54 protein-coding genes and 1 riboswitch (2 of these 55 only partly in view) are annotated in these 57069 nt (G+C 71.7%); of the genes, 24 read left to right on the top strand and 30 right to left on the bottom strand.

The window, feature by feature from the left end:
• The 6 genes from miaB to recA form a co-directional block, all read right to left on the bottom strand.
• Positions 1–973 carry the 5' portion of a tRNA (N6-isopentenyl adenosine(37)-C2)-methylthiotransferase MiaB gene (miaB, locus tag VIG79_RS04140; protein WP_331882491.1) on the bottom strand. The gene continues 536 nt to the left of window position 1, outside the view, so 973 of the gene's 1509 nt are visible here — the first part of the coding sequence; the start codon lies at positions 971–973; its stop codon lies off the left edge, out of view.
• A 22-nt stretch (positions 974–995) separates the two neighbouring features.
• Positions 996–1844: a transglutaminase family protein gene (locus tag VIG79_RS04135; protein ID WP_331882488.1), complete on the bottom strand. Its 849-nt coding sequence runs from the start codon at positions 1842–1844 to the stop codon at positions 996–998.
• Positions 1841–2767 carry an alpha-E domain-containing protein gene (locus VIG79_RS04130; protein WP_331882485.1) on the bottom strand — a complete coding sequence of 309 codons (927 nt, stop codon included), beginning with the start codon at positions 2765–2767 and terminating at the stop codon, positions 1841–1843. Before VIG79_RS04130 ends, VIG79_RS04135 begins: the two co-directional genes overlap by 4 nt.
• Positions 2761–4428: a circularly permuted type 2 ATP-grasp protein gene (locus tag VIG79_RS04125; RefSeq protein ID WP_414672577.1), complete on the bottom strand. Its 1668-nt coding sequence runs from the start codon at positions 4426–4428 to the stop codon at positions 2761–2763. The genes VIG79_RS04130 and VIG79_RS04125 overlap by 7 nt, the downstream gene beginning before the upstream one ends.
• A gap of 293 nt (positions 4429–4721) precedes the next feature.
• On the bottom strand, positions 4722–5174 hold the full coding sequence (locus VIG79_RS04120; protein WP_414672576.1) for a regulatory protein RecX: 453 nt from the start codon (positions 5172–5174) through the stop codon (positions 4722–4724).
• A 459-nt stretch (positions 5175–5633) separates the two neighbouring features.
• Complete coding sequence (gene recA, locus VIG79_RS04115; RefSeq protein WP_331882480.1) at positions 5634–6677, bottom strand: recombinase RecA; 1044 nt, start codon at positions 6675–6677, stop codon at positions 5634–5636.
• 336 nt (positions 6678–7013) lie between these two features.
• Between recA and VIG79_RS04110 the strand changes: the two genes are divergently transcribed.
• From VIG79_RS04110 to VIG79_RS04100, 3 genes are read left to right on the top strand one after another with little or no spacing between them, the layout of a single operon-like run.
• Positions 7014–7442 (top strand): DUF6069 family protein, encoded by a 429-nt coding sequence (locus VIG79_RS04110; RefSeq protein WP_331882478.1) that lies wholly within the window; start codon positions 7014–7016, stop codon positions 7440–7442.
• A gap of 1 nt (position 7443) precedes the next feature.
• The gene (locus VIG79_RS04105) at positions 7444–8733 is read left to right on the top strand and encodes a sensor histidine kinase (protein ID WP_331882475.1); all 1290 of its coding nucleotides are present in this window, start codon (positions 7444–7446) and stop codon (positions 8731–8733) included.
• Positions 8730–9335, top strand: coding sequence for a response regulator transcription factor (locus tag VIG79_RS04100; RefSeq protein WP_331882472.1), 606 nt, complete (start codon positions 8730–8732; stop codon positions 9333–9335). The genes VIG79_RS04105 and VIG79_RS04100 overlap by 4 nt, the downstream gene beginning before the upstream one ends.
• Positions 9336–9346: 11 nt before the next feature.
• Here VIG79_RS04100 and VIG79_RS04095 read toward each other — a convergent pair whose 3' ends face one another.
• The 4 genes from VIG79_RS04095 to VIG79_RS04080 form a co-directional block, all read right to left on the bottom strand.
• Positions 9347–10162, bottom strand: coding sequence for an ABC transporter permease (locus VIG79_RS04095; protein WP_331882469.1), 816 nt, complete (start codon positions 10160–10162; stop codon positions 9347–9349).
• Positions 10159–11004 carry an ABC transporter permease gene (locus VIG79_RS04090; protein ID WP_331882467.1) on the bottom strand — a complete coding sequence of 282 codons (846 nt, stop codon included), beginning with the start codon at positions 11002–11004 and terminating at the stop codon, positions 10159–10161. The genes VIG79_RS04095 and VIG79_RS04090 overlap by 4 nt, the downstream gene beginning before the upstream one ends.
• A 1-nt stretch (position 11005) precedes the next feature.
• Positions 11006–11926 carry an ABC transporter ATP-binding protein gene (locus VIG79_RS04085; RefSeq protein WP_331882533.1) on the bottom strand — a complete coding sequence of 307 codons (921 nt, stop codon included), beginning with the start codon at positions 11924–11926 and terminating at the stop codon, positions 11006–11008.
• A gap of 96 nt (positions 11927–12022) precedes the next feature.
• A complete protein-coding gene (locus VIG79_RS04080; RefSeq protein WP_331882465.1) occupies positions 12023–12250 on the bottom strand; it encodes a DUF3046 domain-containing protein in 228 nt (75 codons plus the stop codon).
• 168 nt (positions 12251–12418) lie between these two features.
• On the opposite strand from VIG79_RS04080, the gene VIG79_RS04075 reads away from it, so the two are divergent.
• The 3 genes from VIG79_RS04075 (at position 12419) to VIG79_RS04065 (ending at position 19225) form a co-directional block, all read left to right on the top strand.
• Complete coding sequence (locus tag VIG79_RS04075) at positions 12419–17398, top strand: Lhr family helicase (protein ID WP_331882462.1); 4980 nt, start codon at positions 12419–12421, stop codon at positions 17396–17398.
• A gap of 6 nt (positions 17399–17404) precedes the next feature.
• Positions 17405–18286 carry a DNA-formamidopyrimidine glycosylase family protein gene (locus VIG79_RS04070; protein WP_331882460.1) on the top strand — a complete coding sequence of 294 codons (882 nt, stop codon included), beginning with the start codon at positions 17405–17407 and terminating at the stop codon, positions 18284–18286.
• A gap of 120 nt (positions 18287–18406) precedes the next feature.
• Positions 18407–19225, top strand: a complete 819-nt coding sequence (locus VIG79_RS04065) for a hypothetical protein (RefSeq protein ID WP_331882458.1) — start codon at positions 18407–18409, stop codon at positions 19223–19225.
• Positions 19226–19379: 154 nt separating this feature from the next.
• On the opposite strand, the gene VIG79_RS04060 is transcribed toward VIG79_RS04065, so the two are convergent.
• The 8 genes from VIG79_RS04060 to rimO all read right to left on the bottom strand — a co-directional run bounded on the left by VIG79_RS04060 (position 19380) and on the right by rimO (position 25088).
• Complete coding sequence (locus VIG79_RS04060; protein WP_331882456.1) at positions 19380–19598, bottom strand: YdeI/OmpD-associated family protein; 219 nt, start codon at positions 19596–19598, stop codon at positions 19380–19382.
• 26 nt (positions 19599–19624) lie between these two features.
• Positions 19625–20020: a RidA family protein gene (locus VIG79_RS04055; protein WP_331882453.1), complete on the bottom strand. Its 396-nt coding sequence runs from the start codon at positions 20018–20020 to the stop codon at positions 19625–19627.
• Entirely contained in the window at positions 20017–20652 is a 636-nt protein-coding gene (locus VIG79_RS04050) for a CGNR zinc finger domain-containing protein (protein WP_331882451.1), read from the bottom strand. The genes VIG79_RS04055 and VIG79_RS04050 overlap by 4 nt, the downstream gene beginning before the upstream one ends.
• A gap of 9 nt (positions 20653–20661) precedes the next feature.
• Positions 20662–21789: a mandelate racemase/muconate lactonizing enzyme family protein gene (locus VIG79_RS04045; protein WP_331882448.1), complete on the bottom strand. Its 1128-nt coding sequence runs from the start codon at positions 21787–21789 to the stop codon at positions 20662–20664.
• A 14-nt stretch (positions 21790–21803) separates the two neighbouring features.
• Positions 21804–22118, bottom strand: a complete 315-nt coding sequence (locus VIG79_RS04040) for a helix-turn-helix transcriptional regulator (protein WP_331882445.1) — start codon at positions 22116–22118, stop codon at positions 21804–21806.
• A gap of 356 nt (positions 22119–22474) precedes the next feature.
• On the bottom strand, positions 22475–22954 hold the full coding sequence (locus VIG79_RS04035; protein WP_331882442.1) for a CinA family protein: 480 nt from the start codon (positions 22952–22954) through the stop codon (positions 22475–22477).
• Complete coding sequence (gene pgsA / locus VIG79_RS04030) at positions 22951–23610, bottom strand: CDP-diacylglycerol--glycerol-3-phosphate 3-phosphatidyltransferase (protein WP_331882440.1); 660 nt, start codon at positions 23608–23610, stop codon at positions 22951–22953. The genes VIG79_RS04035 and pgsA overlap by 4 nt, the downstream gene beginning before the upstream one ends.
• On the bottom strand, positions 23607–25088 hold the full coding sequence (gene rimO, locus VIG79_RS04025; RefSeq protein WP_331882438.1) for a 30S ribosomal protein S12 methylthiotransferase RimO: 1482 nt from the start codon (positions 25086–25088) through the stop codon (positions 23607–23609). Before rimO ends, pgsA begins: the two co-directional genes overlap by 4 nt.
• A 17-nt stretch (positions 25089–25105) precedes the next feature.
• Here rimO and VIG79_RS04020 point away from each other — a divergent pair, with 17 nt between their 5' ends.
• Positions 25106–26293 (top strand): dipeptidase, encoded by a 1188-nt coding sequence (locus tag VIG79_RS04020; protein ID WP_331882435.1) that lies wholly within the window; start codon positions 25106–25108, stop codon positions 26291–26293.
• Here the strand turns inward: VIG79_RS04020 and VIG79_RS04015 are convergent.
• A complete protein-coding gene (locus tag VIG79_RS04015) occupies positions 26274–27029 on the bottom strand; it encodes an ion channel (protein ID WP_331882433.1) in 756 nt (251 codons plus the stop codon). The two genes, VIG79_RS04020 and VIG79_RS04015, sit on opposite strands and share 20 nt — an antisense overlap.
• Positions 27030–27166: 137 nt before the next feature.
• Here VIG79_RS04015 and kdpF point away from each other — a divergent pair, with 137 nt between their 5' ends.
• Genes kdpF through VIG79_RS03990 form a run of 6 tightly spaced genes read left to right on the top strand, consistent with a single transcriptional unit; the run spans position 27167 to position 34741 of the window.
• Positions 27167–27253: a K(+)-transporting ATPase subunit F gene (kdpF, locus tag VIG79_RS19715; RefSeq protein ID WP_414672578.1), complete on the top strand. Its 87-nt coding sequence runs from the start codon at positions 27167–27169 to the stop codon at positions 27251–27253.
• On the top strand, positions 27253–28884 hold the full coding sequence (kdpA, locus tag VIG79_RS04010) for a potassium-transporting ATPase subunit KdpA (protein ID WP_331882431.1): 1632 nt from the start codon (positions 27253–27255) through the stop codon (positions 28882–28884). The genes kdpF and kdpA overlap by 1 nt, the downstream gene beginning before the upstream one ends.
• The gene (gene kdpB, locus VIG79_RS04005; RefSeq protein WP_331882429.1) at positions 28881–30917 is read left to right on the top strand and encodes a potassium-transporting ATPase subunit KdpB; all 2037 of its coding nucleotides are present in this window, start codon (positions 28881–28883) and stop codon (positions 30915–30917) included. The genes kdpA and kdpB overlap by 4 nt, the downstream gene beginning before the upstream one ends.
• Positions 30918–30922: 5 nt before the next feature.
• The gene (kdpC, locus tag VIG79_RS04000; RefSeq protein ID WP_331882427.1) at positions 30923–31498 is read left to right on the top strand and encodes a potassium-transporting ATPase subunit KdpC; all 576 of its coding nucleotides are present in this window, start codon (positions 30923–30925) and stop codon (positions 31496–31498) included.
• A gap of 37 nt (positions 31499–31535) precedes the next feature.
• A complete protein-coding gene (locus tag VIG79_RS03995) occupies positions 31536–34064 on the top strand; it encodes an ATP-binding protein (RefSeq protein ID WP_331882425.1) in 2529 nt (842 codons plus the stop codon).
• Positions 34061–34741: a response regulator transcription factor gene (locus VIG79_RS03990; protein WP_331882423.1), complete on the top strand. Its 681-nt coding sequence runs from the start codon at positions 34061–34063 to the stop codon at positions 34739–34741. Before VIG79_RS03995 ends, VIG79_RS03990 begins: the two co-directional genes overlap by 4 nt.
• On the opposite strand, the gene VIG79_RS03985 is transcribed toward VIG79_RS03990, so the two are convergent.
• A complete protein-coding gene (locus tag VIG79_RS03985; RefSeq protein ID WP_331882421.1) occupies positions 34723–35301 on the bottom strand; it encodes a TIGR03086 family metal-binding protein in 579 nt (192 codons plus the stop codon). The genes VIG79_RS03990 and VIG79_RS03985 overlap by 19 nt on opposite strands.
• Before the next feature lie 130 nt (positions 35302–35431).
• Between VIG79_RS03985 and VIG79_RS03980 the strand changes: the two genes are divergently transcribed.
• The 5 genes from VIG79_RS03980 to VIG79_RS03960 are packed head-to-tail and all read left to right on the top strand — an operon-like array spanning position 35432 to position 40974.
• Positions 35432–37003, top strand: coding sequence for an ABC transporter substrate-binding protein (locus VIG79_RS03980; protein ID WP_331882419.1), 1572 nt, complete (start codon positions 35432–35434; stop codon positions 37001–37003).
• Positions 37000–37971: an ABC transporter permease gene (locus tag VIG79_RS03975; RefSeq protein WP_331882417.1), complete on the top strand. Its 972-nt coding sequence runs from the start codon at positions 37000–37002 to the stop codon at positions 37969–37971. Before VIG79_RS03980 ends, VIG79_RS03975 begins: the two co-directional genes overlap by 4 nt.
• Complete coding sequence (locus tag VIG79_RS03970; protein WP_331882415.1) at positions 37968–38855, top strand: ABC transporter permease; 888 nt, start codon at positions 37968–37970, stop codon at positions 38853–38855. Before VIG79_RS03975 ends, VIG79_RS03970 begins: the two co-directional genes overlap by 4 nt.
• A complete protein-coding gene (locus VIG79_RS03965; protein WP_331882413.1) occupies positions 38852–39352 on the top strand; it encodes a GNAT family N-acetyltransferase in 501 nt (166 codons plus the stop codon). Before VIG79_RS03970 ends, VIG79_RS03965 begins: the two co-directional genes overlap by 4 nt.
• Positions 39334–40974, top strand: coding sequence for an ABC transporter ATP-binding protein (locus VIG79_RS03960; protein ID WP_331882411.1), 1641 nt, complete (start codon positions 39334–39336; stop codon positions 40972–40974). The genes VIG79_RS03965 and VIG79_RS03960 overlap by 19 nt, the downstream gene beginning before the upstream one ends.
• Here VIG79_RS03960 and VIG79_RS03955 read toward each other — a convergent pair.
• Together VIG79_RS03955 and VIG79_RS03950 are read right to left on the bottom strand one after the other, a co-directional pair.
• The gene (locus tag VIG79_RS03955) at positions 40971–41897 is read right to left on the bottom strand and encodes a S1C family serine protease (protein ID WP_331882409.1); all 927 of its coding nucleotides are present in this window, start codon (positions 41895–41897) and stop codon (positions 40971–40973) included. The genes VIG79_RS03960 and VIG79_RS03955 overlap by 4 nt on opposite strands.
• 370 nt (positions 41898–42267) lie before the next feature.
• Positions 42268–44910, bottom strand: coding sequence for a DNA translocase FtsK (locus VIG79_RS03950; RefSeq protein ID WP_331882407.1), 2643 nt, complete (start codon positions 44908–44910; stop codon positions 42268–42270).
• A gap of 147 nt (positions 44911–45057) precedes the next feature.
• Positions 45058–45170: riboswitch (SAM riboswitch) on the top strand.
• Between the two features lie 39 nt (positions 45171–45209).
• Here VIG79_RS03950 and VIG79_RS03945 point away from each other — a divergent pair.
• Together VIG79_RS03945 and VIG79_RS03940 are read left to right on the top strand one after the other, a co-directional pair.
• Positions 45210–46613, top strand: coding sequence for an aminotransferase class V-fold PLP-dependent enzyme (locus tag VIG79_RS03945; protein WP_331882405.1), 1404 nt, complete (start codon positions 45210–45212; stop codon positions 46611–46613).
• 183 nt (positions 46614–46796) lie between these two features.
• Entirely contained in the window at positions 46797–47330 is a 534-nt protein-coding gene (locus VIG79_RS03940; protein ID WP_331882403.1) for a hypothetical protein, read from the top strand.
• Between the two features lie 10 nt (positions 47331–47340).
• Here the strand turns inward: VIG79_RS03940 and VIG79_RS03935 are convergent, their stop codons facing one another.
• Together VIG79_RS03935 and VIG79_RS03930 are read right to left on the bottom strand one after the other, a co-directional pair.
• Entirely contained in the window at positions 47341–47745 is a 405-nt protein-coding gene (locus tag VIG79_RS03935; RefSeq protein WP_331882401.1) for a (R)-mandelonitrile lyase, read from the bottom strand.
• Positions 47736–48629, bottom strand: coding sequence for a helix-turn-helix transcriptional regulator (locus tag VIG79_RS03930; RefSeq protein ID WP_331882399.1), 894 nt, complete (start codon positions 48627–48629; stop codon positions 47736–47738). The genes VIG79_RS03935 and VIG79_RS03930 overlap by 10 nt, the downstream gene beginning before the upstream one ends.
• Before the next feature lie 156 nt (positions 48630–48785).
• On the opposite strand from VIG79_RS03930, the gene VIG79_RS03925 reads away from it, so the two are divergent.
• The 4 genes from VIG79_RS03925 to VIG79_RS03910 are packed head-to-tail and all read left to right on the top strand — an operon-like array spanning position 48786 to position 52591.
• On the top strand, positions 48786–50201 hold the full coding sequence (locus VIG79_RS03925) for an MFS transporter (protein ID WP_331882397.1): 1416 nt from the start codon (positions 48786–48788) through the stop codon (positions 50199–50201).
• The gene (locus VIG79_RS03920) at positions 50198–50524 is read left to right on the top strand and encodes a carboxymuconolactone decarboxylase family protein (protein WP_331882395.1); all 327 of its coding nucleotides are present in this window, start codon (positions 50198–50200) and stop codon (positions 50522–50524) included. Before VIG79_RS03925 ends, VIG79_RS03920 begins: the two co-directional genes overlap by 4 nt.
• A 30-nt stretch (positions 50525–50554) precedes the next feature.
• Positions 50555–51577 (top strand): zinc-dependent alcohol dehydrogenase family protein, encoded by a 1023-nt coding sequence (locus VIG79_RS03915; protein ID WP_331882393.1) that lies wholly within the window; start codon positions 50555–50557, stop codon positions 51575–51577.
• Between the two features lie 27 nt (positions 51578–51604).
• A complete protein-coding gene (locus VIG79_RS03910) occupies positions 51605–52591 on the top strand; it encodes an aldo/keto reductase (protein ID WP_331882391.1) in 987 nt (328 codons plus the stop codon).
• Between the two features lie 94 nt (positions 52592–52685).
• On the opposite strand, the gene VIG79_RS03905 is transcribed toward VIG79_RS03910, so the two are convergent.
• The 6 genes in view from VIG79_RS03905 to dapA are tightly spaced (at most 50 nt apart) and all read right to left on the bottom strand, a layout consistent with a single transcriptional unit that may run on beyond the window.
• Positions 52686–53090 (bottom strand): DUF6855 family protein, encoded by a 405-nt coding sequence (locus tag VIG79_RS03905; RefSeq protein WP_331882390.1) that lies wholly within the window; start codon positions 53088–53090, stop codon positions 52686–52688.
• On the bottom strand, positions 53083–53544 hold the full coding sequence (locus VIG79_RS03900; RefSeq protein WP_331882388.1) for an SRPBCC family protein: 462 nt from the start codon (positions 53542–53544) through the stop codon (positions 53083–53085). The genes VIG79_RS03905 and VIG79_RS03900 overlap by 8 nt, the downstream gene beginning before the upstream one ends.
• Entirely contained in the window at positions 53537–53875 is a 339-nt protein-coding gene (locus VIG79_RS03895) for a metalloregulator ArsR/SmtB family transcription factor (RefSeq protein ID WP_331882386.1), read from the bottom strand. The genes VIG79_RS03900 and VIG79_RS03895 overlap by 8 nt, the downstream gene beginning before the upstream one ends.
• Positions 53876–53895: 20 nt before the next feature.
• Positions 53896–54855: an endonuclease/exonuclease/phosphatase family protein gene (locus VIG79_RS03890; protein ID WP_331882384.1), complete on the bottom strand. Its 960-nt coding sequence runs from the start codon at positions 54853–54855 to the stop codon at positions 53896–53898.
• A 9-nt stretch (positions 54856–54864) separates the two neighbouring features.
• Positions 54865–56550: a ribonuclease J gene (locus VIG79_RS03885; protein ID WP_331882382.1), complete on the bottom strand. Its 1686-nt coding sequence runs from the start codon at positions 56548–56550 to the stop codon at positions 54865–54867.
• Between the two features lie 50 nt (positions 56551–56600).
• Positions 56601–57069 carry the 3' portion of a 4-hydroxy-tetrahydrodipicolinate synthase gene (gene dapA / locus VIG79_RS03880; protein ID WP_331882380.1) on the bottom strand. The gene runs 446 nt beyond the window's last position, so the window shows 469 of its 915 coding nt (coding positions 447–915); its start codon lies beyond the right edge, outside the window; its stop codon occupies positions 56601–56603.

Genomic DNA, 57069 nt, shown 5'->3' with positions numbered 1-57069 from the left:
GCGTGCCCTGGAAGTCCTCCTCGGTCTCGCCCGGGAAGCCGATGATGATGTCGGTGGTGATCGCCGCGTCGGGGATGAGCTCGCGGACCCGGTCGATGATCCCGAGGAACTTCGCGCTCCGGTAGGACCGGCGCATCGCCTTGAGCACCCGGTCCGACCCCGACTGCAGCGGCATGTGCAGGCTCGGCATGACGTTGGGCGTCTCGGCCATCGCGACGATGACGTCCTCGGTGAACGCGGCCGGGTGCGGGCTGGTGAACCGGACCCGCTCCAGCCCGTCGATCTCGCCGCACGCGCGCAGCAGCTTGCCGAACGCCAGCCGGTCGCCGAACTCCACGCCGTAGGTGTTGACGTTCTGGCCGAGGAGGGTCACCTCGATCACGCCCTGCTCCACGAGCGCCCGGATCTCGGCAAGGACGTCGCCCGGACGGCGGTCGGTCTCCTTGCCGCGGAGGCTCGGGACGATGCAGAACGTGCAGGTGTTGTTGCACCCGACCGAGATCGAGACCCAACCGGCATACGCGCTGTCCCTCCTGGTCGGGAGGGTGGAGGGGAAGGTCTCGAGCGACTCGCGGATCTCGACCTCGGCCTGCTGGTTGTGGCGGGCGCGCTCGAGGAGGACGGGGAGAGAGCCGATGTTGTGGGTCCCGAAGACGACGTCCACCCACGGTGCTCGCTCGACGATGGTGCCGCGGTCCTTCTGCGCGAGGCAGCCGCCGACGGCGATCTGCATGTCGGGGTTGCGCAGCTTGGCCGGCCGCAGCTGCCCGAGGTTGCCGTAGAGCTTGTTGTCGGCGTTCTCGCGCACGGCGCAGGTGTTGAGGACGACGACGTCGGCCGTCTCCGGCCGGTCCGCGCCGAGGCTGTTGACGTCGACGTAGCCCGCCGTCTCGAGCAGGCCCGCGAGCCGCTCGCTGTCGTGGACGTTCATCTGGCACCCGTGGGTGCGGACGTCGTACGTTTTGGGGCTCATGGCAGCCACCAGGGTATGCGGGTCAGCGCAGCCGGGTGAAACGCACCTCGACCGTGAGGGTGGATTCGGCTGCTCCGGAGTACACGCCCTTGAACGGCTGGACGTCGCTGTAGTCGCGGCCGCGCACCACGGCGACGTGGTCCAGGCCGACGAAGACCCCGTTCGTGGGGTCGAACGGCATCCAACCGCCGTCCCAGAACTCGACCCAGGCGTGGCTCTCGCCCTTGGAGGACGCGCCGACCTCGGCGTCGCGCTGGGGGGCGAGGTACCCGGAGACGTAGCGAGCGGGCATACCGAGGCTGCGGAGCGCCCCGATGGTGACGTGGGCGAAGTCCTGGCACACCCCTCGACCCTCGGCCCACGCCTGCTGTGCGCCGGAGTGCACATGGGTGACCCCGGTCTCGTAGGTCATGTGCTCGCGGACGACCTCGACGACGCGGTAGGCGGTGTCGCGCGGCGACCGCGGCCCGCGCGCCTCCTGGGCCAGCTCGACGATCTCGTCGCCCGGGTAGGTGCGCTCGGTGTTGGTGACGTACTCGTTCTGGAGGTCGAGCAGGCGCGGGTCGGTGAGGTCCGTCCAGGTGCCGCCGGTCGGCAGGGGGGTCGAGTCGCTGCGCTCGACGGTGCTCGTCGCCTCGACCTCCAGCGAGGAGTGGTCGCCGATCGCCTCCATGGCGGTGACGTGGGCGCCCCAGTAGTCCCGGTAGACGTGGCTCCACGTCATCGGCCGCACCCGGAGCCGGTTCTCCAACGTGGTCTGGCCGGGCTCGGTGGCCGGGGTCATCCGCAGCTCGTTGTACGACGCGGTCGCCCGCCGGTCGTAGCCGATCGAGGTCTTGTGGACGATGCGGTGCCGCCGGACCTCGGTCACGCGTACTCCTCGACCCAGGTCGTGACCGTGCCGGCGGGGAAGTACCGGCGGGCGACGGCGTCGGACGCGCCGGTCACAGCGGCCTGGACTCGGCGCATCTGCGCGGGCAGGTCGGCCATGACGTCCGGGACGGGCCGGTACTCAAGGCTGGTCCGGATCCGACCCAGCCGGCGGCGGGCCTCGTCGGGAATGCCCATCCGGTGCGTGGCCGGGTCGATCGCCTCCAGCCGGCGCTCGGCAGCGGAAAGCGCGAAGAGGACCGAGCGTGGGAACTGCCGGTCGAGCACGAGGAAGGCGGCGACCCGGTCGTCCCGGATGAGACCGCGGTTGGTGCGGAGGTAGGCCTGCTGCGCACCACAGCTCTGCAGCACCGTCGACCACGGTGGGCCCGCCTGTGGCAGGGCACCGGTGGCGACGAGGCGCGCCGTCATGTCGGCGCGTTCCAGGGACCGGCCGAGGGCCATGAACCCCCAGGCCTGGTCGTGGCTCATCGTCGAGTCGGCGATGCCGCTGACCAGCGCGGCCCGCTCGCGCACCCAGGCCAGCTGACGGGCGGTGACCTGCTCGGGTTCGAAGCCACCCCAACGGTTCCAGGCCGTGTTGATGGCCTCCCACAGCTCGGTGGAGACCGTCTCACGCGCCCGGCGGGCGTTCTCCCGTGCGGCCCGCCAGGCGCCCGCGATCGAGCTGGAGTGGTCGTCGTCGTAGACCAGCCGGTCGCAGACGGTGGCGTAGGAGACCGGAGCCTCGCCCGGGTCGAGACCCATGATCACCTGGAGGATGACCCGGGCGGTGATCTCCTCGGACTGGCCGGTCTCCTCGAGCATCTGCAGCCGCGCCGCGTCGACGATGCGGGCGGTCCCGTCCGCGCGCTCGACGTAGCGGCCGATCCAGAACAGCGACTCCGCGATCCGGCTCAGCACGATGCGTCAACCCGTCCTCGGGTGCGGACCGGAGCGTCGTCGCATACCGGCTCTTGCTGCTGGTCTTGCTGTTGGTCTTGCTGTTGGTCCTGCTGCTGTTGCTGCTGTTGTTGCTGTTGCTGTTGGGCGATCGAGTCCTGGAGCGAGGTGTCCGGGGCCGTCATGACGACGATCTCGGTGGTTCCGGGATGCACGTGCTGGCGGTTGACGCTGCCCTTGTGGTTCGACAGCACCCAGGTGTCCTTGGAGCCGCCGCCCTGGCTGGAGTTGACGACGAGCTGGCCCTCGGGGAGCGCGACGCGGGTCAGTCCGCCGGGCAGGACGCGGACCGTCGTCCCGTCGTTGACGGCGAACGGCCGCAGGTCGACGTGCCGCGGCGCGAGCCGCCCGTCGATGAGCGTCGGCACCGTGGACAGCTGGACCACGGGCTGGGCGATCCAGCCGCGCGGGTCGGCGATCAGCCGCTGGCGCAGCGCGTCCAGGGTGGCACCGTCCGCGGCCGGTCCGATGACGAGACCCTTGCCGCCGGACCCGTCCACCGGCTTGACCACCATCTGGTCGAGGTGCTCGAGGACGTGGGCCAGGGCGTCCGGCTCGTTGCAGCGGAAGGTGTCGACGTTGGGCAGGATCGGGTCCTCGTCGAGGTAGTGCCGGGTCAGGTCGGGGACGTAGCTGTAGATGAGCTTGTCGTCCGCGACCCCGTTACCGATGGCGTTGGCGACGCTGACGCGGCCGGCGCGGATCGCGGCGACCAGCCCGGTGACCCCGAGCATCGAGTCCGGTCGGAAGTGCACCGGGTCGAGGTACTCGTCGTCGATACGCCGATAGATGACGTCGATCGGTTGCTCGCCCTGGGTCGTCCGCATCTTGACGACACCACCGGAGCAGATGAGGTCGCGCCCCTCGACCAGCTCGACGCCCATCATCCGGGCGAGCAGGGTGTGCTCGAAGTAGGCGCTGTTGTAGACGCCGGGGGTGAGCACGACCACGGTCGGGTCGCCGGCGCCGTCCGGGGCTGCCGCTCGCAGCGCGGAGAGCAGGATGCGCGGGTAGTCGTGCACCGGACGGATCCGCAGGGTGGCGAAGGCTTCCGGGAAGACGTTGGTCATCGCCCGGCGGTTGGCGATGACGTAGCTGACGCCGGACGGCACCCGGACGTTGTCCTCGAGCACCCGGAACGTACCGGCCTCGTCGCGGATGAGGTCGATGCCCGAGACGTGGGCGCGGACGTCGTTCGCGGGACGGATGCCGTGGACGGCGCGGTGGTAGTGCGCCGAGCTGGTGATCAGCTCCCAGGGGATGATGCCCTGCTTTACCGCGCTCGGTGCGTCGTCGGGGTGGTTGTAGACGTCAGCGAGGAACGCCTCGAGGGCTCGGACCCGTTGTTCGACCCCCTCCTCGACGACCGCCCACTCGTCGGCGGCGATGACCCGCGGGACGGCGTCGAGCGGGAACGGACGTTCCTCCCCCGCGTGGTCGAAGGTCACGCCCTGGTCGAGGAAGCTCCGGGCGAGGTAGTCCGCGCGCTCGCTCAGGACCTCCGGCTCCATGGAGCGCAGCGTGTGGTGGACGGCGCGGTACGGGCCTCGGGCCTCGTCGGGCGAGCCCAGCATCTCGTCCCAGGAGGTCCCGAGTTGGTAGTCCTCGAAGAGGTCGGCCACGGGCCGATCGTAGGACCATCCGGTTTCCGGCATGTTGCGCAGCGGTTTCCGGGTTCCGGGGGCTGGCTCCCCGGGCGGATCCGAGGGCGGATCCGCGGGCGGTCAGTCCTCCGGGAGGGCCGGCGTATCGGTGTCGCGTTGAGGTAGACCCAGGGGAACCAGGTCCCGATGATCTGCCACTCCTCCTGTTCGAGCGCCTTCCGCTGGCCGAGGGGGGAGTGCTGACCACAGCCCGCTGTGGCCAGCACCCCCACGTCTCGTCGCCCTTCTATCGGGCGGTCGTCGCCGAACTCTCAGTCGCGCTGGTGTTCGGGCGCGTCGTTCACCGCGTCGCGAACGACGGCGTAGACCACCGACGGCGGGTACCCCTTGCGGGCCAACACCCCGGCCAGCCGGCGCGCCTGGATCTGCGGGTCGAGGCCGGCGAGCCGGCGCATGGTCTTGCCGGCCACCGCCTCCGCGAGGGCGCGCTCCGACTCGGCGTCGATCGAGCCGAGGGCTCCCTCGATCGTCGTGTCGGCGACGCCCTTGCCGCGCAGGTCGTGGGCCAGCGCCCGCTTGGCCAGCCCTCGGGTGGCCTGTTTCGAGCGCACCGTCATCTGCGCGTAGGCCTCGTCGTCGACGAGACCCACCGCCTCCATCCGGTCGAGGACCCGCGCGCCGACGTCCTCGGGACAGCCGCGCTGCCGCAGCTTGTCCGCGAGCTGTTTCCGGCTCCGCGGGGCCATCGACAGCTGCTTCAGCACGATGGCGCGGGCGATATCCTCGGGGTCCGGTTCGCGGTCCTTTGCGCCGGGGTCGGGCGGTGGTCCGAACGGGCCGTCACGGTTCCTGTGGCGAGCGGCATCGCCTCGGCGGCCATCACGACCCCGACGGCCGCCGTGACGTTCGTCGTCAGAACGAGATTCACGGTCGTGACGAACTTCACCGTCATCTCGGGGTGCGCCGTCAGTCAGAGCGCCCTCGTGGCCGGACGTCGCTCGGGGTGTCCGGGGTGTCCGGAACAGCGGCTCGGCCGTCCGAGCGCCGCCCTCGTTGTCCGCCCGGTTCTCGGCCGCTCGGTTCTCGGCCGCTCTGCTCGTGGTCGCCCGGTTCTCAGCCGCTCGGCTCTCGGCGGCTGCGAGTGCCTGGGCGGCCGCTGCCCGTCGTGCGATCAGCGGGTCAGCGGCCGCCCCGGCGTCGCGGAGGTGTGCCGACGGCACGGATCAGAAGTCGACCGGGACGTCGGCCACGGCCGGCTGGTCGACCCGCGGACCGATGCCGAGCTTCTCCTTGATCCGCTTCTCGAGCTCGTCGGCGAGGTCCGGGTTGTCGCGCAGGAAGGTCCGGGCGTTCTCCTTGCCCTGGCCGAGCTGGTCGCCCTCGTACGTGTACCACGCGCCCGCCTTGCGGACGAAGCCCTGCTCGACGCCCATGTCGATGAGGCCGCCCTCACGGGAGATGCCTTGCCCGTAGATGATGTCGAACTCCGCCTGCTTGAACGGCGGCGAGACCTTGTTCTTGACCACCTTGACGCGGGTCCGGTTGCCGACCGCGTCGGAGCCGTCCTTGAGCGTCTCGATGCGGCGCACGTCGAGACGCACCGACGCGTAGAACTTCAGCGCCTTGCCACCGGTCGTCGTCTCGGGCGAGCCGAACATCACGCCGATCTTCTCGCGGAGCTGGTTGATGAAGATCGCCGTCGTACCGGTGTTGTTGAGTGCGCCGGTGATCTTGCGCAGCGCCTGGGACATCAGCCGGGCCTGGAGGCCGACGTGGCTGTCGCCCATCTCGCCCTCGATCTCCGCGCGCGGCACGAGCGCCGCGACCGAGTCGATGACGATGATGTCGATCGCGCCGGACCGAATGAGCATGTCGGCGATCTCGAGGGCCTGCTCCCCCGTGTCGGGCTGGGACACGAGCAGGCCGTCGGTGTCGACGCCGAGCGCCTTGGCGTACTCCGGGTCGAGAGCGTGCTCGGCGTCGATGAACGCCGCGATCCCGCCCGCCTTCTGCGCGCTGGCCACCGCGTGGAGCGCAACCGTCGTCTTACCGCTCGACTCGGGGCCGTAGATCTCCACGACCCGGCCCCGCGGGAGCCCGCCGATGCCCAGCGCGACGTCGAGGGCGATCGACCCCGTGGGGATCACCTCGATCGGCGGCCGGATGTCGTCACCCAGGCGCATCACGGCGCCCTTGCCGTGCTGCTTCTCGATCTGGCCGAGGACCGTCTCGATCGCGCGCTCGCGATCCGGAACTCCAGGAGCCATGCCACCCACCGCTTTCGTCTCGAAGTCTGCCGTCCACCTACGACCCGCTCCCCGCCGCCGTGCTGCCGGTCGACGTGGTGTCGGGTCAGACGTTAGGAGTGGTCACTGACATCCCGAGCCGGGTCAGCAAGCCCTGTGGATCGTGGGACGAGATGGTCACTCCGTGTGGACAAACGTACCGAACACCTGTTCGACATGGGCGGCACGACACGCCCACGACGCGGCGGCGGGGTCTCCATCCGCATACGCGCCGTCCAACGGGCAGGGCAGATGTCCCGCCGAACCCAGGACTCGCCGCTCTGACGCCCGCCCTCCCGTCTTCGTAGCGTCGACGACATGACAACGACCACTGCCCACCGCACCCGAACCTCCCTGTCGCGCAACGCGATCACCGTCGCCGGCGCCACCGTCGGCGCCCTCGTCCTCTGGCTGGTCGAGACCCGCCTCATCGGGGTGGACCTCGCCGTGCGCACCGGTGACGGCGTCCAACCGGTCACCGGCGTCTCCGTCGCGGCCACCGCTCTCGTGGCCGGCTTGGCCGCGACGCTGAGCGCCTGGCTGCTGACGCGGATCGCCCCGCGACGCTGCCGGACCGTCTGGACCGTCCTCGCGAGCGCGGTCCTCCTCGTCTCCCTGCTCGGGCCGCTCGGCGCGACGTCCCCCGCCGCGGTCGTCTCGCTGGTCGCCCTCCACCTGCTCGTCGGGCTGACCCTGCTCCTCGGCCTGCGCGGCTCTTTCACCACCGCCCGCGGCTACGGTGAGTGACGTGTCCGACCGTTCGTCCGCCGCCGACCCGGACTGCGCACCAGGTCTCTGGTGGGGCCGCGTGTCGCCCGGTCCGTGGGCCGCCCTGGTGTGGGTACCGCTCATGCTGGCCGCCCCCGTCGCCGCCATGGGCCGCAACGCCCTCGGCTGGGTCGGCCTCGTGGTCGTCGCCGCGACCGCCGTGGCGGCCCTGTTTACGGCCTTCCCCCAGCACGGCGCTCGCGGCCGCCGCGGCCGGATCCCCGACATCCTCCTCGCCGTCCAGGCGGTCGCCACCGTCGTCACCGTCACGACGCTCCCGGTCGACGTCTCGCTCTGGCTGTGGGTCCTGCTCGGCCTGTCCCTCGGCGCCGCCGCACACCCTTGGTGGGGACCGTGGGCCATCATCGCCACCGCTCTCGGTGCCGCGACCTGGCTCGGGTTCGCGACGGGCTGGGGCGGGGCCGTGGGCGGCGCCTTCACGGTGCTCGCGTCCGGGTTCGGGACGTATGCCTTCTACCGGCTGACCGAGGTCGTCGCCGAGCTCCACCGCACACGGGCCCAGCTCGCGGCGGTCGCGGTCCGCGACGAACGCCAGCGGATGTCCCGCGACCTGCACGACCTCCTGGGCCACTCCCTGTCCCTCATCGTCGTCAAGGCCGAGGCGGTCCGCCGGATCGGGACCGACGACCCCGACGCCGTCGTCGCCCATGCCAGCGACATCGAGGCGATCGGACGGCGCGCCCTCAACCAGGTGCGACAGGCCGTCGCCGGGTACCGGGGCAACGGTCTCGCCGACGAGCTCGCCAACGCCGAGGAGGCGCTCCGGGCCGCCGGCGTCCGCGGAGTGGTCGACGGCCCGGACCCGTTGCCCCCGGCCGTCGCCGCCGACGCGACGTTGGGATGGGTCGTCCGCGAGGCGGTCACCAACGTGCTGCGACACGCCCAAGCCACCGCCTGCCGCATCGTCATCGAGGTCGCGCCCGGACGGGCCTCGGTGTCGATCGCGGACGACGGCGTTGGTGGCGACGCCGTCCCCGCCGGCTCGCCAACGAACCTCTCCACCGGTATGCGAGGACTCACCGAACGGGTCCGCGCGGCCGGCGGGACGGTGACGGTCGAGACCGAGCAGGGGCGTGGTCGCCGGGTGTCCGCCTGGGTGCCGCTGGTGGCGGCGACGGGCGAACCCACCCTGGAACCGGCCGACACACCGGCCGACACACCGGCCGACACACCGGCCGAGGCACCAACGGACGCGGCTGCCGGGGCGCCGGCGAGATCCGCGGTCGGCGGAGGGCCGGCCGCGCGGTGATCCGGCTGCTCCTCGCCGAGGACCAGGGCATGATGCGCAGCGCGCTCGCGGCCCTGCTCGCTCTGGAGGACGACCTGGAAATCGTCGGCGAGGTGTCCACGGTCGCGGAGATCGTGCCCGCCGTCCGGGACGTCCGGCCCGACGTCGCCCTGCTCGACATCGAGTTCGAGGACGGGAGCTCCCTCGACGTCGCGGCGACCGTCCGGGCCGCGGCGCCGAGCTGTGCCGTCGTGTTCCTCACCACCTTCGGGCGCCCCGGGTACCTGAGGCGGGCGTTCGACGCCGGAGCGACGGGGTTCCTCGTCAAGGACGGACCCGTCGACGGGCTGGCGGAGTCGATCCGGGCGGTCCACGCCGGCCGAACGGTTGTGGACCCGGACCTGGCTGCCGCGGCGCTCGCCAGCGGCGCGAGCCCCCTTACCGAGCGCGAGCGTGACGTCCTCTCCGCGTCCTCCGACGGCGCCACGACCAAGGACCTCGCCGCCCGGCTGCACCTGTCGGAGCACACCGTGCGCAACTACCTGTCCTCGGCGATCGGCAAGACGGGAACGCGAACCCGGGCGGAGGCGTACGCCGTCGCCCAGCGCAACGGCTGGCTTTGAGCGCCGACGGGTCAGGACAGCAGTAGCCGTTCGAGCCGGCGTGCGGCCCCGATGACCCCGACGGTGCCGAGCACGACGAAGTAGGCCACGTGCCAGAGCAGCCCGGCGTCGACCTCGCCCAGCATCAGCCCGCGCTCGAGCGCCACGCCCTGGTACAGCGGGGTGATCTCGACCAGCCACCGGATGCCGGCGGGGTAGGTCGACAGCGGGAAGAACGTCGCGGAGAAGAGGAACATCGGCAGGATCGCGAGGTTGACGTAGTCGAAGTCGACCCAGGACCGCATGAAGGTGGTGAGGAACATCCCCACCGCCGAGAACGCGAAGGCGATCATCGTCGCGGCCGGCAGCGCCAGGAGGGCCCACCACGACTGGACCGTGCCGGCGAGCCAGGCGACGAGCAGGAACGCCGCCGAGTAGAACGTGCCACGCAGCAGCGACCAGCCCAGCTCCCCCAGCGCGATGTCGCGGGGACCCATCCGCGTCGCGAGGACCGAGTCGTAGAGCTTGCTGTACTTCAGCTTGAAGAAGACATTGAACGTCGAGTCGAAGATCGCGCCGTTCATGGCCGACGAGGCGAGCAGTGCAGGGGCGACGAACACCGCATACGGAACCGTCGTGCCGCCGTCGGTGGTCACGTCCTTGATGAGCGCGCCGAGCCCGATCCCCAGCGAGAACAGGTAGAACACCGGCTCGGCGAACCCGGTCACCAGCGTCATCCACGCGTGCCGGAAGCTCGTGAGGTTGCGCTCGACGATCATCCGGGCGAGCCCGGCGCCGGCCGGGAGGGGGACGGCGCGGGAGAGGCGGCTCGCGACCGAGGTGCTCACGGCCGCAGCCTCAAGGTCAGGCCGCGGAGGGCGAGGACCCACCCGACCGTGGCGAACCCCACGAGCGCCGCGATGTGGCCGAGCACGCCGGCGAGGCTGCCGCTCCCGAGCGCGAGCGCGCGTTCCGCCTCGACCGCGTGCCAGAGCGGCGTGACCCACGCGATGGGCTGGAGCCACCCGGGCAGCTGGCTGATCGGGAAGAACGTGCCGGAGAAGAGCATCAGTGGCGTCTGGACCAGCCGGAAGAGCACGTTGAACCCGGTGTCGTTCTCGAGCCGGCTGGACAACGCGGTGACCGGCGTGGCGAACGCCAGCCCGACCAGGAGCGCGACCGGCAGGCACCAGAGGGCGGTCCACGAGGCGAACCCGCCGAACGCCAGCGCCACGACCATGAAGATCGCCGAGGCGAGACCCACCATGGTGACCACGTAGGCGCAGTGGCCCAGCAGGATGTCCACGACGCGGGCGGGCGTGGCGAGCATCGCGTGGTAGGTGCCGAACCACTTGATCGCGCCGAGCACCGGCCACGACGACTCGCCCATCCCCGTCGACATGCACGTCACGGCGAGGATCGCGGGAACGACGAAGAGCAGGTAGGGGACGGTCTGGCCGCCGACCTCGATCCCGCCGGTGGAGCTGTTGACCAGTGAGCCCAGGCCCACACCCATGGACAACAGGAAGAGAACCGGCGTCAGCACCTTGGTCGTGAGGCTGCCACGCCAGGTCCGTCGGTAGACGCGGAGCTGGTACTCGTAGACGAACCGCCAGGGAGCGGCCGGCGGGCGGTGCCGGGCCGGTCCGGCGGCGGTACCGGTGAAGGAGGTGAGGACGTGCTGCGCCACGTCAGTCGACCAGGGTGCGGCCGGTGAGGTGGAGGAACACGTCCTCCAGCGTGGAGCGCCGCACGAGGGCCGAGATCGGTCGCAGTCCTCGACCGGTCACGGCGGCGAGGGCGGCGTCGCCGTCCGACGCATACACGAGGATGCGGTCGGGCAGGACCTCGACCCGGTCGCCGATCCCGCTGAGGCGGGCCGCGACCCCCTCGTCGTGCTCGACGACGTCGAACCGCAGCTCGAGCACCTCGCGGGTCGAGTGCGCGTCGATCAGCTGGCGGGGCGACCCCTCGGCGGCGATGCGACCCTTGTCCATGACGACGAGGCGGTCGCACAGCTGCTCGGCCTCGTCCATGTAGTGGGTCGTCACGATGAGGGTGACGCCCTGACGCTTGAGCCGGAACAACCGGTCCCAGAGGATGTGTCGGGCCTGTGGGTCGAGGCCGGTGGTGGGTTCGTCGAGGAGGAGCATGCGGGGCTCGTTGATCAGCGAGCGCGCGATGGTGAGGCGGCGCTTCATGCCGCCGGACAGCGGTTCGACCTTGTCCGTCGCCCGGTCGGACAGCTGGGCGAACTCGAGCAGCTCGACCGCGCGACGCTTGACCTCGGCCCGCGACAGGCCGAAGTAGCGGCCGTAGACCCAGAGGTTCTCCTCGACGGAGAGCTCCTCGTCGAGGGTGTCCTTCTGCGGGACCACGCCGAGCTGCGCGCGGATCTCCGGTCCGTCGCGGCCCGGGTCGAGGCCGAAGATCGTCAGCTCGCCCGCGGTCACTGGCGAGACGCAGCCGACCATTCGCATCGTCGAGGACTTGCCGGCGCCGTTGGGCCCGAGGAACCCGAACGCCTCGCCCTTGTGGACCTCCACGTCGATCCCGTCGACGGCCACGAAGTCACCGAACCGCTTGGTCAGGCCCCGAGCCCGCAGGAGCACGTCCTGGTCCGAGCCGGCCGACGCCTGGGCCCCGGGCTGCTCGAGGCGGGTCGCGTCGGTCACGGCCTCACGTTAACCGCGCGGACCGACCATGGCTCAACCGGTTTTGCGCTGGTGCCTGTCCTTGCCGTGGCGGCGCGCCTCGGGCACCTCCTGCGCGTCGCACAGCGCGAGCCAGACGTCCCGCGGCGGCAGGCCGGCGTCAAGGGCCTCCTGCGCGGTTCGGCCGCCGAGCGCGTCCAGGGCGAGGTCGCGCGCGAGGGAGACCGCATACGTCGGGCCGAACTCGTCCTCCATGAGGACCCAGAACTGGCTCAGCCGCACGGCGGTCGAGTGTGGCACAGCATCCCGGTATGCGTGCTCGCCCCACCGTGCGGCCGCCAACGTGTGCGCCGGGCGTGGGGGGCCGGGTTGGGACGCATCAGCGCTGGTTCGGGGCCTGTGTCCCGGCCCGATCGGATGTCGGTGGGCGGTGGCAGGCTGGGGTCCCAGATGGCTGGTGACGTGCTCGAGCGGTTCTCCCCCGCGACCGCGGCGTGGTTCCGGGGGTCGTTCAGCGCGCCCACTCCCGCGCAGGAGGGAGCGTGGTCGGCGATCAGCTCGGGGCATCACGCCCTCGTGGTGGCGCCGACCGGCTCGGGCAAGACGCTGTCGGCGTTCCTCTGGGCGCTCGACCGGCTGGCCAGCGGCGAACCACCCGCGTCGCCGCAACAGCGCTGCCGGGTCCTCTACGTGTCGCCGCTCAAGGCCCTGGCCGTCGACGTCGAGCGCAACCTGCGGTCCCCGCTCGTCGGGATCGGACACGCCGCCGCCCGGCTCGGACTGCCCGCACCCGACATCACCGTCGCGCTCCGCTCGGGCGACACCCCCGCCGCCGACCGTCGGGCGTTCATCAGGACACCGTCCGACATCCTCATCACCACGCCTGAGTCGTTGTTCCTATTGCTCACCTCGAGTGCTCGAGAGGCGCTCACCGGCGTGGAGACGGTGATCGTCGACGAGGTCCACGCGGTGGCGGGCACCAAGCGGGGCGCGCACCTGGCGCTGTCCCTGGAGCGTCTCGACCAGCTGCTCCCGACACCTGCGCAGCGCGTCGGGTTGTCGGCCACCGTGCGCCCCGTGGAGGAGGTGGCCCGCTTTCTCTCCGGCGGTCGTCCGGTCGAGATCGTGCAGCCGCCGTCGACGAAGGAGTGGGACCTCGAGGTCGTCGTACCGCTGGCCGACATGTCCGCACTCGGCGAGCTCACCGAGGACCTCAGTGGTCCGGCGGCCGGGGAGCAGCGCCGGGCCTCGATCTGGCCACACGTCGAGGAGCGCATCGTCGACCTCGTCTCGGCGCACCGCTCCACGCTGGTGTTCGCCAACTCGCGGCGGTTGGCCGAGCGGCTGACCGCCCGCCTCAACGAGATCTGGGAGGAGCGGCTGACCGCCGCCGACGAGGCAGCCGAGACTGCCGATGCGGTCGACCCGACCCACGCGGAAGGCTCGGGTGGTGCCGCGCGGAGCAGCGGGACGGACCGGCATACCCGCTCTCCGGCCGAGATCATGGCGCAGTCGGGGGCGTCGTCCGGCGCTCCCCCCATCCTGGCCCGGGCCCACCACGGCTCGGTGAGCAAGGAGCAGCGCGCCGAGATCGAGAACGCGCTCAAGGGCGGCCTACTCCCGGCGGTGGTCGCCACGAGCAGCCTCGAGCTCGGCATCGACATGGGCGCCGTCGACCTCGTCGTCCAGGTGGAGTCGCCGCCGAGCGTCGCCAGCGGCCTGCAGCGGGTCGGCCGCGCCGGGCACCAGGTGGGCGCGGTCTCGCGCGGCGTGCTGTTCCCGAAGTTCCGGGGGGACCTCGTGCAGACCGCCGTCGTCGTCGAGCGGATGCGGGCCGGTGCGATCGAGTCGATGCACCTGCCCATGAACCCCCTCGACGTGCTCGCGCAGCAGATCGTCGCCATGTGCGCGATGGACGACTGGTCGGTGGACGACGTCGAGGCTCTGGTCCGACGGTCGGCGCCGTTCGCCGGACTGTCGCGGTCGGTGCTCGAGTCGGTGCTCGACATGCTGGCGGGGCGTTACCCGAGCGACGAGTTCGCCGAGCTGCGGCCACGGCTGGTGTGGGACCGCGTGACCGGCATGCTGACCGGGCGGCGCGGGGCGCAGCGACTGGCGGTGACCTCGGGCGGGACGATCCCCGACCGCGGCCTCTACGGGGTGTTCCTGGCCGGGTCGGACGGAGCGGGTCGCCGGGTCGGCGAGCTGGACGAGGAGATGGTCTACGAGTCACGGGTCGGTGACGTCTTCACCCTGGGCACGTCGAGCTGGCGCATCGACGACATCACCCACGACAAGGTGCTGGTGACGCCGGCGCCCGGACTGCCCGGTCGGCTGCCGTTCTGGAAGGGCGACACCCTCGGCCGGCCCTCCGAACTGGGCCAGGCGGTCGGGAAGTTCGTCCGCGAGGTGGCGGCGCTGCCCCCGGCCAAGGCCCGGGAACGCGTAGCGCTGGCCGGGCTCGACGGGTGGGCCACCGACAACCTGCTCGCCTACCTCGAGGAGCAGAAGCAGGCGACCCGTCATCTGCCGAGCGACCGGACCATCGTCGTCGAGCGCTTCCGTGACGAGCTGGGCGACTGGCGGGTGGCCGTGCTGTCCCCGTTCGGGGCGCCGGTGCACGCCCCGTGGGCGCTGTGCGTGTCGGCGCGGATGCGCGAGCGGTTCGGGGTCGACGTGCAGGCGATGCACGGCGACGACGGCATCGTGTTCCGGCTGCCCGACCTCGAGTTCGACGGGCTGAGCGAGGACACCGACCTCGGGGGCGCCCCCGGGGCCGCTTCCAGCACCGGAAGCAGCGGAAGCAACGGAAGCAACGGAAGCAACGGAAGCAGCGGTCAGGCGGGCATGGCCGAGCTCATGTCCCTGGTGCTGCTCGAGCCGGACGACGTGCACGACCTGGTCACCGAGCAGATCGGCGGTTCGGCGCTGTTCGCGGCGCGGTTCCGCGAGTGCGCGGCGCGAGCCCTGTTGCTGCCGAGGCGACGTCCCGACCGTCGGCAGGCGCTCTGGCAGCAGCGCCAGCGCTCGGCCCAGCTGCTCGAGGTGGCCAGCCAGTACCCCTCGTTCCCGATCGTCCTCGAGGCGGTTCGCGAGTGCGTACAGGACGTCTTCGACGTGCCGGGCCTCGTCGACCTGATGACCCGGATCCGTTCGCGGGAGGTCACGACGGTCGACGTCGAGACCGCGCAGCCGTCACCGTTCGCTCGGTCTCTCACCTTCGGCTACGTCGCGCAGTACATCTACGAGGGCGACTCGCCCCTGGCCGAGCGCCGGGCCGCGGCCCTGTCGCTCGACCCGACCCTGCTCGCCGAGCTGCTCGGCCGCGGCGACGGGCTGAGCCTGCGCGACCTGCTCGACCCGGAGGCGGTCGCCCGGACCGATGCCGAGCTGCAGCGACTCGACGACTCCCGGCGCTGTCGCGACGCCGAGGACGCCGTCGACCTGCTCCGCGCGCTTGGCCCGCTCCCCCTCGAGGCGGTTGTCGCGCGTTCCGAGGAGTCCGCCGACCCGCGCGTCGTCGGGCGCTGGCTCGTCGAGCTCGAGGGCTCCCGGCAGGTGATCCGGGTCCGCGTCGCCGGCGAGGAGCGCTGGGCCGCCGTCGAGGACGCGTCCCGGCTGCGCGACGCGCTCGGTGTCTCGCTGCCGGTCGGCGTCCCCGACGCGTTTCTCGAACCGGTCCGCGACCCGCTCGGCGACCTCGTCGCCCGGTATGCGCGTACCCACGGCCCGTTCCGGGCCGCGGAGGTCGCGGTCTGGTACGGCCTGGGCCACGCCGTGGTCACCGACGCCCTCCGCCGGCTGGTCGGAGCCGGGCGGGTCGTCGAGGGCGAGCTGCGACCCGACCCGACCGGTTCCGCGGCCGGCGGCCTCGACTTCTGCGACGCGGGCGTCCTGAGGACCCTGCGCCGGCGCTCGCTGGCCGCGCTGCGCGCCGAGGTCGAGCCGGTCACGGCCACCGACTTCACCCGGTTCCTGCCGAGCTGGCAGGGCGTCGGCGGGACCCTGCGCGGCACCGAGGGCCTGGTCCGCGCGGTCGAACAGCTGGCCGGTGCCGTCGTCCCCGCCAGCGCCCTGGAGACCCTCGTCCTGCCGGCGCGGGTCGCGGACTACACGCCGGGCATGCTGGACGAGCTGATGTCGAGCGGCGAGGTCCTCTGGCGCGGTCACGGCTCGTTGCCCGGTGACGACGGATGGGTCTCCCTGCATGTCGCCGACCTCGCCCACCTGACCTCGCCGGCCCCCGACGCGACCCTGGCGCTGACCGAGACCCACCAGGCGGTCCTCGACGTCCTGGCCGGTGGCGGCGCGTACTTCTTCCGCACCCTGTCCGACGCGGCCTACCAGCAGGCCGGCGGAGTCGACGACGACGCACTCCTCGGGGCGCTCTGGGACCTCACCTGGGCCGGCTACCTCACCAACGACACCCTCGCCCCGCTCCGCGCCCTCCTCTCGGGCGGCCGCACCGCGCACCGCAGGGCTCCGCAGGGTCCACGGCGAGGACGGTATGCCTCGCGACCCGGCGCGCTCGGGGGCCTCATCGGCGGTGCAGGCAGGTCTGGTATCGGGACTGCCGGGAGGTCTGGTGCCGGAAGGTCTGGTGCGACACCAGGTCGCCCGTCGCTCCCCGGACGCTCCGGACCCACCTCCGCGGCCGGGCGGTGGTCGCTGCTGCCGCCGTCAGAGTCCGACGCGACCGTCGTCGCCTACGCGACCGCCGAGATCCTCCTCGAGCGCTACGGGGTCGTGACCCGGGGCAGCGCGATGTCGGAGTCGGTGCCGGGTGGGTTCGCCGCCGCCTACCGCGTGCTGGCCGCGGCAGAGGAGTCCGGTCGGGTGCGTCGCGGTTACTTCGTCGAGGGCCTGGGCGCGGCCCAGTTCGCGACCACCGGAGCCGTCGACCGGCTCCGGGCGCAGAGCCGGCCGCTCGACGCGGTGCGACGGTCCGACGACGCGCCCCGAGCCGTCGTCCTGGCCGCGTGCGACCCCGCGAACCCGTTCGGGGCCGCTCTCACCTGGCCGGGCCGACCCGTGGAGCCGAGTGCGGCCGGCGCGGAGTCCGGCACCGGCACCGGAACCGCCGCCAGCGCTGCCTCCGGAACCGGCGTAGGCCCGGTCAAGGCCAAGGCGGTCGGACGAGGCCACCAGCCGGGCCGCAAGGCGGGTGCGCTGGTCGTGCTCGTCGACGGCGAGCTCGTCCTCTACGTCGAGCGCGGCGGCAAGTCCCTGTTGACGTGGACCGAGTCGACGGACGCACTGCAGCGGGCCGCCGACGCGCTGGCGCTCGCCGTCCGCGAAGGCGCTCTGGGCCGGCTCACCGTCGAACGCACGGACGGCAGCCAGGTCCTCGGCTCGGGCCACCCGGTCGCCGACGCGCTGGCGAAGGCGGGGTTCCACGCCACGCCCCGAGGACTGCGGCTGAGGCGATGACGTGCGATGCCTGAGGGCGACACGGTCTTCCGGACCGCCGCCCGCCTGCACCAGGCCCTGGCCGGCGAACCGCTGACCACGACCGACCTGCGCTGGCCGGACCTGTCCACGCTGGACTTCCGCGGCGTCCAAACGCTGGAGGTCGTCAGCCGGGGGAAGAACCTCCTCCAGCGACTCGGCAACGGCGTGACCATCCACTCCCACCTGCGGATGGAGGGCCAGTGGCGGGTCGACGCGACCGACCGCCTCACCGCCCGAAGCCTCTCGAACCCACAGATCCGCGCCGTGGTGGCCACCCAGGCCTGGACCGCCGTCGGCCACCGGCTCGGCGACCTGCACGTCGTCGAGACCGCCCACGAGGGCCGTCTGGTCGGTCACCTCGGGCCCGACGTGCTCGGTCCCGACTGGGACCCCGGCGAATCCGTCCGGCGGGTCCACGCCAGCCCCACCACGATCGGCGCCGCCCTGCTCGACCAGCGCAACCTCGCCGGCGTCGGCACCCTCTACGCCGCGGAGGCCCTCTTCCTCGAACGGGTCCACCCGTGGACCCCGGCGGCCGACCTCGACCCGGCGACCGTGGCCGCGGTCGTCGACCGCGCGCATACCCTCCTCGACCTCGGCCGGCGCCATGCCGTCCAGACGACGACGGGCAGCCAGCGCCGGGGCGAGACCGCCTGGGTCCACGCGCGGTCGGGCCGTCCGTGTCGCCGCTGCGGGGAGACCGTCAGGGTCGCGATGGTCGGCGAGGCGCCTCGGGCGCGGACGATGTTCTACTGCCCGCGGTGCCAGGGCGGCCTGGCCCCCACCGACGACGCTCGACCTCAGCGTCCGCTCGGGACGGACAAGCGCAGCGGGCCCGCGCTCGGCGACCGCGCGCGCCGTCGCTGACCACTCCGGGGCGCCCTCTGAGAGCCTGGGCAACGTGTGCTGTCGTCGTTCGACGCCCACGGGCGCGGCGCTACGCTCACCCGAGCAACGGGGACCTGTGGCCGACGAGAGGGGAATGCGATGTGGGTCTCGGTCGTCGTCATCATCGTCGGCACCGAGATCTGCGCACTCGCCCTCATCCTCACGCGTCGCTGGCGGCAGAAACATCCCAAGCAGTACCAGAAGACCCCCATCGCCGGCGACGTCTTCGGCGTCATCGGGACCGGGTTTGCCGTCATCCTCGCCTTCGTCATCTTCACGGCCTTCGACAGCTACCAGTCGGCGCGCAGCGACTCGGGGAAGGAGTCCGTGGCCACCCGGCAGATGTACTCCCTCGCGCGCTTCTATCCGCCCGGCTCGCGGGACACCCTCGAGGGCAGCTTGATCTGTTACTCCCGCGCCGTCATCCACGATGAATGGCCAGCCATGGCCACGGGGGACAGCAGTCCCCTGGTCGACCGGTGGGTGGACCAGCTGGACGACGACATGGTCGCCCTGCCGGTGACGAGCAACAAGGAGATCGAGGTCTTCAACACCTGGTTCTCCCGGGCCGCCGAGCGCCAGGAAGGGCGTCGGGGCCGGCTCGCCGAGTCGGCGCCCTACGTGCCGCCGTTCGTCTGGGCGATGCTGGTGCTGCTCTTCGTCGTCGTCGTCGGGTACCTGGTGCTCTTCGCCAGCCCCAAGCGACCGCTCATCCCGCAGGTGCTGGGCGTCTCGGCGGTGGCGGCGACGATGCTCGCGGGCATCGTCGTGGTCTACGTGCTGGACGCGCCGTTCGCCGACCGCGGCGCCCAGCTGCCGCCGACCCGGATGCAGGCCACGTTGACCGCGATGGAGACCGAGTACCAGGGCAACTCCACCCCGATCCCGTGCGACGCGTTCGGCAACCCGACGAAGTAGCCTCCGCGGTCATTGGCCGGGTCATCGCCCGGACAGGGTCCCCTCGTCATACAGGATCAGGTGCAGGTCCCCCGGCGCATCGAGGCGCGCCTGCGCGAACCCCAGGGCGTGTCCACCGGGGCCGCGCCGCGGCGCAGCTCGCAGACCGGAGCGGTCACGACGTCACCCGCCGCGACGGAGCGTGCGGCATCCCCATGTAGACCCCGCCCTCGCGCAGCTCGTCGACCATCTGGCGAACCCTGTTGGCCCGGGTCACGTCCCGCTGTGCCTGGCCGATCCACCCGAGGTAGTCGTTGCGCTGGTATGCCGGTCGCTCCCGGTATGCGTCGAGCACCCCTGCGCTGCGCAGCTCCTGGTCGACATCGGGAGGCATCGGCTGCCTCGGCCGTTTCATCCGCCTCATCGGGCCGGCACCTGGGCGAGCGCCTCGATCTCGACGACGGCGCCCTCCGGCCCCACGTCGGACACGAACAGCACCGTCACCGCGCAGGGGTGCGCCCCCCACACCTGCTGGGCGGCACCGTACGCCGCGGTGATGTCGACGCCCTGGGCGAGGTAGATGTTCAGCTTCACGACGTCGTCCTGGGTGCAGCCGGCACTCTCGAGGACCGTGATGACGTTCCTCAGGGCCTGGGCGCTCTGCTCGCCCGGGTCCTCGCTGACGACCTGACCGGTCGCATCGACGCCGTTCTGGCCGCCGACGACGAGCAGCGAACCGGGCCCCTCGACGAGGACGCCCTGCGAGAAGGCGGGGCTGCGGTGCATCGACTCGGGGTTGAGATGGGTCAACGTCATTCCGGTTCTCCTGTCGGGTCGGGTCGATCGGTTCCTGGTTCGGTGGTGGATCGCGCCGCGGCCTGGCGGGCGCGACTCTCGCGGACCTTGTGGCGGTTGCCGCACCGGCTCATCGAGCACCACCGCCGGTTCGCCGACCGCGAGGTGTCGAGGTAGACGATGGCGCAGTTGTCACCGCCGCACTCACGGATGCCGTCGGCGTGCTGACCCAGCACGTGCACCGCTTCGCGAGCGAGGCCGGCGAGGACCTGGTCGATGGTCGGCTGCGGATCGACGTCGCCGAGCTGCGGCGCGACGTCGGGGCGCGCCGCATACCGGTTCACGACCGCCTGGTGGTCCGGCCGCTGGGGCCTGCCCTGCGAGACGTCGGTGACGAGGCCGGCGACGGCGTCGCGCAGCCGCTTCGCGCTGCGCAGGTCGGCCTGGGTGACGCTCACCGGGACGCCGAACCGGGCCAGCACCCAGGCCTCGGCGTCCTCCGGTGAGTGCCAGTACTCCCACTCGGGGCGTCCGTCGCCCATGGATCCGGTGTAGGCGAAGTCGAGGGAGATGTCGCCCGAGTCGAACCACCAACGGACGCCGTCGTTGGACACGAACCACTGGCCTACGGCCGGTTCGGTCCACAAGGTCATGTAACCATGTTAGACGGTTACGGCGACCCTCGCGACCCCTGAACCGGCCGCCGAGGGCAGCATCAGACGGTCACCGTCGTACGTCACTCCCCCGACCACGGGTGAGGAGGCTGCCCACCACGCGGCGTCCAGGTCGTCGACCACGCTGGTCGGGTGCGCGGCGGCGACGGCCGCGACGGCGCCCACCCCGATGGCGGTCTCCATCATCGATCCGACCATCGTCCCGAGGCCCGCGTCGGTCGCCCGGCGCAGCTGTTCCATCGCGACGCCGAGCGAGCCGCACTTGGCCAGCTTGACGTTGACGAGGTCGGCCGCCTCCAGTCGGATGATCCGGTCGAGGTCGACCAGGCTGTAGAGCGCCTCGTCGGCCATGACCGGCAGCCCGACGCCGGCCCGGACGCGGGCCAGACCCTCGACGTCCTCGCCGGGCACCGGCTGCTCGACGAGCTCGACGCCGAGGTCGGCGCGCTCCAGTGCCCGGATCACGGTGATCGCCTCGTCCGGGGTCCACCCCTGGTTCGCGTCGAGGCGGATCGTCACGGTCGGCCCCACCGCCTGGCGCACCGCACGGACTCGAGCGACGTCGGTGGCGGCGTCGGTCCCGACCTTCATCTTCAGGGTCGAGAAGCCGTCGGCCACCCGTTGCCCGGCCGCAGCGGCAAGGTCGTCCGCGGAGCCCGCCGACAGCGTCACGTCGGTGCGGAGGACGGCAGGGTATGCGGCGGTGCCGGGTCGAGCGGCCGCCCCCGTCGTCGGCGACCCGAGGAAGGCCGGCAGAGTCAGCCCGGCCCGACGGGCGACGAGGTCGCGTACCGCCGTGTCGACGGCGGCCTTGGCGCCGAAGTTGCGGGCCACCGCACGCTGTACGTCGGTGAGGACGTCGCCCCAGTCGTCGACGTCGCGGTCCACGACCACCGGAGCGAGCATCTGCTCGACGCACGCCGTGGCGCCGGCCAGCGACTCCCCGGTGACCTGCCAGACCTGGGGGGCCTCACCCCAGCCCGTGGTCCCGTCCGAGTCGGTGAGCCGGATGACGACGGTGTCCGTCGTCGTCGTGCGCCGCAGCGCGGTCACGAACGGGGTGTGCAGGGGGACCAAGAGCCGGGCGCAGAGGACCGATGCGAACCGCGAGGGCATCGCCCGACCGACCGTCAGGCAGCGGAGGCGACGACCGAACCCAGGCGCGCGGGAGCCGCGGCGCCCACGGGCAGGGTGACCGGCGCCGAGATGGCCTCGGTGTGGGCCACGCGGGTGGACACCTCGCGCAGCACCTCGGAGAGCGGGACGCCGAGAGCGCCGCAGATCGACCCCAGGAGCTCCGAGGAGGCCTCCTTCTCGCCGCGCTCGACCTCGCTCAGGTAGCCGAGCGATACCGACGCGGAGGACGAGACCTCGCGCAGAGTCCGTCCCTGGTGCTGCCGCTCCTCGCGGAGGACGTCACCCAGCTCACGTCGCAACAGGACCATGGAACCCCTCCTCCGCGGTGTCCGGTCGGCCGGTCGAATGGTCTCCACCATAGCCCGTGGTCGCCAGCCGCCACGGGCTGGTTCCGCCGAAGGCGAAACGGCTGGCGGGCGGCGTAGGGGCGGCGGCGTGGACTGGTGAGGCATCTCAGTGAGCACAACGTCCCAGCCGGCGACATCCTTCCGCGCGAGGCGTCGGCGCCGCCCGGAGCGGGCCTCCCATCCGCCTGGAGCCGCGGCGTACCCGCCGAGAGGCCAACGTCGGTCGATATCGCCGCCTTCTGAGCGGCCGAGGTTGGCCTCTCGGCCGGGGTGGAGCCTCGGGGTGGAGCCTCGGGGTGGAGCGCCCGGGGACGGCGTCAGAGCGCAGGCTCCAGGCGGCGCGCGAGAAGCTCGAGCGCGGCGTCGACGGCCGCCGCCCGGATCTCCGGTCGGCCACCGGTGAGGTCATGGCGCTCGACCACGACCGAGCCGCCGGGCTCGGCCACGGCCACGAAGACGCAGCCGACCGGCATACCGTCCTGCGGTTCGGGCCCGGCCACCCCGGTGGTGGCCACCCCCCAGTCCGCCTCGAGGGCCCGCTGGGCTCCCACAGCCATCTGGCCGGCGACGTCCCGGTCGACCGCCCCGCGTGACGCCAGCAGGTCGGCGTCGACCCCGAGCAGGATCGCCTTGAGGGGCGTCGCGTACGCCACCACGCCGCCCCGGACGACCGCGGAGGCACCGGGCGTGTCGACGAGCCGGGCCACGACGAGCCCACCGGTGAGCGACTCGGCACAGCCGACGGTCTGACCCAGCTCGACCAGCCGCGCGACAACCCCGGCCGACGAGACCGTCACGGCTCCCGGGCTACCCGGCGAGCGGCCTTGCGGGCGGCCGTTCGTGCGCTGGTGGCCCGCAGTCGTCGGGCCTTGATGAGGTAGTCGACTCCCGTCACCACCGTGACGACCAGGGCAGCGGCCAGGAGGACGTAGGCGGCAGTGAGCCAGACGGCGCTGCCCGGCAGGGACTCCAACGGGAAGATGAGGATGCCCACGGCCACCGTCTGCAGCACCGTCTTGAGCTTGCCGCCGCGCCCGGCCGGCATCACGCCGTGGCGGATCACGACGAACCGCATCACCGTCACGCCCACCTCGCGGACCAGGATGACGACGGTCACCCACCACGGCACGATCCCGATGATCGACAGTCCGATCAGGGCCATCCCGAGCATCGCCTTGTCGGCGATCGGGTCGGCCACCTTGCCGAAGTCCGTCACCTGCTTGCGACGCCGCGCGAGGTCACCGTCGATGCTGTCGGTCACCATCGCGACGCCGAACACGGCGAGGGCCGCGAGCCGGTAGCCCCAGACGTGCCCGCCTTCCGCGAGCAGCAGCCAGCCGAACACCGGCACGAGGAAGAACCGGAAGACGGTGAGGTAGTTGGGCAGGTTCCAGGCGCTCGGCGCCAGGGGTCCGGCGGAACGCTGGTCCGGGGGCCCGGCCGGCGTGCTCATCGCGGGCGGGCGAGGAGGTCGACGCCCTCGCTGGCGACGATGGTGGCGGGCACGAGGTGGCCCACGGACGGAACCTGGTCGGCGTCGGAGAGCACTAGCGTCGTACTCCCGTCGACGTCGGGCCCCTGGTATGCGGTCCGTCCGACGACGCCCTCCCCGTCGCCGGAGAGGTCCACGGACTCCACGAGCACCTCGACGACCTCGCCGATGCGCTCCTCGGCTCGCCGGGCGGTGAGCTCCTCGACCAGCGAGGTCACCCGCTCGACGCGCTCGGCGACGACCTGAGCCGACAGGTGTCCGTCCAAGCCCTCCGCCTCGGTGCCGTCCTCGTCGGAGTACCCGAACACGCCGACCACGTCGAGCCGCGCCGTCTCGAGGAAGGCGGTGAGCTCGGCCAGGTCGGCCTCGGTCTCACCGGGGAACCCGACGATGACGTTGGTCCGCACGCCGGCCGTCGGGTCGGTGGCCCGCACGCGACCGAGGAGGTCGAGGAACGCCTCACGGCCGCCGAACCGGCGCATCCGCCGCAGCAGCGGCTCCGAGGCGTGCTGGAACGAGATGTCGTAGTAGGGCACGACCCCCGGCGTCGTCGCCATGGCGGACAGCAGGCTGGGCCGGATCTCCGCGGGCTGCAGGTAGGAGACCCGGACCCGCTCGATCCCCTCGACGGCGGCCAGTTCCGGCAGCAGGGACTCCAGCAGGGTGAGGTCGCCGAGGTCCTTGCCGTATGACGTGGAGTTCTCGCTGACGAGGAACACCTCACGGACCCCTTCGCCCGCCAGCCAGCGGGCCTCCGCGATCACGTCAGCCGGACGCCGTGACAGGTAGGCCCCGCGGAACATCGGGATCGCGCAGAACGAGCACCGCCGGTCGCAGCCGCTGGCGATCTTCAGCGGCGCCCACGGCCGGTGGTCGAGTCGCGCCCGCACGAGGGGGGGTCCGTAGGCGTGGGTCGGGCTCCCGGCCCGCGTCGGCCCGTGACCCGGGGTCGAGACCGCATCGGCGGCACCCGGCCGCGCGGTGGGAGACAGGGGCAGCAGCTTCCGGCGGTCGCTGGGGGTGTGAGACGCGACCCGGCCGCCGCCGAGGATCGTTGCGAGGTGGTCGGACATCGACGCGTACGAGTCGAAGCCCAGGACCGCGTCGGCCTCCGGCAGCTGCGAGGCGAGCTGCTCGCCGTAGCGCTCGGCCATGCAGCCGACCGCCACGACGGCCCGGGTGCGTGCCCCGGACTCGGGGTCCTTGAGGTCCGCCGCCTCGAGCAGCGCGTCGATGGAGTCCTTCTTGGCCTGCTCGACGAACCCGCAGGTGTTCACGACGGCGACGTCGGCGTCCGCGGCGTCGTCGACGAGGTCCCATCCCTCGGCACTGAGCCGTCCGGCCAGCTCCTCGGAGTCGACGTCGTTGCGCGTGCACCCCAGCGTCACCAGAGCGACACGCCGACCGGCGGCTCGCTCCGAGCTCGCAGTGACCGTCACGCTGGGAGTCTACGGGGGTGCGCACCCTGCCTCTGGCCCTACCGTTGGTGTTCGACGGACACAACGACCTGCCGTGGGAGCTGCGCCTCCAGGTCGGCGGCGACCTGGACCGCCTCGACATCGGCCGGCGGGTGCCGACGACGGCCACCGACCTCCCACGGCTGCGCGAGGGTGGTGTCGGCGCGCAGTTCTGGTCGGTCTACGCGCCGAGCAACCTCCCCGGCGACCTCGCCGTCACCCAGACCCTGGAGCAGGTCGACCTCGTCCACCGGCTCGTGCATCGGTATGCGGGCGACCTCACCCTCGCGACGACCGCGGCGGAGGTCGAGGCGGCCATGCGGGCCGGCCGGATCGCCTCGCTCATGGGCGCCGAGGGCGGGCAGTCGATCGGGTGCTCGCTGGGGGCCCTCCGGGCGCTGTACCGCCTCGGCGTCCGCTACCTCACCCTCACCCACAACGACAACGTCCCGTGGGCGGACTCGGCGACCGACGTGCCGGTCGCGGGTGGGCTGACCCGGTTCGGCGTGGAAGTGGTCCGTGAGATGAACCGGCTCGGCATGCTCGTGGACCTGTCTCACGTGTCCACGGACACGATGCGCCAGGCGCTCGACGTCGCCGAGGCACCGGTCGTCTTCAGCCACTCCTGCGCCCGCGCCGTGACCGACTCGCCGCGCAACGTGCCTGACGACGTCCTGGCCGCGACGGCAGCCGGCGGCGGGGTCTGCATGGTGGCGTTCGTTCCCGAGTTCCTCACCCAGGGGGCCGCGGCCTGGCGCGTCGAGGCGTTCGAGGCGGCCGCCCGCGAGGGCATCGAGGGCACGGACTTCCCGGCGTTCATGGCCTGGGCGTCCGACTACACCCGGGCCCACCCCAAGCCCCCGGCCCACGTCGAAGACGTGGTCCGACACGTCGAGCACGTCCGCGAGGTGGCCGGCCTCGACCATGTCGGGCTGGGCGGCGACTACGACGGAACCGATGTCATGCCGGTCGGGCTGGAGGACGTCACCGGCTATCCGGCGGTCCTGACCGCTCTCGCGGACCGCGGCTGGAGCGACGACGACCTCGCCAAGGTGGCGCACCGCAACGCCATCCGGGTGCTTCGGGACGCGGAGGCCGTCGCCCGCGAGCTCCAGTCACACCACAGCCCGTCGACGGTCACGATCGAGGAGCTGGACGGTGCCGCCGTCAGGAGGAGCGGCGCTTGATCGAGCGGATCTGCAGTCCCACCAACCGGGCCACGATGAACGCGACGTACATGAGCCCGAGCACCTGCTCGATCATCACGGCGGCCCGCGCGTGCGCCTCCACGGGGATGACGTCGGAGAGGCCGGTCGACGTCAACGTCGTGAACGAGAGGAACAGCAGCTCGAACCAGCTCCGCGGCGCATCTGGGTCGAGGTAGGCGGTGAACGACATCGGCCAGACGATCTGCACCGCGCTGTACAGGTAGGCGAACCCCCAGGCCAGCACGGTGAACGCCGCCCCGGTGGCGTACAGCTCGTCGGTGGTCACGTCGTCGTCGTTGAACATGTACCGGACCAGCGCGTACGCCGTGTAGAAGTAGAACACCGCGTGGACCAGCCCCGACCACAGCGTGATCGTGTCGTTGTCGGGCTGGAAGCCCTCGGCGATGGTCAGCGCGATGAGGGGCAGACCGAGCACCGCGGAGATCCACGTCAGTGCCGGCGTCCGCCGCACCGCCTGCACGGCGAGGAACAGCACGAGCAGCCCGAACACGCTGAGCACCGACCGCCCCAGGCCACCGGCCCGGCCGGTCTGGTCCTCGAGCGTCGGGTAGATCAGCACGCCGAGCAGCTGGACGGCGAGCAGCGTCGCGCAGGGCGTGTAGCGGAAGAAGTCGAAGGCCCTCCGTACCTGCGAGAACGGGCCAGAGCGTCGCGGCGTGCCGCCGTTCGTGTGTTGCTCGACCCCCTCCTCCACCGTCCGGACGATACCGGCGACCGACCGCGCCGGCCGTTCGGCGGGGCCGGTGACGTGGGCGTCAAGAACGCGTCAACGCGTGTCAGTGCGTCGTCAACGTCGGGCTTCCCTGCCTCGCAACGGCATTCACTGACGGGGTGATCGAGAACATCGTCGCCGGCCTGGTCGCCCTGGGTCTGGTCGCCTACCTCGTGTACGCCCTCGTCCGGCCGGACCGGTTCTGATGGGCGACACCGCCGCCGGACTCCTCACGATCGGCGTCCTCGTCCTGCTCCTCGCCGCGACGCACGCGCCGCTCGGCGCCTACCTCGCGCACGTGTTCACCACCGACCGGCACTGGCGCGTCGAGCGCCGCGCCTACCGGATCGTCGGCGTGAACCCCGACCAGGAGCAGCCGTGGACCGTGTACGCCGCCTCGGTCGGGGCCTTCTCGGTGGTGAGCTTCCTCCTGCTGTTCCTCGTGATCCTCGCCCAGGGCTGGCTGCCGCTGAACCACGGAGAGTCGATGCACGTCGACACCGCCCTCAACACTGCGGTCTCGTTCGTCACCAACACGAACTGGCAGTCGTATGCCGGTGAGGCCGGCACCTCGGTGTTCGTCCAGGCCGTCGGCCTCACCGTCCAGAACTTCGCCTCCGCGGCGGTCGGTATCGCCGTGGTGGCCGCCCTCATCCGGGCCATCGCCCGGCACGAGAGCCGGTACATCGGCAACTTCTGGGTCGACCTGACGCGGGTCGTCGTTCGCGTCCTCCTGCCGATCGCCGCTGTCGCGGCGGTCGTCCTGGTCCTCGGCGGGGTCATCCAGAACCTCGCCGCCCCGAGCGACGTCACCGGCGTCACCGGTGCGGCGCAGTCGGTCCCGGGCGGGCTCGTCGCATCGCAGGAGGCGATCAAGGAGCTCGGCACCAACGGCGGCGGCTTCTTCAACGCGAACTCGGCGCACCCGTTCGAGAACCCGAACGGCCTGACCAACCTCCTGGAGATCTTCCTGCTGCTCGTCATCCCGTTCGCGCTGCCGCGGGCGTACGGGATCATCGTCGGCGACCGCCGCCAGGGCCACGCGATCCTCGCCTTCATGACCGTCCTCTGGGGCGCATCGGTTGCCCTGACAACGTGGGCCGAGGTCGCCGCCGGGACGATGGAGGGCAAGGAGACCCGGTTCGGGATCTGGTCATCCACGCTGTTCGCTGCGTCCACGACGGCGACCTCCACCGGCGCGGTCAACTCGCTGCACGAGAGCTACAGCCCGCTCGGTGGTGGCGTCGTCCTGCTCAACATGATGCTCGGCGAGGTCTCGCCGGGAGGGACCGGTTCGGGTCTGTACGGCGCCCTCGTCGTGGCGGTCATCGCCGTCTTCATCGCCGGCCTCATGGTCGGGCGGACCCCCGAGCTGCTCGGCAAGGCGATCGGGCGGCACGAGATCACCCTCGGCGCGCTCTACACGCTGATCACGCCGGCCCTGGTCCTCGTCCTGGCCGGGCTGGCGATCGTGCTTCCGGTCAGCCAGGGCGCCCTGCTCGCGAGCGGCCCGCACGGTCTCACCGAGATGGTCTACGCGTTCACCTCCGCCGCGAACAACAACGGCAGCGCCTTCGCCGGCCTCAGCGCGGACCAGCCGTTCCTCAACCTGACCCTCGCGCTGGCGATGGCGCTCGGCCGGTTCGTCCCGATGGTCCTCGTGCTGGCCCTGGCCGGCCGCCTCGTCGCCCAGAAGCGGCGACCGGCCACCGCGGGGACCATGCCGACGCATACCCCGCTCTTCGTCACCCTCCTGGTCAGCGTGGCCCTCGTCGTCACCGGCCTGACCTACTTCCCCACCCTCGCTCTCGGACCCCTCGCGGAGGCGCTGTCATGAACCCCCGGGCCTTGACGGCGGCGCTACCGCAGGCCTTCACCAAGCTCGACCCCCGGCACGTCGTGCGGTCCCCGGTGATCTTCGTCGTCTGGGTCGGCTCGCTGCTGACCACCGTCCTGGCCGTCGCGAACCCGTCGGTCTTCGCCGTCGGTGTGGCGCTCTGGCTGTGGGTGACCGTGGTCTTCGCCAACCTGGCCGAGGCGGTGGCGGAGGGCCGAGGCAAGGCCCAGGCGGCCACCCTGCGCGCGGCTCGCACCGAGACGACGGCCCGTCGGCTGGTCGGCAGCGACCCCGCCGCTACGCGAGAGGAGCAGGTGGCCGGGGCCCACCTGCGGATCGGCGACCTCGTCGTCGTCGAGGCCGGCCAGGTGATCCCCGGGGACGGCGACGTCGTCGACGGCCTGGCCACGGTGGACGAGTCGGCCATCACCGGCGAGTCGGCTCCGGTCATCCGCGAGTCGGGCGGCGACCGGTGCGCCGTCACCGGGGGCACCACCGTGCTGTCCGACCGGATCGTCGTGAAGATCACCACGAAGCCCGGCGAGACGTTCATCGACCGGATGATCGCGCTGGTCGAGGGCGCCGCGCGCCAGAAAACGCCGAACGAGATCGCCCTCAACATCCTCCTGGCGACGCTCACGATCATCTTCCTGCTGGTCGTCATGGCGCTGCAGCCGATGGCCGCCTACTCCGGCGGGCTCCAACAGGTCGTCGTCCTCGTCGCGCTGCTGGTCTGCCTCATCCCGACCACCATCGGTGCGCTGCTCTCCGCGATCGGGATCGCCGGGATGGACCGCCTGGTGCAGCGCAACGTCCTGGCCATGTCCGGGCGGGCCGTCGAGGCCGCCGGCGACGTGTCGACCCTCCTCCTCGACAAGACCGGCACCATCACGCTCGGCAACCGCCGGGCCGTGGAGCTCATCCTGGTCGGCGGCGCCGATCCCGCCGAGCTCGCCCGGGCCGCCTACCTCGGTAGCCTCGCCGACGAGACTCCGGAAGGTCGCTCGGTGGTCGAGCTCGCGGCCCGAGGACTGGCCCCCGAGGAGACCAGGACCCCACTGCAGCTGACGCAGGCCGGTGCGACGTTCGTGGAGTTCACCGCACAGACCCGGATGTCGGGAGTCGACCTCGACCGGACGATGGTGCGCAAGGGCGCGGGCAGCCAGGTGGTCGCGTGGACCCGGTCACAGGGCGGGTCGGCACCGGACGACCTGGAAGGTGTGGTCGACGGGATCGCCCGCTCCGGAGGCACCCCGCTCGTGGTGGCGCGGTCCGCGAACGGCCAACCGGTACAGGTGCTCGGCGTGATCCACCTCAAGGACGTCGTCAAGCCGGGGATGACCGAACGCTTCGACCGGCTGCGGGCCATGGGGATCCGCACGGTGATGATTACCGGCGACAACCCCCTGACCGCCGCCGCGATCGCCGAGGAGGCCGGGGTCGACGACTTCCTGGCCGAGGCCACCCCTGAGGACAAGATGGCGCTGATCCGCCAGGAGCAGGAGGGTGGCCGCCTCGTCGCGATGACCGGCGACGGCACGAACGACGCCCCGGCTCTGGCCCAGGCCGACGTCGGGGTCGCGATGAACACTGGCACGTCGGCGGCCAAGGAGGCCGGCAACATGGTCGACCTCGACTCCGACCCCACCAAGCTCATCGAGATCGTCGAGATCGGCAAGCAGCTGCTCATCACCCGCGGGGCGCTGACGACCTTCTCGATCGCCAACGACGTGGCCAAGTACTTCGCCATCATCCCCGCGATGTTCACCGGCATCTTCCCTGGTCTGGCGACGCTCAACATCATGCAGCTGTCGACCCCGAGCTCGGCGATGCTCTCCGCGGTGATCTTCAACGCGCTGGTCATCGTGGCGCTGATCCCGTTGGCCCTCAGGGGTGTTCGCTACCGGCCGTCCGGCGCCGCGGCGATGCTGCGCCGCAACCTGCTGGTCTACGGGCTCGGTGGCGTCATCACGCCGTTCATCGGCATCAAGCTCATCGACCTCGTCGTCTCTCTCCTCCCCGGAATGACGTGATCCCCGTGTCCACCCTCACCCGCCAGCTGTCCGCCGCACTACGGATGCTGCTCGCCCTCACCCTCGTGTGCGGCGTCGGGTACCCGCTGGTCGTCCTCGGCGTCGGCCAGGTCGTCGCCCACGATCAGGCCAACGGCTCGCTCCTCGAGCGCAACGGCTCGGTCGTCGCGTCGTCGAGCCTCGGTCAACAGGTGACCGATCCCCAGTGGTTCCAAGGCCGTCGGTCAGCCAGCGAGTACGCCGGGAGCACCAGCGGCGGTTCCAACCTCGGCACCGACGACCCGAAGCAGGCGCAAGCGCTCACGGCGGCGCAGGGCGCCTTGATCGCCGCCAACCCGCAGGCCTCCGGGCCGCCACCTCCGGACGCCCTCACCGCCTCCGCCAGCGGCCTCGACCCCGACATCTCCCCCGCGTACGCGAGCTGGCAGGTCCCGCGGGTCGCGACTGCCCGCGGGCTGTCCGTCCAGCAGGTCCAGGCCCTCGTCGATGCGCATACCGAGGGCCGGCTGCTCGGGTTCCTCGGCCAGCCGCGGGTCAACGTCACCGAGCTCAACCTCGCACTCGCCGTCGCGGCGGGCTGACGACGGCCCGACGAGCGGAGAGGGAGACAATCGAACCGTGGCCCGCGGACGACTGCGCATCTACCTCGGCGCCGCCCCCGGTGTCGGGAAGACCGTGGCCATGCTCGCGGAGGGCCGCCGACGCCAGGACCGCGGCACCGACGTCGTCATCGGCATCCTCGAGACGCACGGCCGGGCCTTCACCGCGGGACAGGCCGACGGCCTCGCGGTCGTCCCCCGCCGCACCGTGGATCACCGAGGCGCGAGCCTCACCGAGCTCGACGTCGGCGCCGTCCTCACCCGCAGACCCGAGGTCGCCCTGGTCGACGAGCTCGCGCATACGAACGCCCCCGGCTCGCCGCGGACGAAGCGGTGGGAGGACATCGACGTCCTGCTCGACGCCGGGATCGACGTCATCACCACGGTCAACATCCAGCACCTCGAGTCGCTCAACGACGTCGTCGAAGCCATCACAGGGGTCGTCCAACGCGAGACGGTCCCGGACGACGTCGTCCGCTCGGCCGACCAGATCGAGCTGGTCGACATGTCGCCGGAGTCCCTGCGGCGACGGATGTCGCACGGGAACATCTACCCGGCTGACCGCATCGACGCGGCGCTGGCGAACTACTTCCGACCCGGCAACCTCTCCGCCCTGCGCGAGCTGGCCCTGCTCTGGCTGGCCGACCGGGTAGACGAGACCCTGGAGAAGTACCGGGCCGCGCACGGCATCTCGGAGCCCTGGCCGACCCGGGAGCGCATCGTCGTCGCCCTCACCGGCGGCCCCGAAGGCGAGACCGTGCTGCGCCGGGCCGCCCAGATCGCCTCCCGCGGTGCCGGGAGCGAGCTGCTCGCCTGTCACGTCTCCCGGCCGGACGGCCTCGTCGATGCCGACCCGGAAACCCTTGCCGCTCAACGGAAGCTGGTCACCGAGCTCGGCGGCGTGATGCACGAGGTCGCCGGCAGTGACGTCGCCGAGTCGATCCTCGATGTTGCCCGCGGCGTCAACGCCACCCAGATCGTCATCGGGACCAGCCGCCGCTCCCGGCTGGCGCGGCTCACTCGACGCGGCGTCGGCGAGCAGGTGGCCGCCGCATCCGGCGACATCGACGTGCACCTGGTCAGCCACACCGGCGGTCGCGTCGAGGGTCTGCGCCTCGGCGACGACGGCCTCGGAGCCCGACGGCGCTGGGGCGGCTGGCTCCTCGCCACCGGTGGCGTCGCCATGGTCACCCTCGGCCTGCTCGCCACCTCCGGACGGCACGAGCTGCCGCTCGAGGTGCTGCTGTTCCTCTCGCTCACCGTCGCGACCGCGCTCGTCGGCGGCCTGCTGCCGGCCATCGCCTGTGCCGTGGTCTCGTCGTTGGTCATCAACTGGTTCTTCACCGACCCGAAGGGCACGCTGACCATCCAGAGCCCGCAGAACGCGTTGGCCCTGGTGGTCTTCGTCGTCGTCGCGGCCGCCGTGGCGTCGGTGGTGCATCGCGCCGCACGCCGCCGCGACGCTGCGCTGAGGGCGCAGCGTGAGTCCCGGGTCCTCGCCGCCCTGGCCCAGTCCCTCCTCGCGGAGGCCGAACCCCTACCCGCCCTGCTGGAGCGCGCCCGCACGACGTTCGGTATGCGGGCCGCCGCCCTGGTGGCGCGACCCACGATCCGCGACCCGTGGACCGTCGTGGCCGCCGCCGGGGAGTTCCACCCCGGTGACATCGCCGACGCGGCCGTCCGCCAGACGGTCGACGACGAGACCGAGCTGGTCCTCGTGGGCCCGGTCCTGCCCGCCGACGACCAGCGCCTCGTCGGCGCCTTCGTCTCGCACGCCGCGGGCCTGCTCACCCGCGAGCGCCTGGTCGCCGAGGCCGGCCAGGCTCGCGGTCTCGCCCGCGACAACCGGGCGCGGACGGCCCTTCTGGCAGCGGTGTCGCACGACCTGCGCACCCCGCTCGCCGGGATCAAGGCGGCCGTCTCCAGCCTGCGCCAGACCGACGTGACGTTCTCGCCCGAGGACGAGGCCCTGCTCCTCGAGTCGGTCGAGGAGTCCGCCGACCGGCTCGCGGTCCTCATCGGCAACCTGCTCGACATGTCACGCATCCAGACCGGCAGCATCTCGCCGCACCCGGACGACCTTTCGCTGGCGGAGGTCGTCGACGCCGCCCGCACACCCCTGGTCGAGGGCGACCGCGTACGCACCCGGTTCGACGAGGACCTGCCGCTGGTTCGGGCCGACGCCGGCCTCCTCGACCGCGTCCTCGCGAACGTCCTCGAGAACGCCCTGCGGCACTCCCCCGGACGACGCGAGGTCGTCGTCCAGGCCGGGCGGCTGGGCGACCGAGTCCAGATCCGGGTGGTCGACCGTGGCCCGGGCGTACCCGACGAGGCCAAGGACCAGATCTTCGCGCCGTTCCAACGCGGCGGGGACGCACCGCGGGGCGACGGTGTGGGCCTCGGCCTGGCCGTCGCCCGAGGTCTCACCGAGGCGATGGACGGCACCCTCTGGGCCGAGGACACGCCCGGTGGCGGGCTCACCATCGTCGTCGACCTCCCGACCGTCCCGGCGGCCGTCATCCCCGTTGCGGGAGGATCCGCCTCGTGACCTTCGTCCTGGTCGTCGACGACGAGCCGCACATCCGCCGGACCCTGTCGATCAACCTGCGGGCGCGGGACTACGAGGTCGAGACCGCCGCCGATGGCCGGTCGGCGCTCCAGATCCTCGCCGAGCGCACCCCGGACGTCATCGTCCTCGACCTCGGGCTCCCGGACCTCGACGGCGTCGACGTGCTCCGTCGGCTGCGCGACGTGTCCCCGGTGCCGGTGGTCGTGCTGTCCGCGCGGCACGACTCCGACGACAAGGTCGAGGCGCTCGACGCCGGAGCCGACGACTACGTGACGAAGCCCTTCGGGATGGACGAGTTCCTGGCCCGGATCCGCGCGGCGGTGCGCCGGGGGTCACCGGAGAACCCCGAACCGCTCGTTGTCACGACCGACGACTTCACCCTCGACATCGCCGAGCGCCGGGCCACCGGCCGCGACGGCTCGGAGATCCGGCTCACCCCCACCGAGTGGCGCCTGCTCGACGCCCTCGCCCGGCGCGCAGGTCACCTCGTCACGCATACCGAGCTGCTCCGCGCCGCGTGGGGACCCGCGTACGGACGCGAGCTGAACTACCTCCGGGTGTATGCGAACCAGCTGCGCCGCAAGCTCGAACCCGACCCCGCAGCGCCTCGCTACCTGTTGACCGAACCGGGGATCGGCTACCGCTTCGTCGTCTGAGGGGACCAGCCTGGGTCGCGTCCGGTCATCCCGACCAGCCGGTCGACATCGGTCGCATCGTCGGCCGTGGCCACCGGCGGCCCGAACAGGCCGCCGTCGTCGTTGGCCGGCGCATCGAACGCGGCCACGAACCGGGTGCACTCGGCGACCGCCCCTGGGTCGGCGGGATAATCCTGGCCGGTGGCGCGCGCGAGGTCCCAGCCGTGCACGGTGACCTCGTTGAGGGCGACCCGAGCCGTCTCGGCGCCGGAGAGGGTGACCGGACCGGCGTGCGTATCGCCCTGGTAGGCCTCGGGGTCGGTCCACGCGCCGGCCAGGGCGGCCAGGTCGTCCTGGATCCGCTGCCGCCACGCGCCGCTCAGGCCGTCGGCCGCGCGGGCCGCGGTGGGGACCTTCTGCGCCGACGCGGTGAACTCGAGGGTCAGCCCGCCCACGTGCCGCAGCAGGTGGGCCACCGACCAGTCCGGGCAGGGCGTCGGGTCGTCCAGCTGGTCGTCCCTCACCGCACCGACGAGGGCGGCCAGGGTGCGCGTCGCGGGTCCGAAGTCGATGGTGTCCATCGTCGGAACCTAACGCGAGGGCCCGACCGGCCGCGTCTCGGCAGCGGCGGCCGTCGGGCGGAAAGTTACTTTCGAGCCGGGTTCTGAGTACTTTTGTGGCAACACCCCCGCCCCCCTGAGGAGTGCCCTCATGTCACCCCGTACCGCCGTGTACCGCCGTCGCTCCTCTCTGCTCGGGGTGATCGCGGGTGCCGCGACCCTGGTCCTCGTCGCCGGATGTAGCAGCGGCACGCCGTCGCCGTCCGAGACCACCGGTGGCGCCGGCGCACCGGGTGGCAACCTCGTCATCGGGATGACCTCCGACCCGAACACCCTGCTGCCCTGGAAGGCCACCCAGTTCCAGGCGGTCAACATCCTCCAGAACGTCTACGGCACGCTCACCGAGTTCGACAAGGACCTCAACGTCGTGCCGGGCCTCGCGCAGTCGTGGGACCCCTCGGCCGACGGCAAGACGGTCACCCTCAAGCTGCGGAGCGGCGTGACCTTCGCCGACGGCAGCGTGTTCGACTCGGCGGACGTCAAGTCGTCGATGGACAAGATCATGGACGAGAAGACCGCGGCCGTCGCCCGCACCTCGCTGGCCTCCGTGGCGTCCGTCGCCGCTCCTGACCCCACCACGGTGGTGCTCACCATGAAGAGCGCCGACGCCTCGTTGCCGGCCAACCTCGCCTCGGTCAACATGGCCATGCTCTCGTCGACCGACACCGACGAGACGCTCACCACCAAGCCCAACGGCACTGGCCCGTATGCGTTCAAGGCCCGCACGCCGAGCCAGTCGCTCACCCTGCAGAAGAACGCGTCCTACTGGGGCCCGAAGGCGACCCTCGACAGCGTCGAGTTCCGGGTCATCCCCGACGAGACGTCGATCGTGTCGGCATTGCAGTCCGGCAGCGTCCAGATGGCCGTCATCGACGACCCGCTCGTCGCCAAGACCGCCGAGGGCGGGACGCTCAAGGTGGCCAAGACGCCGCAGCTGAGCTACCACGCGCTGCAGCTCAACGCGCGCAAGGGCGACCTCACGGACGTCAACGTCCGGCTGGCCATCCAGTGCGCCATCGACCGCAAGCAGGTGCTCGACACCGCGGCTCTCGGTGAGGGCGAGGTCACCGGCCCGGTGACGTCACCGGCGTACAAGTCCGACCCGAGCTCGCGGCCCTGTCCCAACCGCGACCTGGCCAAGGCCGCCGACTACCTCGCCAAGGCGGGCAAGTCCTCGGTCACCATCAAGACCATCGTGTCGCAGGGCGAGTATGCGACGTCGGTCAACGAGGCCCAGAACCTCAAGGCGCAGCTGGCCGAGGCGAAGATCAACCTCGACCTGCAGGTCCTCGAGTCCGGCGCCTACGTCGACCGCTGGGTCGCCGCCGACTTCGACGCGGCCGTGGCCCTCAACGGCGGCCGACCCGACCCGGACGGCATGTACGGCCGCTACTTCACCAGTACGGGCAACCTCAACAAGGTGGCCGGGTACAGCTCGCCCGAGCTCGACGCGCTCTTCGCGCAGGGCAAGACCACCAGTGACACCGCGGCTCGCAAGCAGATCTACACGAAGATGTCCGACGCGCTCGAGGCCAACGCCGCGTGGATCTGGATGTTCACCAGCTACACCTACACGGTCACGACGCCGGGCGTTCAGGGCTTCGTACCGATGGTGAACGGCTCGCTGCAGTACCTGCGCACGACGACCGTCTCGACCTCGTGATCCGCACCGTCCTCGGCAACGGGGTGGTGCGGAGGGTCGGCGGGGCGTTGCTGACGCTGCTCGGTGTCGCGGTGGTCGTGTTCGTCATGCTCCGCGCCATCCCCGGCAACCAGATCACGGCCAACCTGGGCACGGAGGCCGCGGCCCTGACGCCGGCGCAGCAGGAGGCGCTCCGGTCGTACTACGGGCTGGACCAGCCGTTGGTGGTGCAGTTCTTCTCCTGGCTGGGCAACCTGCTCACGGGGAACCTCGGGTACTCGGCCCGCAACCAGACCAGCGTCCTCGAGCTCACGGCGAGCTCGCTCCCCGTCACGCTTGAGCTGGCCGTCCTGTCGATCGTGCTCGCGCTGGTGATCGGCGTGCCGCTGGGCATGCTCTCGGCATCCAAGCCGAACTCGGTCCGGGACGGCGCCGGCCAGGTGGTCGGGCTTGCGGGGCTCTCGATCCCCGCGTTCCTCCTGGGCTCGCTCCTGCTGTCCGTCTTCGCGTCGCGGTTCGGCTACAACCCCAACGGCCGCGCGTATGCGACGTTCTTCTCCAACCCGGCACTGAACCTCCAGCAGATGCTGATGCCGTCGTTCGTGCTGGCGTTCGGGATCGCCGCACCGATCATGCGAACCACCCGCACGGCTGTGCTGGAAGTGCGTTCCGAGGACTTCATCCGCACCGCCCGCGCCAAGGGTGTCCCGCCGAGACGGCTGCAGGTGCGGCACGTCCTGCGCAACGCACTCGTCCCGATCGTGACGATGACCGGCCTGCAGTTCGGCTACCTGCTGGGCGGTGCGGTCGTCGTCGAGCAGATCTTCTCGATCCCTGGCATCGGCCGGCAGGTCCTCCTCGGCATCCAGCAGAAGGAGTACGCGCTGGTCCAGAGCACGGTGCTCGTCATCGCTCTGGCGTTCGTCATCGTCAACCTGCTCACCGACCTCCTCTACCGCGCCATCGACCCGCGGGTGCGTGCCTCGTGAGCGACCTGGCGCAGGCTCCGCCGCTCGTCGCGGTCAGCGGCCGTCCGCCCAACCGGTGGCGCGCCCTGCTGCGCAGCCCCAGCGGGATGACCGGTCTGGTCATCGTCGTGCTTCTGCTCATCCTCTCGGTGGTGTCGCTGCTGGGGCTGCTCCCGTACGACCCCATTGCCCAGGACCCTCCGGCGCGGCTGCAGCCGCCGAGCGGCCAACACTGGTTCGGGACGGACCAGTTCGGGCGGGACGTGTTCTCCCGCGTGGCCGCCGGCGTGGCCAACTCGGCCCTGGTCGCCATCGTGGCGGTGACGTTCGCGACGGTGGTCGGGACGCTGGGCGGTCTGGTCGCCGGGTTCATCCGTGGTGTCCCCGACGTCGCCATCGGGGCGATGACCAACGTGCTCTTCGCGTTCCCGCCCCTGCTGCTCGCACTGACGCTCGCGTCGGTCTTCACCCGGAACTGGTTCACGGTGGCCGTGGCGATCGCCGTCGTCTACGTGCCCATCTTCGTACGCGTCACGCGGGGTCCGGTGCTCACCCTGCGCGAGGTGGAGTTCGTCAAGGCGGCGACGACGACCGGCCAGTCGCGGACCGGCACGATGTTCCGGCACGTCCTACCCAACATTGGCGCGATCATCATCGTTCAGGTCACCCTCTCGCTGTCATGGGCCGTTCTGACCGAGGCGTCGCTGAGCTTCCTCGGTCTCGGGACTCCGCCACCGGCCCCGTCGCTCGGCTCGATGGTCTACGACGCGCGGACCCTGGTGCAGGTGGCGCCCTGGACCATGCTGGCGCCCGGCGGCGTCATCGTCCTGCTGGTGGTCGGGCTCAACCTGCTCGGCGACGGGCTGCGCGACGTGCTCGACCCTCGGGGACGAGGCGTCCGATGACCGGCGTGGCGTTGCGTCACGCGGAGATCGACGACCTCGACGCGGTTGTCGCGGTGTTCCTCGGCTGCTGGCGCTCGACCTACGCCGGACGGCTGCCCGCCGCCCTCGTGACGTCGATGTCGGACGACGCGGCGCGCTCGCTCTGGTCGCACGCGTTGACGACGCCGGGCCGTCGGGTGGTGCTGGCGGAGGTCGACGAACAGGTATGCGGCGTCGTCGGGTTCGAGGCATCGGTCGACGACGGGTGGGTCCATTCGCTCTACGTCGCGCCCGAGGTTCAAGGCCACGGCGTCGGGTCGACGTTGCTGCGCCACGCGTCCGACCGGCTCCGCGAGGCCGGTGGTCAGAACGCATACCTCTGGGTGTTCGCCGACAACACACCCTCCATCTCCTTCTACGCGCGCCACGGCTGGACCCCTGACGGTGCCGAGCGGGTCGAGGAGCGGTTCGGGGCGAACGAGATTCGCCTGACGAAGTCATGGGAGGGGACGACGTGACGGCGGACGGGCCCATCCTCGCCATCGAGAACCTGACCGTGGTCTTCGGGACGACGGGCGGCGACCAGGCCGCCGTCCGGGACCTCTCCCTCACGGTTCCGACCGGGTCCACCGTGGCGCTGGTGGGCGAGTCCGGCTCGGGGAAGTCGACCACGGCGGCAGCGGTGAACCGGCTGCTGCCGGCCAACGGCCGGGTCACCGCGGGTCGGGTCCTGCTCGACGGCCGCGACCTGCTCACCATCAGCGAGCGGGAGATGCGGCGTGTCCGAGGGGTCGGGATAGGCCTGGTCCCCCAGGACCCGATGTCGAACCTCGACCCGCTGATGCGCATCGGCGACCAGGTCGCCGAGGCCCTGGAGGTCCACGACGTCGCGAAGGGCAAGGCGGCCTGGGCCCGGGCCCTCGAGCTCTTGGACCTCGTCGGCATCCCCGACCCCCAGGCCCGTGCAGCGCAGTACCCGCACGAGTTCTCCGGCGGGATGAGGCAGCGCGCCCTCATCGCCATGGGTCTGGCCTGCCGCCCGCGGCTGCTCGTCGCCGACGAGCCGACGTCGGCGCTCGACGTCACCGTGCAGCGCCGCATCCTCGACACCGTCGACGCCATCACCGAAGAGCTCGGCACCAGCGTCCTGCTCATCACCCACGACCTCGGTCTTGCGGCCGAGCGGGCCGACACGGTCGCCGTGATGTACCGCGGAGAGATCGTCGAGACCGGACCGGCCGCCCACATCCTCGCCGAGCCCGAACACGCCTACACCAAAAGGCTGCTCGCGGCCGCACCCAGCCTCAACACCGTTCGTGAGGTCCGGCGCACGCCGCAGGTCTTGGTCGCCCCCGAGTCCCTGGTGCGGTTCGAGGGCGTTAGCAAGCGGTTCGCGCTGCGACGTCGTGGGCGCGGCGCGGGCGACGACATCCTGGCCGTCGACGACGTGTCGTTCGGCATCCCGCGAGGTCAGACCGCAGCGATCGTCGGCGAGTCCGGGTCGGGGAAGTCGACCACCGCAAACCTGCTGCTAGGCCTGGAGATCCCGACGAGTGGGCGCATCCTCGTCGGAGGCCAGGATCTCGCGACGATGTCTCGGCGGGAGACGTTCGCGTTGCGGCGTCGTATCCAGCCGGTGTTCCAGAACCCGTATGCGTCGCTGGATCCGCGCTACACGGTCGAGCGCTCGGTCGCCGAGCCGTTGAAGGTCCATGGTGTCGCGACGCCGGGCGAGCGCCGCGAACGGGTACGCATGCTGCTCGACCAGGTCGCCCTCGACGCGGACCTGGCTACCCGGCTGCCCCACGAGCTCTCCGGTGGTCAACGCCAGCGCGTCGCGATCGCCCGGGCCCTCGCTCTGGAGCCCGACATCGTCGTCCTGGACGAGGCGGTGTCGGCGCTCGACGTCATCGTGCAGGCACAGATCCTCGACCTGCTCGCCGAGCTCCAGAGCCGCTTGGGTCTGACCTACCTGTTCATCAGCCACGACCTGGCCGTCGTGCGCCTGGTGTCGGACCAGGTGCACGTGATGCGGGCGGGCCGGATCGTCGAGTCCGGACCGCCGGAACAGATCTTCGACGCGCCACAGGACGCCTATACCGGTGAGCTGCTGGCCGCCATCCCCGGAGCCTCGCGCTAGCCCGTCAGCTCGCGAGGACGGAGGATGACGTCGACGAGCGCGCCGTTCCGCCAGACGGTGATCTCGATCCGCCGGTCGATGGCGTCCTCGACCATGAGCTTCTGGACGGCGGTCGCCGTGACGATGGTGGTGCCGTCGAGCTCGACCATGATGTCGCCGCTGTGGATGCCGGCCCGCTCCGCCGGGCTACCGTCGACGACCGAGGCCACCTGCATACCCGTCGGCGAACCGACCCTCTCGGCCACTCTCGGCGGCAGGGCGATGGTCTTCCCGGCGATCCCGAGCCAGGCCCGCCGGACCCGGCCCGTGGTCATCAGTGTCGAGACGATCTCCCGTGTCGTCGCGTTGATGGGGACCGCGAGCCCGAGGCCGACCCCCGCCACCGCCGTGTTGACGCCGACCATCCGGCCGTGGTGGTCGGCAAGGACCCCGCCGCTGTTGCCCGGGTTGAGGGCGGCGTCGGTCTGGATCACCTCGTCGACGACCCGGCCGGACGCCGTGGGAAGCGAACGGCCGAGTGCGGACACGATCCCGGCGGTGACGCTGCCGGCCAGGCCGAGTGGGTTGCCGAGCGCGACGACGAGCTGTCCGACGCGCAGGGTGGAGGCGTCGCCCTGTTCGACCGGTGGCGGAGTCTCACCGCGCGCGAGCAGGACCGCGAGGTCCGACAGGGTGTCCCGGCCGACCACGTCCGCGGTCGACGTCGTCCCGTCCGTGAAGGTGGCCTCCGCCGTGGTCGCCCCCGCGACGACGTGAGCGCTGGTCAGCAGGTACCCGTCGCGAGTGATGACGCTCGCGCTGCCCGCGCCGGCGCGACCTCGCGCCGTGCGTACCTCGAGGCTGGCTACCGACGGCAGCACCGTCTCCGCGACGGCCACGATGGTGCGCGAGTAGGCGTCGAGCGCCTCACGGTCGTCGGACATGCCCGCTCAACGCGCGAGGGCCACTGTCGCTTCCGGGGACGCGAGATGTTCGCCCACGGCGTGATCCGGTGGGGTCCTCGTCCGGTGAGGACGTCATGGGAGGACGCCTCTCAGTGGAGCAAAGTCAGCGTTGGAGCACCGATTTCGCTCCACTGAAGGGCCTACGCGGAGATCGTGGTCGGTCGTTGACAAGGCACCACGAACCTGATCAGACGGGCTGGAGCGCCCACAGAGCGCTGGCGGCTCGCGGGGCTGCCTCGCGCCCTCGGCTCTCCATGGAGCGACGTCGGCCTTTCGGCCACAGGCGTTGGGGCAACAACGTCCCTCCGCGAAGCGGGTCCGAGCGGGCATCGGCCAGCTGAGCGAACGATCAGCGTGTCCGGTCGCGGCCGGTCAGCTCCCAGGCGTCCTCGGACTCCCCCGGTTCGTCGGTGTCGACCCAGACGTCGGTCTCCTCGTCCGGCGCGCTCGCACCGAGCGACGGGCCGTCCAGCGGGATGTCGTCACCGCGCAGCAGCGCCAGCGTCGTGGGGAGGTCGTCGGCCTTGACCAGGACGTCGCGCGCCTTGGATCCCTCGGAGGGCCCGACGATCCCCCGCGACTCGAGCAGGTCCATCAGCCGCCCGGCCTTGGCGAACCCCACCCGCAGCTTGCGCTGCAACATCGACGTCGAGCCGAACTGCGTGGTCACCACCAGCTCGGTCGCCTGCAGCAGCAGGTCCAGGTCGTCACCGATGTCGTCGTCCACCTGCTTCTTCGGCGCCACGAGGATGACGTCCTCGCGGTAGTTCGGCTGGAGCTGCTTCGTGACGCTCTTGACGACCGCCATGACCTCGGACTCGGTCACCCACGCGCCCTGGACCCGGATCGCCTTGCTCGAGCCCATCGGCAGGAACAACGCGTCGCCCTGACCGACGAGCTTCTCGGCGCCCGGCTGGTCGAGGACGACTCGGGAGTCGGCCAGCGACGAGGTCGCGAACGCCATCCGGGAGGGCACGTTGGCCTTGATCAGACCGGTCACCACATCGACCGACGGACGCTGAGTCGCCAGGACCAGGTGGATCCCCGCGGCCCGCGCGAGCTGGGTGATCCGGACGATGGACTCCTCCACGTCGCGCGGCGCGACCATCATGAGGTCGGCCAGCTCGTCGACGATGACCAGGAGGTAGGGGTAGGGCTGGATGACCCGCTCGGAGCCCGGCAGCGGCTTGACCTTGCCCGACCGCACCGCCTTGTTGAAGTCGTCGACGTGCTTGAACCCGAAGGCGGCGAGGTCGTCGTACCGGGTGTCCATCTCCCGCACGACCCACGCCAGGGCCTCGGCCGCCTTCTTGGGGTTCGTGATGATCGGCGTGATGAGGTGCGGGATTCCCTCGTATGCGGTGAGCTCGACCCGCTTCGGGTCGACGAGGACCATGCGCACCTCCTCGGGGGTCGCCCGCATGAGGATCGAGGTGATCATCGAGTTGACGAACGACGACTTGCCCGCTCCGGTCGCGCCGGCGACGAGCAGGTGCGGCATCCGGGCGAGGTTCGCCACGACGTAGCCGCCCTCGACGTCCTTGCCCACCCCCATCACCATCGGGTGCTGGTTGCTGCGGGCCACCTGGCTGCGTAGCACGTCGCCGAGCGACACCGTCTCGCGGTCGGTGTTGGGGATCTCGATGCCGATCGCGGACTTGCCGGGGATCGGGCTGAGGATGCGCACGTCGGCAGAGGCGACCGCATACGCGATGTTCTTGGAGAGGGCGGTGACGCGCTCGACCTTGGTGGCCGGGCCGAGCTCGACCTCGTACCGCGTGACCGTCGGGCCGCGGGTGAACCCGGTGACCTGGGCGTCGATCTCGAACTGCTCGAACACGATCGAGAGGGCCTCGACGACCCGGTCGTTCGCGACGCTCCGGGTGCGGTGGGGCGCACCGGGCACGAGGAGGGCCTGGTCGGGCAGCGTGTAGGTGACGTCACCGGTCAGCGACAGCTGCTCGACCCGTGCGGGCAGCGTCGACGTGGGCGGCGGGACGAGCGCCTCCTTGGGCCCGAGTCCTGTCTGGGGGACGGTCTTCTCCGTCGGGCTCGCGGCCTCCGTGGGCGCCTCGTCCGGACCGGGCCGCTTCTCGCCAGGGCGCAGTCGACGTCCGCGGCCGGGGGCGACCACGGCGGCCTGTTCGAAAGCCTCATCTCCTTCGCGCTTCTCGAGCAGGTCGACCGCTCGGCGGCGAGACCGCGGCGTCGGGGTGTCCGCGGTCGTCGGATCAGCCGCGTCGTCGTCGGCGCCGTGGATCAGCCGGTTGCGCAGGTCGCGGACCCGCTGGGGGATCTGGCGGACCGGCGTACCCGTGACGACGAGCGCACCGAACAGAGCGAGGAGCACCAGCAACACGACCGCGCCCGGGCGGGACACCGCCGATGCCAGCGGGCTGGAGGCGAGGAACCCGATGATGCCGCCGGCGGCCCGCATGGGGTCGGCGCCGCCAGGCGGGTTCGGGATGCCGTCGGAGATGTGGGCGAGGCCGCAGGCGGCGAAGGTCAGCGCGACGGTGCCGACGACCAGGCGGTTCGTGACCCCGTCGTCCTTCGGCGCGCGCAGGAGGTAGAGGCCGAAGGCGAGCAGGACCAGCGGAACCGCATACCCGACTCGGCCCAGGGTCCCGGCGACGACGGCGTGGATGACATCGCCGACGACGCCCTGGACGCCCCACCACTCGCGGGCGGCCACCACCACAGCAAGGCCGATGAGAGCGAAGCCGACACCGTCGCGACGGTGCTCGGGCTCGAGGTCGCGCGCCGAGCTGCCGACCCGGCGGACCGCGCCGCCGGCCAGGTGCGAGACACCCATCCACGTACCGCGGATGGCTCGCAGCGGCAGGGGAAGCCCGCCGGAGCGGGCCCTGGAGGTGCGCCGGGCGGCCGGCTTGCGCGGCGCCGGGCGACCGCCGCGGCCCGTCGCCTGGCGCGACGTCGGCACGCGTCCGGTGGACGGGCGCGACGACGCGGAGGACGGACGGGCGGCCATGGTCGAACGGTACGCGAAAGTCACCTCAGACTCACGCGTCACACGCGCCCCACCACGCGTCGGTCGCAGCGCGCGGGTCCGCCCACGATCTCAGATCGCGGAAGCACCGTTCTCGTGGTGGACGGGCCTCGCTACCCTTCGGACCACGGTCATGAGTGCCAGCGCACAGCTCCGGCTTGCTGGCCAGCAACCCTCCTCCGCGGTGGGGTGCTCCGGATGACGACCCGGCCGCTGGCATACGCCGTCGGCAAGCGCGGACCTTGCTACCCGGCAGGTCCCTCAGACCTTCGGAGCCGATCATGTCTATCGCTCGTAGCGAGTACACGTACTGCGCGCCCACCATCCCCACCAAGCTGCGCGTCGTCCGCGACGGCGACGCGGTCCGCACCGCGGCGCCGGGCGAGCTGCCGGCGGTGGTCGGGGCGGGCCTTCGCGTGCCCACCCTGACCGGAGAGGTCGAGTACGCCAACCTCGACCACGCCGCGTCCACGCCGTCGCTGGTCAGCGTCAAGGCCGCCGTCGACACCGCCCTGCAGACGTACTCGTCCGTCCACCGGGGCAACGGGTATGCGAGCCGGGTCACCTCCGCGTGGTACGAGCAGGCTCGGGTCGAGGTCGGCCGGTTCGTCGGCGCGCGCGAGGACGACCTCGTCGTGTTCACCCGCAACACCACCGACTCGACCAACCTGCTGGCCCGCAGCCTCCCGCGGGGCACCGAGGTGTTCGTCTTCGAGACCGAGCACCACTCGACGCTGCTGCCCTGGCAGCAGGCCCGCGGCGTCCAGGTGACGACGCTCCCGGTGCCGTCGAGCATCGAGCATGCACTGGAGGACCTCGCCTCCGCGCTGGCCGCGTCGGTCGCGTCCCACCGGCTGGTCGTCGTCGCCGGCGCCTCGAACGTCACCGGTGAGCTGTGGCCGCTGGCCGATGTGGTGGCCGTGGCCCAGCGGCACCGCGCCCGCGTGCTCGTCGACGCGGCGCAGCTCGCGCCGCACCGGGCCATCGACCTCGCCGCCAGCGGCATCGACTACGTCGCCTTCTCCGGCCACAAGCTGTACGCGCCGTTCGGTGCCGGCGTGCTCGCCGGACGCCGTGACTGGCTCGACTCCAGTGCGCCCTATCTGCGCGGTGGCGGTGCGACGGCGCGCGTCTCGACCGACGGCGTCGCGTGGGCCACGGGCGCCGCTCGCCACGAGGGCGGCAGCCCCAACGTCATCGGCGCCATCGCCGTCGCGGCGGCATGCGCGTCGATCTCCGCGCACCGCGAGGCGATCGAGGCGCACGAAGCCTCGCTGGCCGAGCGACTTCGGTCCGGGCTGGACGTCATCCCGGGCGTCGACACCTGGTCGATCTTCGGCGACGACCACGACCGGGTCGCGGTGCTGGCGTTCACCATCGAGCGCTTCGACTCCTCGCTGGTCTCGGCGATCCTGTCGGCGGAGCACGGGATCGGCGTGCGCGACGGGAAGTTCTGCGCCCACATCCTCGTCGACGAGCTGCTGGAGGACCCGTGGGGCGACACCCCGGCGACGGCGGTCCGGGTCAGCCTCGGCCTCGCCAACACCGCCGAGCACGTCGACCGGCTGGTTGCCGCCGTGGCCGAGCTGGCCGCCAACGGTCCGGCCCGGCGCTACACCCGGACCGACGAGGGCTGGGTCGCCGACGGCGACGAGCGGGACCTGTCACTCCCCCTCCCCTGGTAGCCCCTTCCAGACGCGCGTTGTTGCCGGTTCGGCGCGCTCGGCGCGCCCGAAACCGTCAACAACGGGCGTCTGGAAGCCGGCAAGGTCTGACGTCGCGCTGACGTTGCTCGAACACGCGGGCTCCATCGTGGTGCTCAGCCGGTTCCACCGGTGATCTCAGTTCCACGACCTCAGGAGCAGCACATGTGGAGAAAGGCCACCATCGGCGGGCTCGCGGCCCTCGCGATCGTCGCCGGCGGGGCGGGCGTCGGCATCGCCCACGCCGCGCAGACCAGCACCGGCCCGACCGTCGCGACCGCGGACCCGACCGGGACCGCCACTCCCTCGCCCACCGCCACGGGCAAGCCCGCCAAGGCCGCAAAGGCCGCAAAGGCCGACAAGGGTGGCCGTGTGGCCGCCAAGCAGATCCTCGGGAAGGTCAAGGACTTCCAGCACGCCGAGTGGGTCACCAAGGGCGACAACAACACCTACGTGACCCACGAGGCGATCCTCGGCCAGGTCACCGCGGTGTCCTCGACGTCGGTGACCGTGACGTCGACCGACGGCACCTCGATGACCTTCGCGGTCACCGCCGACACCAAGGTCCACCAGCGTCAGGCCAAGGGCTCGACGACCACGCCGACCATCGCCGACGTCAAGACCGGACAGACCGTGCTCGTCGGCGGCGAGAAGTCGCCAGACCTGACCGCCAAGAACATCGTCGTCCGGGTCGCCTGACCCTCCCTGACTAGGCCCGGTGGGCCGCCGCGTACTCCTCGTCGCTCACCGGCTCCAGCCAGGTCGTCGAGGCGCCGTCGGCCGTCTCCTCGAGCATGGCCAGGTGGCTCATCATGTTGGTGAAGCTCGCACCGTGCCAGTGCTGCTCGCCGGGCGGGGTGTACACGGTGTCCCCGGGCCGCAGATGGACCACGGTGCCGTCGCGGCTCACCACGAGGCCGAGCCCGTCGGTGCAGTGCAGGGTCTGGCCGACCGCGTGCCAGTGCCAGTTGGTGTGGGCGCCGGGCGTGAACCGCACCAGGCTGACGATCATGCGCGACTCGCCGGTGCCCTGGTAGATCGGGTTCACGTAGACGGTGCCGGTGAAGTTCTCGCTCGGCGCCGTGGCCGTCGGGCTCACGGAGATCAGTTCCATTGGTGCTCCTCTGCAGCGACGGTCTCGGTGTCGACGTGCCGGTCGGTGGCCACCCAGCTGGCCAGCAGCGCGAGGGCGTCCTCGGTCGGCGAGCCCGGCTCGGCGGTGTATGCGGTCAGCGTCAGCCCCGGCTCACCGGGCAGCTCCAGCGCGTCGAAGGCCAGCTCGACGTCGCCGACCACGGGGTGGTGGAACCGCTTGGTGCCGGTGCGATGCCGCCGGACGTTGTGCGCCGCCCACCGGGTGCGGAACTCCTCGCTGCGCGTCGCCAGCTCCCCCACCAGGTCGGTCAGCTCGCGGTTGTAGGGGTCGCGTCCCGCCTCGGTGCGCAGCAGGGCGACCGAGGTGTTGGCCGCCTCGTTCCACTCGGGGTAGAAGTCCCGGGAGCGCTGGTCGAGGAAGTTGAACCGCGCGAGGTTGGCCGGACGCGCCGGATCCTCGAAGGCCGGCGAGTAGAGCGCCCTACCCAGCGGGTTGATGGCCAGGATGTCGAGACGGCCGTTCCGGACGAGCGCCGGAGCGGTACCCATCGAGTCGAGGATCCGCTGGACGCTCGGACGGACGCCGGGTGAGGTCCGGCGACGCGGCGACCGGCTCGCGGGTCGCGCGGCCCGCGCCAGGTCGTAGAGGTGGTCGCGCTCCGCGTCGTCGAGCCGCAGCGCCTGGGCCACGGCGTCGAGCACCGAGTCGGACACGCCGCCGATGTGGCCCTTCTCCAGCCGGGCGTACCACTCAGGACTCACCCCGGCGAGGACCGCGACCTCCTCCCGACGCAGTCCGGGCACCCGGCGTCGACCCCCGCCGGCGGGCAGCCCGACCTGCTCGGGCGTGATCTTGGCCCGCCTCGTCGCGAGGAACTCGCGAATGTCGCTCCGGTTGTCCACGTCCCTCACGCTACGGCTCCCGGTCGCCGGCAGAGGGGTCGAGCCAGTACCCCCATAACCCCGACCTCCCGCGCAGACGGGAAAGGCGGTTGTCTGGGTATGCGGCGCGACGAGCGATCCGCTCGAGACCCGGAGAAAGCCTAGGAGAACCCCCCGATGACCCTCCCGACCGCCGGGCCGGCACCGCAGACCGGTGACCAGTCTCGGTCGACGCCACTGACTTCGCCGGCCCTGGTCGCCGCGGTCCTCGGGTTCTTCGTGGTCACGCTCGACGCCGTCATCGTCAACGTCGCCCTGCCGTCGGTCCGCGCCGACCTGGGCGGCGGCGTCGCCGGCCTGCAGTGGGTGATGGACGGATACACGCTGACCTTCGCAGCCCTGCTGCTCACCGCCGGGTCACTCGGAGACCGGCTCGGTGCGCGGCGGGCGTTCGGGATCGGCATGACGGTCTTCGTCATCGCATCGGTCGCGTGCGGGCTGGCGCCGAGCCTCCCGTGGCTGGTCGCCGCCCGGGTCGCTCAGGGAGCGGCCGCGGCGATGATGATGCCCTCGTCGATGGCGCTGATCCGGCAGACCTTTCCCGAGCCGCGGCAGCGGGCTCGGGCGGTGGGCGTCTGGGCGATGGGTGGCGCGCTCGCCTCGACCTCCGCTCCGCTGCTCGGCGGTCTGCTCAGCACGGTCGGCTGGAGGTTGATCTTCCTGGTCAACGTGCCCGTCGGCGCGGTCGCCCTGGGAGCCCTGCTCCGGTCGGAGAGGTCGCCACGCCGGACGTCCCCCATCGACGTCGCGGGTCAGGTCACCGCCGTCCTCGCGATGGGCGGTCTCGCCTACGGCGCCATCGAGGCCGGAGCACTGGGCGTGACCGCGGCACCGGTCGTCGCCGCGTTCTTCGTCGCGGTCGTGGCGACGGCACTGTTCGTGGTCGTCGAACGGCGGGTCCACCATCCGATGGTCCCTCTGGAGCTGTTCCGGAACCGGCCCGTGTCGATCTCGCTCGCCGCCGGGTTCGCGTTCATGGTGGGCTACTACGGTCTGCCGTTCGTCGTGAGCCTGCTGCTGCAGCAGGAGCGCGGCTTCACGCCCCTGGCCACCGGTCTGGTGTTCCTCCCGATGATGGTCGCCGGCGCTGCGCTGACACCCTTCTCGGCCCGAGCGGCGGAGCGCTGGGGCCGCCGCGCCATGCTCGCCTCCGGCCTCGCGCTCATGGCGGTCGACCTCGTCGTGGTCGGCCTGGCCGCTCCGACTGCGCCGGCGTGGCTGCTCGGGCTCCTCATGGTGCCGTTGGGCGTCGGCGGTCCCCTGGTCAGCCCGACGGCCACCGCAGTCCTCCTCGATGCGGTACCCGGACGCTCGGTCGGGACCGCGAGCGGGGTGTTCAACACCAGCCGCCAGCTCGGCGGCGCCCTGGCGATTGCCGTGTTCGGGGGCCTGCTGGCCGTTCCGGGCTCCTTCGTCGCCGGCGCCCGCATCAGCCTCGTCCTCGGGGCGCTCGTGCTGGCCGCCGCGGCGATGACCAGCCTCCAACTCGCTCGAGACCGCCTACCACCAGCCGGACCTCAGGAGAGACCATGACCGACCACAGCGCACTCACACCCGCCCAGCAGATGCTCGGCGACTTCGCCCCCGCGCTCGTCCACTTCACCGACGACGTCCTGTTCGGAGAGGTGTGGCCGCGCACTGAGCTGACCCCCAGGGAGCGCAGCCTCGTGACGGTCGCCTCACTCACCACCAGTGGCGCCACGGCCCAGCTCGGCAGCCATCTGCGCCGCGCCCTCGACAACGGCGCGACAGAGGATGAGCTCAAGGAGGTCATCACCCATCTGGCCTTCTACGCCGGCTGGCCCAAGGCGATGTCGGCGATGACCGTCGCCAAAGAGACCTTCCAAGACCGCTGAATCCTGTCTAGCCACAAGGAGATCCACATCATGCGAGGAGCCATCCTCCACGCCCCCGGTGACATCCGCGTCGAGGACCGAGACGACCCGCAGATCGAGAAGCCGACCGACGCCGTGATCCGGATGTCGGCCACCTGCGTCTGCGGGTCGGACCTCTGGTCCTACCGCGGGATCAACGAGTCCCGCGGCCCAGCCCCCATGGGCCACGAGTACGTGGGGGTCGTCGAGGAGGTCGGCAGCGACGTCACGACGATCCGCCCCGGCCAGTTCGTCATCGGTAGCTTCTTCGCCTCCGACGGCACGTGTCCCAACTGCCGCAACGGGTTCCAGACCGCCTGCCTCCACGCGGAGGGGATGGGCGCCCTCGGCGCCCAGGCCGAGATGCTACGGGTCCCCTGGGCCGACGGCACGCTCGTGGCGACGCCGGACGTCCCCGACGACGAGCTGCTCCCCAGCCTGCTTGCCGCCTCCGACGTGCTGGGTACCGGATGGTTCGCGGCGGTCCAGGCCGGGGTCGGACCCGGCTCCACGGTCGCGGTCGTCGGGGACGGCGCCGTCGGCCTGCTCGGCGTCCTGGCGGCCAAGGAGCTCGGCGCCGAGCGGATCATCGCCATGAGCCGCCACGAGTCGCGCCAGCGGCTGGCCACGGCCTTCGGCGCGACCGACATCGTCGCCGAGCGCGGCGACGAGGGCGTGGAGCGGGTCAAGGACCTCACGAACGGGATCGGCGCCGACGCCGTCCTCGAGTGCGTCGGCACGAGTGAGTCGATGAGCCAGGCCATGAGCGCCACCCGCCCCGGCGGGCGCGTCGGCCTGGTCGGCGTGCCGCATGGTGTCTCGCTCGACGGGACCGAGCTGTTCTACTCCCACGTCCAGATCGGCGGCGGCCCCGCCCCGGTGCGACGCTTCCTGCCCGACCTCATCGAGCGGATCGTCGAGCGCCGGATCGACCCGGGCAAGGTCTTCGACCTCACCCTCCCGCTCGAGCAGGCGGCCGAGGGGTACGCGGCGATGGACGAGCGTCGCGCCATCAAGTCGCTGCTGCTGCCCTGACGTTCACCGCATACGAGAGGAACCGACATGAGAACGAGAACACTCGGACAGGGACTGGAGGTCTCCGCGCTCGGCCTCGGCTGCATGGGGATGAGCCAGAGCTACGGACCGCTGCCGGACCGCTCCGAGGCGGTCGCGTTGATCCGCGACGCCGTGGCCCGCGGGGTGACGTTCTTCGACACGGCGGAGGTCTACGGGCCGTTCGTCAACGAGGAGATCGTCGGCGAGGCCCTCGCGCCGCACCGCGACGAGGTGGTCATCGCCACGAAGTTCGGCTTCGCGTACGACGACAACGGCGTCTCGAACGGCGTGTCGAGCCGGCCGGAGAACATCCACCGGGCGGTCGAGGGCTCGCTGCGCCGGCTCGACGTCGACGTCATCGACCTCTACTACCAGCACCGCGTCGACCCGGACGTCCCCATCGAGGACGTCGCCGGCACCGTCAAGGGGCTGGTCGAGGCCGGCAAGGTGCGGCACTTCGGGATGTCCGAGGCGGCCGCCGACACCATCCGGCGCGCGCACGCGGTCCATCCCGTCACCGCTCTCCAGAGCGAGTACTCCCTCTGGTGGCGTACGCCCGAGCAGGAGATCCTCCCGACCGTCGCGGAGCTGGGGATCGGGTTCGTCCCCTACAGCCCGCTGGGCAAAGGGTTCCTCACCGGGGCCATCGACGCGTCGACCTCGTTCACCGAGGGCGACATCCGGGCCACGATCCCGCGGTTCGCCGAGGACGCGCGGCAGGCCAACCAGCGGCTGCTCGACCGGCTCCAGGACGTGGCCGAGCGCAACGGAGCCACGACCGCCCAGATCGCGCTCGCCTGGCTGCTGGCCCAGAAGCCGTGGATCGCTCCGATCCCCGGGACGCGCAAGCTGCACCGCCTCGAGGAGAACCTCGGCGCCGCCGACCTCGAGCTCAGCGCCGAGGACCTCGCCGAGATCACCTCGGTGTCCGACGCCGTCGACATCGAGGGCGCCCGGTACCCCGAGCACCTCGAACGGCTCACCGGCCGCTAGCTCTCCGAGCACACCAGCGGGCGTTGGTGCCCGGAACCAGCCCGTTACGGGTCCTGGCGAGGACCAACGCCCGTTGGTGTGCACCCCCGACCGATCAGGGCAGGGCGCGGACCTTGTTGTTGCGCTTCTCGTGGGTCAGCTCGACCTTGCCGAGCGCCTCGAGGAGCGGCGGCAGGTACATGCCGAACCGGCCGCGGTAGCCCTTGCGGAGGCCGTACCAGCCCCCGACCGGGTTGTCCTCGGAGCGCCCCCAGCCCTCGACGGTGCCGTCGGCCGCCGGCTTCTGTTCGTCGGCGGCCCCGACGTCGACCCAGTCACCCTGCTCGAGCAGCCAGGCGTGCAGGTCGTCGACCGCCCGCAGCTGGTACTTCAGCTGCGTCGACCCCACCTGGCAGACGAGGGTGGGCGGGTCGGCGGCCTCGTCCCTCCACATCGAGTAGGCGGACGTGCCGGGTGCCGTCGTCAGCTCCCAGGGGTCTTCCTTGCTTCCCTCAGCCATGACCGGCTCCTTCTCCAGGGGTGGTGGTTGCGGCGACGAAGTACGGCAGCAGAGTGGTCCAGCCGCCGACGTTGCGTTCGCGCCAGGCGTCGGCGGCGTCGCCCAGGCGCTCCCATCCGGCGTGCTCGATCTCGACGCGGGTGCCGGCATCGTCCGGGACGAACCGGATCTCGACGTCGGTCGCGGCCTCCCGGTCGGTCCGCAGGTGCCACAGGTACGCCAGCCGGCACGGTGGCTCCCAGGCCGTCACCTCGCCCCACTCGTGCTCGGTGCCGTCCGGGGCGACCTCGTAGATCCGGCCGCCGACCTGCGGCTCGAGGACGACGCGGGCGCCGGGGTCCCCCGTTGCCGTGTGGTCCCGCGGCCACCAGGCGTCGATCCGCTCCGCCCACACGTGGAAGGCGTGCTCGGGCGGACAGCCGACGACGAGGTCCAGCCGCAGCGGCTCAGCCATCGCTCTTCCCGGTGTTCTCGGCCAGCAGCCGAAACCGGACGGCCGCCTCGCCCCAGACCCGCTCCAGGTAGTCGCGCACGGCCAGTGCCCCGCCCGGCTCGAGGTGGTAGATCCGCCGGGTGCCGACCGCCTCCTCGGCGACCAGCCCGGCGTCCTTGAGGACGCGCAGGTGCCGCGACACGGCCGGCCGGCTGATCGGCAGCTCCTCGGCGATCTCCTGCACCGACCGGTTCCGGGTGCCCAGCAGGGCGAGGATGTCCCGTCGCGACGCGTCGCCGAGGGCCTCGAGGGCGGCGTCCGGTCCGCGTTCGGGACGGACGGCGGCGGGCATACCAGATGGTAACTGGGAAGTTACGGTAACTGCAGGGTCACCGTCGCCCAGACCGCCGCGTGGTCCGTCCCCCGCACCGGGGTGACCCCGGCGTCGACGGCCGTGACGCCGCGGCCGAGGACGTGGTCGAGCTGCACGAACGGGGGTACGCGCCGGCCCTGCGGCCAGGTGCGCACCCACCCTCCGCCCGTCGCCCGGTGCGCGTCGGTCAGGCCCTCGAGCATCGACCGGAAGGGCGGGTGGCTCTGCGAGGCGTTGAAGTCGCCGGCCATGAGCAGCGGCTGGTCGGTCGGTTGAGACAGCTGCCACGTGTGGAGGCGGTCGAGATCCTGCGCCCAGCCACGGGCCGACACGATCGGCTGGCGGGTGTGCACGGCCTTGACCCGGAAGGTGCCGCCCGGCCGCTGCACGACCGCGTAGGGCTCCCAGAACAGCGAGCCGCCGACCCCCTCGCCTTCGTCGGTAAGGGTGAGCGGCCAACGGCTGCGGATCGCGGCGCCGGTGGTGCCGGCCTCCGGGTGGCCGACGACGTAGGGCAGCTCCTCGTCGAGGCCGGCGGCCTTGAGGCTGGTGACCGCCTGAGGGGTCAGCTCGACGAGGACGACCACGTCGGCGTGGTGGTCGCGGACGCCCTTGACGATGTCGTCGGCGTTGCCACCGCCGAACTCGAGGTTCGCGGAGAGCAGGGTCACGGTCTCCGCGCCCCCGGCGCTGGGGGTGGCGGTCAGGCCGAACGAGGCGATCGCGAGGACGACGGCGACGATGCCGGGCACCGCGCCGACCAGCGCGAGCCGGCGCAGCCCGCAGACCAGCGCGAGCAAGGTGACCACCACGACGCCGGCCCCGGTGATGGGCACAACGGCCTGGACGGCGGCGATCTCGCGCGTCGCGACATCGACCCACCGCATCGCGAAGGCGACGGTGAGCACCGCGAGGGCCAGCCCGAGGACGACCGCGAGCCCGCGGCGCAACGCGCTCACAACGGTCGGTCAGGCCTCGATGACCACCGGGATTATCATCGGCCGACGCCGGACCGTGCCGCCGACCCAGCTGCCGATGGTGCGCCGGATGACCTGCTGGAGCTGGTACTCGTCGCGCACCCCGTTGCCGGTGGCCTCGGCGAGCGCCTGCTCCACCTTGGGGATGATGTCCCGAAAGATCTCCTCGTCCTCGACGAACCCGCGGGCGGTGATCTCCGGACCGGCCGCGATCTTCCCGGTGGCCGCGTCGATGACGACGACGCAGGTGATGAACCCCTCGTCGCGCAGGATCCGCCGGTCCTTCAGGAGCGTCTCGGTGGTGCCGCCGACCGACTGCCCGTCGACGTAGATGTAGCCGCACGACACCGCTCCAACCAGGCGGGCCTTCCCGTTGACGAGGTCCACCACCCCCCCGTCGGGCGAGACGAGGACGCGCTGCCGCGGCACGCCCGTGGCGACGGCCAGCTCGGCGTTGGCCACGAGGTGCCGCCACTCACCGTGCACCGGCATGACATTCTTGGGCTTGACGATGTTGTAGACGTAGAGCAGCTCGCCGGCGCTGGCGTGGCCCGATACGTGCACCTTGGCGTTGCCACGGTGGACGACGTCGGCGCCGAGCATCATCAGCCCGTTGATGACGCGGTACACCGCGTTCTCGTTGCCGGGGATCAGCGAGCTCGCCAGCAGCACGGTGTCGCCGACGCCCACCTCGATCCGGTGGTCGCGGTTGGCCATCCGCGAGAGCGCCGCCATCGGCTCGCCCTGCGAACCGGTGCAGATGAGGACGATCTTGTCGTCCGGCAGGTCGTCCAGCTTCTTGACGTCGACGAGCACGCCGTCCGGGACGTGCAGGTAGCCGAGCTCGGCGGCGATGCCCATGTTGCGGACCATCGACCGGCCGACCATGGCCACCTTGCGTCCGGACTTCTGCGCCGCGTCGAGCACCTGCTGGACGCGGTGAACGTGCGACGAGAAGCAGGCGACGATGATCCGGCGCTTGGCGTGCCGGAACACCCGGTCGATGGCCGGCGCGATCTCGCGCTCGGGCGTCGTGAAGCCCGGCACCTCGGCGTTGGTCGAGTCCGTGAGGAAGAGGTCGACGCCCTCCTCCCCCAGCCGCGCGAACGCCCGCAGGTCGGTCAGCCGGCCGTCCAGCGGCAGCTGGTCCATCTTGAAGTCGCCGGTATGCAGCAGGGTGCCGGCCGCCGTGCGGACCATGACGGCGAGCGCGTCGGGGATCGAGTGGTTGACCGCGACGAACTCGAGGTCGAAGACGCCGAGCTTCTCGCGGGTGCCCTCCTTGACCGTGAGCGCATACGGGGTGATGCGGTGCTCCTTGAGCTTGGCCTCGAGCAGGGCCAGGGTCAGCTGCGAGCCGATCAGCGGGATGTCGGGCTTGCGCTTGAGCAGGAACGGCACGGCCCCGATGTGGTCCTCGTGACCGTGGGTGAGCACGATCGCCTCGACCTGGTCGAGCCGCCCGTCGAGGTACGCGAAGTCGGGGAGGATCAGGTCGATCCCCGGGTGGTGGTCCTCCGGGAAGAGCACGCCGCAGTCGATGATGAGCAGGCGGCCCTGGGTCTCGAGGACGGTCATGTTGCGACCGACCTCTCCCAGGCCGCCGAGGGCGACGATGCGCAGGGCGTTGCCGGCGAGAGGCGGCGGGTCGGCGAGGTCGGGCAGGGCGATGGTCACGGGGTGGTTCGGGTCCTCTGGTCTGGGGGGACGACTGCTGGGGGTAGGTCTCAGGTCGTCGGGACGGCGCTCAACGAGGCCAGGGCGGCGCGCAGCGTCTCCAGGTGCTCCGGCGGCGACTCGACCAGCGGTAGCCGGACGGCCGCCGAGTCGATGACACCGAGCTCCTTGAGCGCGGCCTTGGCCATGATCGCACCCTGGCTGGTGTTCATGATCGCGTCGACGACAGGGATGAGCCGGCGGTGGAGGCTGACGGCCGTGGGCAGGTCGCCGGCGTCGACGGCGGCGAGCATCGCCGCATACTCCGCTCCGGCGACGTGGGTGGCGACCCCGACGTAGCCCGTCGCGCCTTGGGTGAGATGGGCGAGGGTGGCGATGTCGTCGCCGGAGAACCAGAGCAGGTCGGTCTGGTCGAGGACCTTCGTCGCGGACCACAGGTCGCCCTTGGCGTCCTTGACGGCGGCGATGCGCGGGTGGCCGGCGAGGCGCAGCAGCGTCTCCGTAGCGATCGGCGTGCCG

The sequence above is a fragment of the Lapillicoccus sp. genome (genome assembly GCF_036559105.1).
Taxonomy (GTDB): Bacteria; Actinomycetota; Actinomycetes; order Actinomycetales; family Dermatophilaceae; genus Lapillicoccus.
Note: the sequence above shows the minus strand (reverse complement) of the source record. Positions and strands in the feature narration are given on the sequence as shown.

Coding starts and splice junctions, on each gene's coding strand:
- VIG79_RS03955 (WP_331882409.1), bottom strand. CDS start 41,897: ATGTCCGACGACCGTGAGGCGCTCGACGCCTACTCGCGCACCATCGTG.
- VIG79_RS03920 (WP_331882395.1), top strand. CDS start 50,198: ATGACCGACCACAGCGCACTCACACCCGCCCAGCAGATGCTCGGCGAC.
- VIG79_RS04075 (WP_331882462.1), top strand. CDS start 12,419: ATGGCTGGTGACGTGCTCGAGCGGTTCTCCCCCGCGACCGCGGCGTGG.
- VIG79_RS04055 (WP_331882453.1), bottom strand. CDS start 20,020: ATGACGTTGACCCATCTCAACCCCGAGTCGATGCACCGCAGCCCCGCC.
- VIG79_RS04110 (WP_331882478.1), top strand. CDS start 7,014: ATGACAACGACCACTGCCCACCGCACCCGAACCTCCCTGTCGCGCAAC.
- VIG79_RS03900 (WP_331882388.1), bottom strand. CDS start 53,544: ATGGCTGAGCCGCTGCGGCTGGACCTCGTCGTCGGCTGTCCGCCCGAG.
- VIG79_RS03940 (WP_331882403.1), top strand. CDS start 46,797: ATGTGGAGAAAGGCCACCATCGGCGGGCTCGCGGCCCTCGCGATCGTC.
- VIG79_RS03980 (WP_331882419.1), top strand. CDS start 35,432: ATGTCACCCCGTACCGCCGTGTACCGCCGTCGCTCCTCTCTGCTCGGG.
- VIG79_RS04045 (WP_331882448.1), bottom strand. CDS start 21,789: ATGCCCTCGCGGTTCGCATCGGTCCTCTGCGCCCGGCTCTTGGTCCCC.
- VIG79_RS03910 (WP_331882391.1), top strand. CDS start 51,605: ATGAGAACGAGAACACTCGGACAGGGACTGGAGGTCTCCGCGCTCGGC.
- kdpB (WP_331882429.1), top strand. CDS start 28,881: ATGAACCCCCGGGCCTTGACGGCGGCGCTACCGCAGGCCTTCACCAAG.
- VIG79_RS03985 (WP_331882421.1), bottom strand. CDS start 35,301: ATGGACACCATCGACTTCGGACCCGCGACGCGCACCCTGGCCGCCCTC.
- VIG79_RS03950 (WP_331882407.1), bottom strand. CDS start 44,910: ATGGCCGCCCGTCCGTCCTCCGCGTCGTCGCGCCCGTCCACCGGACGC.
- VIG79_RS03915 (WP_331882393.1), top strand. CDS start 50,555: ATGCGAGGAGCCATCCTCCACGCCCCCGGTGACATCCGCGTCGAGGAC.
- recA (WP_331882480.1), bottom strand. CDS start 6,677: ATGGCTCCTGGAGTTCCGGATCGCGAGCGCGCGATCGAGACGGTCCTC.
- VIG79_RS03935 (WP_331882401.1), bottom strand. CDS start 47,745: ATGGAACTGATCTCCGTGAGCCCGACGGCCACGGCGCCGAGCGAGAAC.
- VIG79_RS03905 (WP_331882390.1), bottom strand. CDS start 53,090: ATGGCTGAGGGAAGCAAGGAAGACCCCTGGGAGCTGACGACGGCACCC.
- VIG79_RS04065 (WP_331882458.1), top strand. CDS start 18,407: ATGTGGGTCTCGGTCGTCGTCATCATCGTCGGCACCGAGATCTGCGCA.
- VIG79_RS04050 (WP_331882451.1), bottom strand. CDS start 20,652: ATGACCTTGTGGACCGAACCGGCCGTAGGCCAGTGGTTCGTGTCCAAC.
- VIG79_RS03945 (WP_331882405.1), top strand. CDS start 45,210: ATGTCTATCGCTCGTAGCGAGTACACGTACTGCGCGCCCACCATCCCC.
- VIG79_RS03895 (WP_331882386.1), bottom strand. CDS start 53,875: ATGCCCGCCGCCGTCCGTCCCGAACGCGGACCGGACGCCGCCCTCGAG.
- VIG79_RS04060 (WP_331882456.1), bottom strand. CDS start 19,598: ATGCCTCCCGATGTCGACCAGGAGCTGCGCAGCGCAGGGGTGCTCGAC.
- VIG79_RS03960 (WP_331882411.1), top strand. CDS start 39,334: ATGGGAGGGGACGACGTGACGGCGGACGGGCCCATCCTCGCCATCGAG.
- VIG79_RS04070 (WP_331882460.1), top strand. CDS start 17,405: ATGCCTGAGGGCGACACGGTCTTCCGGACCGCCGCCCGCCTGCACCAG.
- VIG79_RS03925 (WP_331882397.1), top strand. CDS start 48,786: ATGACCCTCCCGACCGCCGGGCCGGCACCGCAGACCGGTGACCAGTCT.
- kdpA (WP_331882431.1), top strand. CDS start 27,253: ATGGGCGACACCGCCGCCGGACTCCTCACGATCGGCGTCCTCGTCCTG.
- VIG79_RS03965 (WP_331882413.1), top strand. CDS start 38,852: ATGACCGGCGTGGCGTTGCGTCACGCGGAGATCGACGACCTCGACGCG.
- pgsA (WP_331882440.1), bottom strand. CDS start 23,610: ATGAGCACGCCGGCCGGGCCCCCGGACCAGCGTTCCGCCGGACCCCTG.
- VIG79_RS04040 (WP_331882445.1), bottom strand. CDS start 22,118: ATGGTCCTGTTGCGACGTGAGCTGGGTGACGTCCTCCGCGAGGAGCGG.